The sequence below is a fragment of the Leptotrichia sp. HMT-225 genome (genome assembly GCF_030644325.1).
In the GTDB taxonomy this organism is placed as follows: domain Bacteria; phylum Fusobacteriota; class Fusobacteriia; order Fusobacteriales; family Leptotrichiaceae; genus Leptotrichia; species Leptotrichia massiliensis.
In genome coordinates this window covers 1,384,111-1,441,781 of sequence record NZ_CP130323.1, presented here as the reverse complement: position 1 = coordinate 1,441,781, position 57,671 = coordinate 1,384,111, and the positions used below count along the sequence as shown (strand labels likewise).

The 57,671-nt window shown below is 29.1% G+C and carries 47 protein-coding genes and 1 pseudogene (2 of these 48 only partly in view); 35 read left to right on the top strand and 13 right to left on the bottom strand.

What is annotated here, in order from left to right:
- The 18 genes from QU666_RS07100 to metA form a co-directional block, all read left to right on the top strand.
- Positions 1-751, top strand: the 3' portion of a protein-coding gene (locus tag QU666_RS07100; protein WP_304984792.1) for an autotransporter-associated N-terminal domain-containing protein. Its footprint begins 6,419 nt before the window's first position; 751 of the gene's 7,170 nt are visible here — the last part of the coding sequence; its start codon lies beyond the left edge, outside the window; its stop codon occupies positions 749-751.
- A 333-nt stretch (positions 752-1,084) separates the two neighbouring features.
- Entirely contained in the window at positions 1,085-8,248 is a 7,164-nt protein-coding gene (locus QU666_RS07095; protein WP_304984791.1) for an autotransporter-associated N-terminal domain-containing protein, read from the top strand.
- Between the two features lie 517 nt (positions 8,249-8,765).
- Entirely contained in the window at positions 8,766-9,839 is a 1,074-nt protein-coding gene (locus QU666_RS07090) for a methionine ABC transporter ATP-binding protein (RefSeq protein ID WP_021768098.1), read from the top strand.
- Complete coding sequence (locus tag QU666_RS07085) at positions 9,839-10,522, top strand: methionine ABC transporter permease (protein ID WP_021768097.1); 684 nt, start codon at positions 9,839-9,841, stop codon at positions 10,520-10,522. The genes QU666_RS07090 and QU666_RS07085 overlap by 1 nt, the downstream gene beginning before the upstream one ends.
- A 49-nt stretch (positions 10,523-10,571) precedes the next feature.
- The gene (locus tag QU666_RS07080; RefSeq protein ID WP_021768096.1) at positions 10,572-11,399 is read left to right on the top strand and encodes a MetQ/NlpA family ABC transporter substrate-binding protein; all 828 of its coding nucleotides are present in this window, start codon (positions 10,572-10,574) and stop codon (positions 11,397-11,399) included.
- A 314-nt stretch (positions 11,400-11,713) separates the two neighbouring features.
- Positions 11,714-13,855, top strand: a complete 2,142-nt coding sequence (locus tag QU666_RS07075) for a M13 family metallopeptidase (protein WP_021768095.1) — start codon at positions 11,714-11,716, stop codon at positions 13,853-13,855.
- A 459-nt stretch (positions 13,856-14,314) separates the two neighbouring features.
- On the top strand, positions 14,315-15,163 hold the full coding sequence (gene lpxC, locus QU666_RS07070; protein WP_021768542.1) for a UDP-3-O-acyl-N-acetylglucosamine deacetylase: 849 nt from the start codon (positions 14,315-14,317) through the stop codon (positions 15,161-15,163).
- 110 nt (positions 15,164-15,273) lie between these two features.
- Positions 15,274-15,708 carry a 3-hydroxyacyl-ACP dehydratase FabZ gene (fabZ, locus tag QU666_RS07065; RefSeq protein ID WP_036070062.1) on the top strand — a complete coding sequence of 145 codons (435 nt, stop codon included), beginning with the start codon at positions 15,274-15,276 and terminating at the stop codon, positions 15,706-15,708.
- Between the two features lie 163 nt (positions 15,709-15,871).
- A complete protein-coding gene (lpxA, locus tag QU666_RS07060) occupies positions 15,872-16,648 on the top strand; it encodes an acyl-ACP--UDP-N-acetylglucosamine O-acyltransferase (RefSeq protein ID WP_021768544.1) in 777 nt (258 codons plus the stop codon).
- Between the two features lie 92 nt (positions 16,649-16,740).
- Positions 16,741-17,550: an LpxI family protein gene (locus tag QU666_RS07055; RefSeq protein ID WP_021768545.1), complete on the top strand. Its 810-nt coding sequence runs from the start codon at positions 16,741-16,743 to the stop codon at positions 17,548-17,550.
- 196 nt (positions 17,551-17,746) lie between these two features.
- The gene (locus QU666_RS07050) at positions 17,747-18,955 is read left to right on the top strand and encodes a lipid-A-disaccharide synthase (protein WP_021768546.1); all 1,209 of its coding nucleotides are present in this window, start codon (positions 17,747-17,749) and stop codon (positions 18,953-18,955) included.
- A 60-nt stretch (positions 18,956-19,015) separates the two neighbouring features.
- A complete protein-coding gene (locus QU666_RS07045) occupies positions 19,016-20,431 on the top strand; it encodes an MATE family efflux transporter (protein ID WP_304984790.1) in 1,416 nt (471 codons plus the stop codon).
- A 26-nt stretch (positions 20,432-20,457) separates the two neighbouring features.
- On the top strand, positions 20,458-21,081 hold the full coding sequence (gene plsY, locus QU666_RS07040) for a glycerol-3-phosphate 1-O-acyltransferase PlsY (protein WP_021768548.1): 624 nt from the start codon (positions 20,458-20,460) through the stop codon (positions 21,079-21,081).
- A gap of 17 nt (positions 21,082-21,098) precedes the next feature.
- Positions 21,099-22,121, top strand: coding sequence for an NAD(P)H-dependent glycerol-3-phosphate dehydrogenase (locus tag QU666_RS07035; protein WP_036070069.1), 1,023 nt, complete (start codon positions 21,099-21,101; stop codon positions 22,119-22,121).
- 45 nt (positions 22,122-22,166) lie between these two features.
- A complete protein-coding gene (locus QU666_RS07030) occupies positions 22,167-22,988 on the top strand; it encodes an RNA polymerase sigma factor RpoD/SigA (RefSeq protein ID WP_006804206.1) in 822 nt (273 codons plus the stop codon).
- A 15-nt stretch (positions 22,989-23,003) separates the two neighbouring features.
- On the top strand, positions 23,004-24,131 hold the full coding sequence (gene dnaN / locus QU666_RS07025; RefSeq protein ID WP_021768551.1) for a DNA polymerase III subunit beta: 1,128 nt from the start codon (positions 23,004-23,006) through the stop codon (positions 24,129-24,131).
- 28 nt (positions 24,132-24,159) lie between these two features.
- A complete protein-coding gene (locus QU666_RS07020; protein ID WP_021768552.1) occupies positions 24,160-24,510 on the top strand; it encodes a hypothetical protein in 351 nt (116 codons plus the stop codon).
- Positions 24,511-24,563: 53 nt separating this feature from the next.
- Positions 24,564-25,496: a homoserine O-succinyltransferase gene (metA, locus tag QU666_RS07015; RefSeq protein ID WP_021768553.1), complete on the top strand. Its 933-nt coding sequence runs from the start codon at positions 24,564-24,566 to the stop codon at positions 25,494-25,496.
- A 176-nt stretch (positions 25,497-25,672) separates the two neighbouring features.
- Here the strand turns inward: metA and QU666_RS07010 are convergent, their stop codons facing one another.
- Positions 25,673-26,245, bottom strand: coding sequence for a YiiX/YebB-like N1pC/P60 family cysteine hydrolase (locus QU666_RS07010; protein WP_021768554.1), 573 nt, complete (start codon positions 26,243-26,245; stop codon positions 25,673-25,675).
- A 320-nt stretch (positions 26,246-26,565) separates the two neighbouring features.
- Here QU666_RS07010 and QU666_RS07005 point away from each other — a divergent pair, with 320 nt between their 5' ends.
- From QU666_RS07005 to QU666_RS06990, 4 genes are all read left to right on the top strand, one after another.
- Entirely contained in the window at positions 26,566-27,381 is an 816-nt protein-coding gene (locus QU666_RS07005) for an Mrp/NBP35 family ATP-binding protein (RefSeq protein ID WP_021769807.1), read from the top strand.
- A gap of 64 nt (positions 27,382-27,445) precedes the next feature.
- Positions 27,446-28,123: a response regulator transcription factor gene (locus tag QU666_RS07000; protein WP_021769808.1), complete on the top strand. Its 678-nt coding sequence runs from the start codon at positions 27,446-27,448 to the stop codon at positions 28,121-28,123.
- A gap of 172 nt (positions 28,124-28,295) precedes the next feature.
- Positions 28,296-28,931: a superoxide dismutase gene (locus QU666_RS06995; protein WP_021769587.1), complete on the top strand. Its 636-nt coding sequence runs from the start codon at positions 28,296-28,298 to the stop codon at positions 28,929-28,931.
- Positions 28,932-29,161: 230 nt separating this feature from the next.
- Positions 29,162-29,374: a DUF1858 domain-containing protein gene (locus QU666_RS06990; protein WP_006804197.1), complete on the top strand. Its 213-nt coding sequence runs from the start codon at positions 29,162-29,164 to the stop codon at positions 29,372-29,374.
- A gap of 141 nt (positions 29,375-29,515) precedes the next feature.
- Here the strand turns inward: QU666_RS06990 and QU666_RS06985 are convergent, their stop codons facing one another.
- Together QU666_RS06985 and htpX are read right to left on the bottom strand one after the other, a co-directional pair.
- Complete coding sequence (locus tag QU666_RS06985; RefSeq protein WP_036071267.1) at positions 29,516-29,902, bottom strand: hypothetical protein; 387 nt, start codon at positions 29,900-29,902, stop codon at positions 29,516-29,518.
- 103 nt (positions 29,903-30,005) lie between these two features.
- Positions 30,006-30,878 (bottom strand): zinc metalloprotease HtpX, encoded by an 873-nt coding sequence (htpX, locus tag QU666_RS06980; protein WP_036071264.1) that lies wholly within the window; start codon positions 30,876-30,878, stop codon positions 30,006-30,008.
- A 268-nt stretch (positions 30,879-31,146) separates the two neighbouring features.
- Here htpX and QU666_RS06975 point away from each other — a divergent pair, with 268 nt between their 5' ends.
- The 3 genes from QU666_RS06975 to QU666_RS06965 all read left to right on the top strand — a co-directional run bounded on the left by QU666_RS06975 (position 31,147) and on the right by QU666_RS06965 (position 34,271).
- Entirely contained in the window at positions 31,147-31,905 is a 759-nt protein-coding gene (locus tag QU666_RS06975) for a ThiF family adenylyltransferase (RefSeq protein WP_021769584.1), read from the top strand.
- Between the two features lie 147 nt (positions 31,906-32,052).
- Positions 32,053-33,009: a hypothetical protein gene (locus tag QU666_RS06970; protein WP_021769583.1), complete on the top strand. Its 957-nt coding sequence runs from the start codon at positions 32,053-32,055 to the stop codon at positions 33,007-33,009.
- A 344-nt stretch (positions 33,010-33,353) separates the two neighbouring features.
- A complete protein-coding gene (locus QU666_RS06965; protein ID WP_021769582.1) occupies positions 33,354-34,271 on the top strand; it encodes a cell division protein FtsZ in 918 nt (305 codons plus the stop codon).
- Positions 34,272-34,365: 94 nt separating this feature from the next.
- Here QU666_RS06965 and QU666_RS06960 read toward each other — a convergent pair whose 3' ends face one another.
- Positions 34,366-34,944: a DUF5362 family protein gene (locus QU666_RS06960; RefSeq protein WP_051285845.1), complete on the bottom strand. Its 579-nt coding sequence runs from the start codon at positions 34,942-34,944 to the stop codon at positions 34,366-34,368.
- Positions 34,945-35,192: 248 nt separating this feature from the next.
- Between QU666_RS06960 and QU666_RS06955 the strand changes: the two genes are divergently transcribed.
- From QU666_RS06955 to QU666_RS06940, 4 genes are all read left to right on the top strand, one after another.
- Positions 35,193-36,398, top strand: coding sequence for an acetyl-CoA carboxylase biotin carboxylase subunit family protein (locus QU666_RS06955; RefSeq protein WP_021769580.1), 1,206 nt, complete (start codon positions 35,193-35,195; stop codon positions 36,396-36,398).
- A 27-nt stretch (positions 36,399-36,425) separates the two neighbouring features.
- Entirely contained in the window at positions 36,426-37,163 is a 738-nt protein-coding gene (locus QU666_RS06950; protein WP_021769579.1) for an esterase family protein, read from the top strand.
- 129 nt (positions 37,164-37,292) lie between these two features.
- A complete protein-coding gene (locus QU666_RS06945) occupies positions 37,293-39,032 on the top strand; it encodes an ABC transporter ATP-binding protein (RefSeq protein ID WP_021769578.1) in 1,740 nt (579 codons plus the stop codon).
- The gene (locus QU666_RS06940) at positions 39,032-40,927 is read left to right on the top strand and encodes an ABC transporter ATP-binding protein (RefSeq protein WP_021769577.1); all 1,896 of its coding nucleotides are present in this window, start codon (positions 39,032-39,034) and stop codon (positions 40,925-40,927) included. The genes QU666_RS06945 and QU666_RS06940 overlap by 1 nt, the downstream gene beginning before the upstream one ends.
- Positions 40,928-41,011: 84 nt before the next feature.
- On the opposite strand, the pseudogene QU666_RS06935 reads toward QU666_RS06940, so the two are convergent.
- Both QU666_RS06935 and QU666_RS06930 read right to left on the bottom strand, forming a co-directional pair.
- Positions 41,012-41,270 (bottom strand): annotated as a pseudogene (locus QU666_RS06935) (Txe/YoeB family addiction module toxin).
- Between the two features lie 88 nt (positions 41,271-41,358).
- Positions 41,359-42,336 (bottom strand): hypothetical protein, encoded by a 978-nt coding sequence (locus tag QU666_RS06930; RefSeq protein ID WP_036071270.1) that lies wholly within the window; start codon positions 42,334-42,336, stop codon positions 41,359-41,361.
- A gap of 275 nt (positions 42,337-42,611) precedes the next feature.
- Between QU666_RS06930 and QU666_RS06925 the strand changes: the two genes are divergently transcribed.
- The 6 genes from QU666_RS06925 to QU666_RS06900 all read left to right on the top strand — a co-directional run bounded on the left by QU666_RS06925 (position 42,612) and on the right by QU666_RS06900 (position 51,020).
- Complete coding sequence (locus tag QU666_RS06925) at positions 42,612-43,277, top strand: YdcF family protein (RefSeq protein WP_021768581.1); 666 nt, start codon at positions 42,612-42,614, stop codon at positions 43,275-43,277.
- Positions 43,278-43,598: 321 nt separating this feature from the next.
- Positions 43,599-45,395: a translation elongation factor 4 gene (gene lepA / locus QU666_RS06920; RefSeq protein ID WP_021768582.1), complete on the top strand. Its 1,797-nt coding sequence runs from the start codon at positions 43,599-43,601 to the stop codon at positions 45,393-45,395.
- Positions 45,396-45,437: 42 nt separating this feature from the next.
- Positions 45,438-46,076, top strand: coding sequence for a 3'-5' exonuclease (locus tag QU666_RS06915; RefSeq protein ID WP_021768583.1), 639 nt, complete (start codon positions 45,438-45,440; stop codon positions 46,074-46,076).
- A gap of 63 nt (positions 46,077-46,139) precedes the next feature.
- A complete protein-coding gene (locus tag QU666_RS06910; protein WP_021768584.1) occupies positions 46,140-49,412 on the top strand; it encodes a DUF3427 domain-containing protein in 3,273 nt (1,090 codons plus the stop codon).
- Between the two features lie 269 nt (positions 49,413-49,681).
- Positions 49,682-50,791 (top strand): site-specific integrase, encoded by a 1,110-nt coding sequence (locus QU666_RS06905; protein ID WP_021768683.1) that lies wholly within the window; start codon positions 49,682-49,684, stop codon positions 50,789-50,791.
- A gap of 40 nt (positions 50,792-50,831) precedes the next feature.
- Positions 50,832-51,020, top strand: a complete 189-nt coding sequence (locus tag QU666_RS06900) for a hypothetical protein (protein WP_021768682.1) — start codon at positions 50,832-50,834, stop codon at positions 51,018-51,020.
- A 363-nt stretch (positions 51,021-51,383) separates the two neighbouring features.
- Here QU666_RS06900 and QU666_RS06895 read toward each other — a convergent pair whose 3' ends face one another.
- From QU666_RS06895 to QU666_RS06865, 7 genes are all read right to left on the bottom strand, one after another.
- Positions 51,384-51,749: a hypothetical protein gene (locus tag QU666_RS06895; RefSeq protein WP_021768681.1), complete on the bottom strand. Its 366-nt coding sequence runs from the start codon at positions 51,747-51,749 to the stop codon at positions 51,384-51,386.
- A 2-nt stretch (positions 51,750-51,751) separates the two neighbouring features.
- A complete protein-coding gene (gene murJ / locus QU666_RS06890; protein ID WP_021768680.1) occupies positions 51,752-53,266 on the bottom strand; it encodes a murein biosynthesis integral membrane protein MurJ in 1,515 nt (504 codons plus the stop codon).
- A gap of 21 nt (positions 53,267-53,287) precedes the next feature.
- Positions 53,288-54,004, bottom strand: a complete 717-nt coding sequence (locus QU666_RS06885; RefSeq protein ID WP_021768679.1) for a ScpA family protein — start codon at positions 54,002-54,004, stop codon at positions 53,288-53,290.
- A gap of 7 nt (positions 54,005-54,011) precedes the next feature.
- On the bottom strand, positions 54,012-55,013 hold the full coding sequence (locus tag QU666_RS06880) for a bifunctional riboflavin kinase/FAD synthetase (RefSeq protein WP_021768678.1): 1,002 nt from the start codon (positions 55,011-55,013) through the stop codon (positions 54,012-54,014).
- A 183-nt stretch (positions 55,014-55,196) separates the two neighbouring features.
- Positions 55,197-55,694, bottom strand: a complete 498-nt coding sequence (locus tag QU666_RS06875) for a polymer-forming cytoskeletal protein (RefSeq protein WP_021768677.1) — start codon at positions 55,692-55,694, stop codon at positions 55,197-55,199.
- 150 nt (positions 55,695-55,844) lie between these two features.
- Positions 55,845-57,371 (bottom strand): bifunctional ADP-dependent NAD(P)H-hydrate dehydratase/NAD(P)H-hydrate epimerase, encoded by a 1,527-nt coding sequence (locus tag QU666_RS06870; protein ID WP_021768676.1) that lies wholly within the window; start codon positions 57,369-57,371, stop codon positions 55,845-55,847.
- Positions 57,372-57,438: 67 nt separating this feature from the next.
- Positions 57,439-57,671, bottom strand: the 3' end of a protein-coding gene (locus tag QU666_RS06865; protein WP_021768675.1) for a M15 family metallopeptidase. Its footprint extends 403 nt past the window's final position; only the last 233 of its 636 coding nucleotides appear in the window; the start codon falls outside the window, past its right edge; it ends in the stop codon at positions 57,439-57,441.

Sequence of the window (57,671 nt, the reverse complement as noted above, 5' to 3'; positions counted from 1 at the left end):
TCACGAAGATGAAAGAATTAAGATGGGTAATTCAAGTGGATGGTATGCAGGAGCTGTAACAAATAGATTTAAGTTTAAAGATATTGGAAAATCAAAAGAGAATCAGACTATGCTTAAAGCGGGAGTATTTAAGACAATGTCACCGAAAAAAGATTATAACGGAGCATTACAATGGACAATTGGCGGGGATGTATTTGCAGGTTTAAACAATATGCAACGTAGATATTTGGTAGTAGATGAAATATTCCAAGCAAAATCTAGTTATCATTCTTATGGAGCGGCAGTTAAGACAGATTTAGGATATGACATAAGAATGAGCGAGAGAACACATTTGCGTCCTTACGGAGCATTAAAGATGGAATATGGAAGATTCAACAATATCAAGGAAGATAACGGGGAAATGAGACTAGAAGTAAAAGGCAATGACTATTTCTCAGTAAAACCGGAAGTTGGTGTTGAATTTAAATATGTACAGCCGCTAGCGGTAAGAACAAATTTATCAGTAGGATTGACAGCATCTTATGAGAATGAACTAGGAAAAGTTGGAGAAGTAAACAATAAAGGAAGAGTAAGATATACGACGGCAGACTGGTTTAAGATAAGAGGGGAAAAGGATGATAGACGAGGAAGTGGTAAATTTGACTTAAATATAGGAGTAGACAATACAAGATTTGGAGTGACAGTAAATGGAGGATATGACACTAAAGGTAATAATGTAAGAGGTGGAATAGGATTTAGAGCTATTTACTAAGTTTGATAAAAAAATTTAAACAAGAAGTTTAAATATAATTTTATAAAAATAATTTTAATTTATTTCTGTAATTTAAATAAGCAATAGTATTTCTATATTTTAAATATATTATAAGAAATATGTTTGATTATGAAATAAAAAATAAAAATATTTTTAAAATTGTATTGATTTATCTTATTGTTTTTGTTAGAATAAAAAAAATAGCATATTATTTTATATCTGTAACATATAAGAAGTACAAAAAAAATAATAAATTTAATCTAAATATTAATTTTTTGAATTAATTTTTTAGTCACTAGGTACATTAAAATATAAAAAGAAAGGAATAAAAAAATGACAAATAATTTACAAAAAGTTAAGCAGGATTTATGTTCATTAGCAAAAAGAACAAAAGATTTTAAATATACAGATTCTGCATTGTTTATGTTTTTGCTGACAGGACTTGTTATGGTAAGAAATAACTTGTTTTCGACAACAGCAAATAAAGAGATTAAAACTCAAAAAGAAGAAATATCTACATCAATTAAAAATATACATCAGAAATTTAAAGAGACAAGAAGAGAAAATGATAAATTGTTAAAAGATGCGAATTTAGAATTAATTCAATTAATGGAGCAAGGAGACCATGTAGTAAAATCTCCATGGAGTTCATGGCAGTATGGGATGAACTACTTTAATAATAATTGGAATGGAACATATAAAGGACGTGGAGATAAGAAAGAGAAATATCCTTATGAAGGCATATTCCAGAGAAGTGAAGATGCGTTTGAAAGATATACTTCACCTTTAAGTTCAAAATATAAAGAGCTACCAACTTCAAAAAATCCATATTCTGCATCTTCAACTGCAAGATTGGGATTATCAAACAAAGGATATGGAATTTCAAGTACTTCACCTAGACAGGAGCCATTATCCACATTAAATGTAGACGCTTCAATAAGACCAAAAGATGTGTCTAGAGATCCTGTGGATGCACCAAGAGTATCTGTACCTGTACCGCAGTTAAGTGCGATTGGTGTGCCAAACTTATTGCCGCCTTCATTGAATATACCAACACCTGCTACACCGACAATAAGTCTAAACTTACCAACACCAAATACAAATCCATTTACGGATTTCTGTTTTACATGTGGAACTCAAAATGGAGTACACCAAGTTGATAATGCTAAGGCTTTTAACGATGCGCAGCATAACAGTTCTGATGGAAATGATCCTGATAAAAAGCCTAACTGGACGGATGGAGGAAATAATAAATTCTGGACAGGATATAATCCGGTTACAGGTTTATTAACTCCAAATTCTGGAACAAATGGAAATATAAGAAATTTTTCCTATTCAAGTGGAAGTAGAACTAACTGGGCTCCAAGAACTGCAGCAGCATTATACTTTAATAAGTCTTACGATGAAAGAGCAAGAGCTAATACAGCTCTAGGATTATCAGCTGCAAATATGAAAAAGCCTAAACCTGATCCAGTAGGATTTGAAGCAAAAAATATTGAAGTATATGTTGCTGGGAATGTATCAGATAATGCCGGAAATAATGCAGGGAAAACCAATGGTAATCATGATGGTGCAATAGGAATACATACAGTTTGGGATGGAACACTTTCAAATATTAAAGGGCATCTATATGGAAGAGCAAATTTCCTTTCAATAGAGACTTGGCATTCAGGTAGATTACAATTTAATAATGTATCGATAAATATTGAAAGAGATGATAGCAAAGGGATAAAAGCAAATGAGAACACTTTATTCTATATCTATCCAGCAACTTATGATACAATAGCTTCTCATAACTACTGGGCAGGAGCACCAAAGCAACGTGGAGGATTTATTGGAAAAGTTGATGCAAAAATTACGTCAAATAAAAACATTGTATACTCTGTACTTGGGGCTCAAGGTTCGTTTGAAATAACTAGTACAGGTAAATACGAGTTAGAAGGAGCAGATAATATTGTTTATTCTGGATTGGGATATTCTCCTAACTTTAATAATTTAAAAGGTAGTGGAATAGTTCAAGATTTATACAACACTGGTTTAACTCCTTCATTAAAACTTGATAAAGCGCCAGAATCTTATGGTGATGGAAATGTTGTAATGTTATTCAATAATAGAATTAGTTTAGCTGGAAAAGCATTTTATGATTCTCCTACTAACAGTTCAAATCAATATATATCAAACGATGGAAATGGACCTGTTAGAAAAGCCAATTGGGAAAAATCAGGAGTTGGAATATATCAAGGGGAAATAAGAGCAAAAGCTATTATTGGTAATCAATTAAATATGGCAAATTCCGGAACTCAAACAGCGGCCGGAAATACAACTACTATAAGAAATGGTGGTATTGAAACAGAAAGAACAGGTGATGCCAACTATGTTGAAAATAATATAGGAATATACGCAAGATCTGGTCAAAGAGGAAAAGAAACAATTAATGGGCAGGTAGCTGAAATTAAGCCTTCACAAGATTTAGGAGCTATAGATGCTGCAAGAGGAACAGACTTTAATAGAGATGAAGTTCATTCTTTACAAGTTAATGATATTGATATCAGTTTTGGTAAATATGCTAAAAATGGTATTATGATGGTTTCAGAAAATGGAACTGTTTTAGATGCAGCTATGAGTACTAATAAACATGAGGGTAGCGATACAACAACTGTACCTATAATGACAGGAGATATTAAAGATTACGGGACAGCAAATCTTAATGGAAAAATTTCATATAATGATGCTAGTAATGAGGCTGCAACTGGAACAATAATAGCTTATTCAGATGGAAAATGGCAAAATAGCGTTCACGGAATGATTTCGAATGAAGCTAAAAGGTTTGAAGGAAAGCCTAGTGAAATTAATATAGGACGTAATGTTGTTCTTACTGGAAGATATAAAAAGTTTGCTGATGGAACAGAGTCTACTCCAGTAGCTTATGTAGCTAAAAATGGCGGAGAAATCACTGCTCATGAAAAAACTTCAGCAAAAGGTTTTGGAGGATTACTGGCTTATGCCGAAGCAGGAGGAAAAGTAACATTAAAGAAAGAAGCTGAATCAGTAAGCGAATGGGCTAAGAAGGATGAAGAAACAAAGCCTTATCTGTATGAAAATATTGGAGGATATGCTAAAGGTGCAGGTTCAACTGTTACATTTGAAGAAAATCTGAAAATTAACGGTATGGCAGGTTTTGCTGATGGAACAGGAGCAGTTGTAAACTTGAATAAAAATGCAAATAAAGTACAGACAGGTAAAGGTGGAGCACTGGTAGCCCTTAATGGAGGAGTAGTTAATTTTGGTGGTGGAGATATCTACCATGAAACAAATGTAACAACTAACAGTGTTGGAACTACTAATCAAGGTGATAATGCAGGGAATCATGCACAATCAACACCATTTTTTGCAGGAGCTAACTCAAAGGTAAACTTTACAGGTACTACGACAATAAATATGTCAGATGGTATTTTAAAAGCAGGAGAAACTTCTGACTATACTGCGGCGGCAGGAACAGCTACTAAATATAACGGTATGCAAAATGTTAGTGTTAAACTTACTGGAGACAATGTAGTTTTAGCTGCATATGATGGAAATACAACAAACTGGACTGGATCATCTGCAGGATCATCACAGGTTATGACTGAAATGAAAATAAATCCTTCCAATTTTAATTCTAACGGGAAAAAGTATAAAATATTCTATATTAATGGAATATTCAATTTAAATACTAACCTAGATTTAGATGATGCAACTAATGAATTTAACAAGAGTCTTGGTTTATCAAATGAAAAATTTAATATAGCAAATGGAATGACAGTAAGCTCTCTTACAGGTAAAGGGCTTGTTATGGGATCAAACACCAGTGCAACTGATAATACAAGCAACTTGTATAACAATGAAGGAACTGTTGATATAAAAGGCGGAAATGTAGCGTCAACAACTGCGTTAAATGTAAGTTATGGAACAATTCATAATAAAAATCTGATAAATGTTGACAAAGGTATTGGTGCCTATGGAATAAATGGAAGTAAACTGATAAATGATCAGAATGCCAATATAAATATAACTGGCGAAGGTGTAGGAATGGCGGCATTTACTTCAGGAACTTCTTTACAGGATTATGGAACAGATAAAAATATTGCTAACGGTACATTAGGTACAGCAAAAACATTAGAAATATTAAATAAAGGAACGCTTACTGTAAACGGAGATACTTCAGTAGGAATTTATGGTAAAACTGATAAGATAGCAGGTGCTCATGCAAGTACAAATATAACTAGAGCAAACGGGCTTATCAGTAACGAAGGAAAAATTATTATGACAGGAAATAAAGCTGTTGGAATTGTATCTAACGGATTAGGTAATACTGTCACATTGAATGGAACAGGAAGTTCTGACATAGTAATTCAAGGTACAGAAGGAATTGGAGTATATGCTGAAAATTCAGATGTTAACTTACTGACAAATTACGGAATAGAAGTTAAAGATAAAGGAACAGGAATATTTATAAAAGATGGAAGTAATGTGAGTGCAGGAACACTTGAACTGAAATATAGCGGATCAAATACTGAAACAGGAGTAGGATTGTTTTATGACAATGCATCTGGAACAGTTAAGACAAATAATACAAATGTAAATCTTGTCGATACAGTTGGAACAACAGGAGGCGTTGTAGGACTATATGTAAAAGGAAATGGCGGACTTCTGACAAATAATGGAAACGTATTAGGAGACAGGGGTTATGGATTAATTACAGAAGGAACAGAACTTGTAAATGCAGGTATAATTACATTGAATAACCCTGTTGATGCAGCAACTAAGAAACCAAGTGTAGGAATTTATACAAAAGCAACTGATAAAATAACAAATAACGGAACAATAACAGTGGGAGATAATTCAGTTGGAATATATGGACATGCAGTTGATAATAACGGAACAATAAATACTGGTGCAGGTGGTACAGGTATATATAGTTCAGGTGGAGATGTAAATCTTAATTCTGGAAGCATAAATGTAGGTACTGAAAAAGCTGCGGCAGTCTATACAAATGGAAGCGGTCAAACTGTAAGAGCACATTCTGGAAGCAATTTATCAATAGGAGATAATTCGTTTGGATTTATCAACGAATCAAAAACAAGTGGAACAGGAAATAAAATTATAAGTGATATTTCAAGTATAAGTAATCTTGGCAATGAAACAGTTTACATATATTCAGCAGATGCTAGAGCAGGTGCAGAAGTAATTAATAATACAAACTTAACTTCTACAGGTTCATATAACTATGGATTGTATTCAGCTGGAAAAGTAACAAACAATGCAGATATAAACTTTGGAAGCGGATTTGGAAATGTTGGAATATATAGTACTCATGGAGGAGAAGCAACAAATGCTGCAGGAAAGAATATTACAGTAGGCGCTTCGTTTATAGATGATAGCAATCCATTGAATAATAGATATGCAGTTGGAATGGCTGCAGGATTTACTCCAACACAAAGTGAAATTGCTGCAGGTAAAAGAGCTTATACAGGAAATATTATAAATAATGGGACTATTAATGTGACAGGTCCATCTAGTATAGGGATGTATGGAACAGGTCAAGGAACAAAAGTAATTAATGCAGCAGGAGCAACGATAAATCTAAATGCAAGTAATACTACAGGAATGTATTTAGATAACGGAGCATACGGATACAACTACGGAACAATCAGATCAAATGGAACTGGACTTGAAAAAGTGGTTGGAGTGGTTGTTAAGAATGGTTCAACAATTGAAAATCATGGAGACATAATTTTAGATGCAAAATCTGCAGTTGGAATACTTGCTAAAGGAGATATTGCAGGAAATAACCTTGGAATAATCAAAAACTATAAAACGATGATTATACAAGGTGAAGGTTCTATAGATGAAAAAGCAGATGGAAATCAAAGCAGCCTTGGAAAAGGATTGATGGGAGTATCAATAGAAGTACCTAAGGGTTCAAGTGTAGGAACAATAACAGTAAATGGAAATCCTGTAGTGCCTACGATTGCTACTTCATCAGCTGAAGAATACAAGGCAATGCAGACTTCTACAATAGGAATGTATATAGATACTTCGAGCAAGAGATTTACTAATCCTATTCAAGGATTAAGCACATTAAGCGGCTTAACTAAAGCGGATCTTATTATAGGTGCCGAAGCAGCAGAAAATACTACAAGCAAATATATTCAACTAGATAAGAAAATACTAGACCCATACAATGAAATGATAAAACAAAATCCTCAAATAAAAGACTGGAATATCTATTCAGGATCATTGACTTGGATGGCAACAGTTGCACAAAATCAAACAGATGGAACAATAGAAAATGCATATATGGCTAAAATTCCTTATACTTTCTGGGCTGGAAAAGAACCTAATCCTGTAGAAGTTACAGATACATATAACTTCTTAGATGGACTTGAACAAAGATACGGTGTAGAAGGACTTGGAACAAGAGAAAAAACTTTATTTGATAAAATAAGCGGTATAGGAAATAATGAACAGGTTCTATTCTTCCAGGCAACAGATGAAATGATGGGACATCAATATGGAAACACTCAGCAAAGAATTAATTCAACTGGAAGTATGCTTGACAAGGAATTTAAACATCTAAAAAAAGATTGGAGAAATCCGTCTAAACAAAATAATAAGATTAAAGTATTTGGTATGAGAGATGAATACAACACTGATACAGCAGGAATCATCAACTATACAAGCAATGCCTATGGTGTAGCTTATGTTCATGAAGATGAAAAGATTAAGATGGGTAACTCAAGCGGATGGTATGCAGGAGCAGTAACAAATAGATTTAAGTTCAAGGATATTGGAAGCTCAAGAGAAGATCAGACAATACTTAAAGCAGGAGTATTTAAAACTATGTCACCAAAAGGAGACCATAATGGAGCATTGCAATGGACAATTGGTGGAGATGCATTTGTAGGTATTAATGCAATGAAACGTAGATACTTGGTTGTAGATGAAGTGTTCCAGGCTAAATCAGACTATCATTCTTATGGAGCGGCAGTTAAGACAGATTTAGGATATGACATTAGAATGAGTGAAAGAACACATTTACGTCCATATGGAGCGTTGAAGATGGAATATGGTAAATTCAACGATATCAAAGAGGATAGAGGGGAAATGAGACTGGAAGTAAAAGGAAACGACTACTTCTCAGTTAAGCCTGAAGTTGGAATGGAATTCAGATATGTACAGCCACTTGCAGTAAGAACAAACTTAACAGTAGGAGTAACAGCTGCGTATGAAAATGAGCTAGGAAAAGTTGGAGATGTGAACAATAAGGGAAGAGTAAGATATACGACAGCAGACTGGTTTGGAATCAGAGGAGAAAAAGAGGACAGACGAGGGAATGGTAAGTTTGACTTAAATATCGGAGTGGATAACACAAGATTCGGAGTTACAGTAAATGGAGGATATGACACTAAAGGTAAGAACGTAAGAGCAGGAATAGGATTCAGAGCTATTTACTAGAATAATAATAAAAGAAGTAATACATATTTGAGTGAAAAACTTAGATAAAAAAATTAAGGACAGTAAGACTTTAGTTTTGCTGTTCTTTTTTATAAAATAAAAATATAGTGCTCATATGAAACATAAAAATTGCGAATATTTTACTTAAATTCTAGTTTTCTACTATTTTTTTATTCTAAAAATAAATTTACTAAAAAGTTTTTTAGTAAATGATTAAAGCCTAATATTCTAAAATAATTTGAATACAGTTTTTGTTTTTTAAACAAGTTTTAGTATAAAATATTGTAAAAATTATAAATTTAAATTTGTATCTAAATTTTGGTATTGTATAGTTTTATAATACTTAGTATATTTAAAAAAATTTTTTGTAAAGAAATAAAACTTGTATATACAATATAAAAATGATATAATATGAAAAAGTATTTTAAAAATAGTTGACTTTTAAAGTAAGAAATAATATAATCTTTTTGACCACAAATTTAAAGATAAAGCAAAATTAATGAAAAAGAGGTGAAATATGGATAGTTTAATTAAGATAAGAAACTTGGTAAAAAAGTATAAGCTTAATAATGGACAGGAACTAGTGGCTGTAAATAATGTGAACCTTGATATTGAACAGGGGGATATTTACGGAATTATGGGTCTTAGTGGAGCTGGGAAGTCTACGCTTATACGTCTTCTTAATAGACTGGAAGAGCCTACTTCGGGAGAAATTTTTGTAAAACATGAAGTTATTGATAAAAAAGGAAAGAAAAGTCTTGGATATGAAGATAAAAATATTTTGAATTTTAATGTGAGAATGTTACGGGAATATAGAAAAAAGACAGGGATGATCTTTCAACATTTTAATTTGCTAAATTCACGAAATGTTGCTGGAAATGTGGCTTTTCCGTTAGAAATTGCAAGATGGAAAAAAAGGGATATTAATAAAAGAGTAGACGAATTGCTGGAAATCGTAGGGCTTTCTGATAAAAAGCTGAATTATCCTGAACAGCTTTCAGGAGGACAGAAACAGCGTGTCGCAATAGCAAGAGCATTGGCGAACAATCCGCAGTTACTTCTGTCAGATGAGGCAACATCGGCACTTGATCCTAGAACAACTAATTCTATTTTAGAACTTTTGAAAGATATAAATCAGAAGTTTGGAATAACAATAATTTTAATAACGCATCAGATGGAAGTTATAAAGAAAATTTGTAATAAGGCTGCAATCATGTCGGATGGAGAAATTATTGAAAAAGGGGAAACAAAGGAAATTTTCTTGAATCCTAAGACAGAATTAGCAAAAGAATTTGTACAAAATATTTCACACGAAGAATTTAGGACAGAGGAAGAAATAAAAAATCGTGAAGAAAATACAGGAAAATTACGATTAAGATTGAAGTATAATGAAGAGAAGGTAAACGAATCATATATCACCCAGATAATTCGTAAATATGACGTTGAAGTTAATATTTTAGGTGGATTTATTGACAAAGTGGGTGATATTATTGTAGGAAATTTACTGGTAGAGATTTCGGCAAATGAAGAAAAAGCTAAAGATATTATTGAATGGCTGAAAGAAAATAAAATAGATTCGGAGGTGGTATAATGAGATTTGACTGGATCAAGTTTTTACAATTTCAAAATATGGCTATACCTCTTTGGGAAACAATATATATGGTATTTATTTCCACAGTTATATCATTAATTATCGGACTTCCAATTGGAATTTTACTTGTTACATCTGATGAAAAGGGAGTTAAACCAAATAAAACTATTCATAAGATACTAGATATGATTATTGTAAACATTACAAGATCAATTCCATTTATAATTTTAATGGTTTTATTAATACCGCTTTCACGGATGCTTGTTCACAAATCTTATGGAAGTGTTGCTTTCATTGTTCCACTTTCGCTAGGTTCTGCACCATTTGTGGCAAGAATTATTGAAGGGGCCTTAAAGGAAGTAAATGATGGGCTTATTGAAGCTTCAAAATCAATGGGAGCGACTGCATCTGAAATTATTTTTAAAGTAATGATTCCAGAAGCCTTGCCTGCACTTGTTCATGGAATGACATTGACATTGATTAGTTTAATTGGATATTCTGCAATGGCTGGAACAATCGGTGGTGGTGGACTTGGAAATGCCGCTGTAATTGACGGTTACCAAAGATCTAAGCCCGAAGTGATGTGGCAGGCGACAATTGTTATAATTGTGCTTGTACAAATCGTACAGTTTATTGGAAACAGCATTGTAAAAATGTTGATGAATAAGAGAAAAAGAGTTTAATAAAAAGGTTGTAAAATAAATTATAAATAAAAAATTTTTGGAGGTATTTATGAAAAAAATATTATCATTGTTATTAGCAACGGCATTATTTTTAGTAGCTTGTGGAAACAAAAATGAAACTAAAGGAGCAGCTGACAGCCAAGGTGGAGCAGCTGGAAAAACTGAAAAATTAATCGTGGGAGCAACTCCTATTCCGCATGCTGAATTATTGAATTTGGTAAAAGAAGATTTGAAAAAGGAAGGAATTGATTTAGAAGTAGTTGAATTTAATGATTATGTTCAGCCAAATAAAGCACTTGCAGACAAAAGTATAGATGCAAACTTTTTCCAACATGTTCCATACATGGAAGATTTCGGTAAGAAAAATAATATTGAATTATCAGCAGTTGGGAATATTCACTTGGAGCCAATGGCTTTATATTCTAAAAAAATAAAAAATCCTAATGAATTAAAAAATGGGGACACTTTGATAATTCCTAACGATCCAACAAACGGAGGACGTGCATTGATTTTACTTGACAAAGCTGGTATCATAAAATTGAAAGACAACACAAAATTAGATTCTACACCAGCAGACATTGCTGAAAATCCAAAAAATATTAAAATTGAAACATTATCAAATGAGCAAATTGCACCAAGATTAAGTGAAGTTGCAGGAGCAATCATAAATTCAAACTTTGCAATTGATGCTGGAGTTACAAAAAATGAAATTATCCTGATAGAGGGCAAAGATTCGCCTTATGTAAACATTGTTACAGTTCTAAAAGGAAATGAAAATGATGAAAGAGTTAAAAAATTGGTAAAAGCATTACAAAGTGAAAAAATTAAAAAACATATTGAAGAAAAATATGAAGGTAGAGTAATTCCTGCGTTCTAAATTTGTAAAAACAATTATATGGAAAAATAGCTTTAAATTAACTTTTAGAGCTATTTTTTTGTAAACTTCTTGAAATTAATTTAAAAAAAATGTATAATAGACGTAATGCTTTTTAGAAAGGCAAATTAAAAGAAAAAACTTTTTATACTTTTGCCTAATTTAAAAAGTTATTTTTATTTAACTCACATTTTGAGTTTATAAAAAATTTAAATATTTTATAAAAAAGAGAGGAGAAAATATTTTTAAATATTACAATTTGAAAATTAGTTTCAATGTTTATTTAATTTTCAAAATATTTAAAGAGATGAAGAAAAATGAAAAAATTACTTACAGTTTCGTTATTTTTGGCTAGTATTAATTTAATTTATGCAGAAAATGAAAATTATGGATATGAGGAGTTTTCGGTAAAAAGAACATCACCAAAAGAAGCAAAGCCAGTACAGCCTGCACCTAAACAAATGGGATTCTGGGATTTTTATGAAAAGCAGCAGGCAAAATTGTTAAAGGATAACGATAAAAAGTTATTTGATGAACTCAGTCCAACAATTAAAGCAAAAGATGATTTTTATGACTATGTGAATGAGGAATGGACAAAAAAAACACAGATTCCTAGTACGAAGCCAGCATGGGGTTCCTTTTATGAATTAAATGAGAAAAATCAAGATTTTTTACGTAACCTAATAAATGAATTAAAAAATAAATCATCATTGAGTGCAGATGAAAAGAAGGTTATAACCCTTTATGACAGCTATTCTGATATGAAAAAAAGAAATGAAGATGGATTAAATCCAATAAAAAAAGATTTGGATAGAATAGATGCTATACAGAATATTGAAGATTTGAAGAAATACAATATTGAAGTTACAAAAACTGGTGGTTCTGAATTTTATGGATGGGGTGTAGGAACTGATTTAAATGATTCTAAAAATAATGCAATTTATTTAGGAAGTGCTGGAATTGGACTATCAAGAGATTATTTTCAAAAAGATACAAAGGAAAATAGAGCAATATTGGAAGAATATACAAAATATGTAAGCGATATATTAAAATATGCTGATGAAAAAGATGCTCTTGAAAAAGCCAAAAAGATAGTTGCTTTTGAAAAACAGATTGCGAATACATTATTGACAAATGAAGAACGTCACGATGTAAAAAAATATAATAATCCAATAAAAGTTAGTGACTTAGGTACATTATCTAAAAATGTAGATTTAGCACAATACTTGAAAGAATTAAATGTGAAAACTGATAAAGTTATCATAAGTGAATTGAATTATTATAAAAATTTGGATAACTTTGTAAATGATGCTAATATTGACATAATTAAAGATTATATGAAATATAATTTAATAAGCTCTGCTGCGGGTATCTTAACAGATGACATGGGGAAAAGAAGTTTTGAGTTTTTTGGAAAATATTTAAATGGACAAAAAGAAAGAGAAACGCTTGAAAAAAGAGCATTAAACTTTACAAATGGAAGTTTAGGTGAAATAATAGGAAAAATTTATGTTCAAAGAAACTTCTCGCCAGAAGCTAAAAAAAATACACAACAAATGGTTGATTATATTAAAAAAGCAATGAAAAATAGAATTGAAAAACTGGATTGGATGAGTGCAGCAACTAAGAAAAAAGCACTTGAAAAATTAGCAAAAGTTAATGTGAAAATCGGATATCCTGACAAATGGAAAGATTACAGCAAAATGACAATTTCAAGTAATGATACACTTTATGAACAATTGAAAAAAATAAGTGAATGGGAATATGGAGAAGAATTGAAAAAGGTTGGAAAACCAGTAGACAAGAAAGAATGGCATATGGATCCACATACAATAAATGCATATTATTCTCCAACAGGAAATGAAATAGTCTTTCCAGCTGGAATTTTACAATTTCCATTTTATGATTATAGCAAATCAGAAATGGCAAGTAACTTTGGAGCAATAGGAACTATAATCGGACACGAGCTTACACATGCATTCGATGTATCAGGAGCTGAATATGATGGAGATGGAAATGTAAAAAACTGGTGGACAGAAGAAGATAAGTTAAAATTTGATGCAGCAACTAAAAAATTAGAAAGGCAGTTTTCAACTTATTCAGTTGGCGATGGAGTAAATGTTAATGGGAAATTTACATTAACAGAAAATATTGCTGATTTAGGTGGTCTAAATATTGCTTATGATGCATTACAGTTATATTTAAAAGATCATCCAAATTCTACAAAAGCCTATGCTGATACAACAAACAAATTATTCTTCTTAAGTTTTGCAAGAATGTGGCGACAAAAATCTACTCCAGAATATTTAAAAAACTTGGCAAAAACAGATTCACATTCACCAAATATATTTAGGGTAAATGGAACTTTAATAAATGTTGATGCTTTCCATAAAGTATTTGAAACAAAACCAGGAGATAAAATGTACAAAGCCCCAGAAGATAGAATAAAAATCTGGTAAAATAATTAAATAATAAAACAAAAACTATCTTAATTAATATTGAGATGGTTTTTTATTTTGATTTTTTATTATATAAAAAAGCTACCAAAACAAAGATGGTAGCTTAATTCTTCCAAAGAAGAAAATCTATTTATCTAATACAATTATACACTATTTTTATAAAATGTCAAGTTTTTTATTTTTAATATTAATTAAAAGTCAAAATAATAGTTTTACTTTAAAATATTATCGGACGTATCAAATTTTATAATTATTATAATTCTATAAAATTAAGACATCATATAGCTAGTTAATTAGTTATTGAAATTAATACTAGGCAATAAATTATTGACTAATTCACAAAATAATAAAAGGAAAAATATTTAAATTTATGATATAATATTTATAGAAAAAGAAAAAAATTTTATAAATAAAAGCAGAATTGAGACTAAAATTTTAGAAAATGGAGGGAATTAGGACGTGAAAAGAAAAACTATTAAAAACACAGTTGAAATATCGGGAATTGGGCTTCATAAAGGAGAAGAGATAAAATTAACTTTGAAACCTAGCGAAAATAATGATGAAAGAGGAATTATTTTTAAAAGAATAGATGTGAGCGGGAAAAATAATGTTATAAAGGTTGATTATAGAAATTTATTTGATTTGGAGAGAGGAACAAACATTAGGAATGAAGATGATGTGAAAGTTCATACAATTGAGCATTTTTTATCATCACTTTCAATTACAGGAGTGACTGATATTTTAGTTGAAATTTCAGGGAATGAATTACCTATTTTGGATGGAAGTTCGGCTGGATTTGTTGAAAAATTGCTAGAGGCTGGAATTGTAGAGTTAAATGAGGAAATAGAACCTGTTGTAATTACGGAGCCTGTTATATTTTCAGATGAAAAGGCTGGGAAATATGTGATGGCGTTACCTTATGATGGGTTTAAAATATCTTATACGATTGATTTTAATCATAGCTTTTTGAAATCACAGTATTATGAGCTCGAAGTAAATTTGGAAAATTATATGGAAAATATTGCGAAATGCAGAACTTTTGCATTTGATTATGAAATAGACTTTCTTAAAAAGAATAATTTAGCGTTGGGAGGAAGTTTGGAAAATGCTGTGGTAGTGGGATCAGATGGTCCATTAAATCCAGAAGGGTTGAGATATCCTGATGAATTTGTAAGACATAAAATTCTTGATATAATTGGAGATTTATATGTTTTGGGAATGCCTATAAAGGCTCACATTATCGCAATAAAGGCTGGACACTATGTAAATTCAAGATTAACTGAGATGATTGCGAAAAAATATTTATAAAAAATATAAAAATTGCTTGTAATTTGGATAAAAATCAAATATAATGTAGGTATAAAATTTTGAGAATAGTTGAAATAAATAAAAATATAAATTCAGGAGGAATAAAAAATATGGCAGCAAATGAAACAATTATGAATATAGAGGATATTATGAAAATATTGCCACATAGATATCCGTTTTTGCTAGTAGACAAAGTTATCGAAAAAAATGGTACTGACTCTTTGGTAGCAATAAAAAATATTACAATGAATGAGGAATTTTTCCAAGGACACTTTCCAGGAAAGCCAGTAATGCCAGGAGTTTTACAAATAGAAGCGTTGGCACAAGCTGTAGGATTGTTAATGTTGGAACCAGGTAAAATACCTTTATTTATGTCAATTGACAAATGTAAATTTAGAAGAGGTGTTGTTCCAGGAGACCAATTAAGATTAGAAGTAGAGAAAATAAAGGTAAAAAGTAACGTAATAGTCGCACGTGGAAGATGTGTTGTTGACGGTACAGTCGTAAGTGAAGCTGACTTAAAATTTTCAGTACAGGATTTATAATTAGATAATACTCAAACTACTTTAAAATTGGACTTTTTAAAATGAAATAAACCTGTTGTTTGAGTAGCATAAAAGTTTATAAGTTCGATTTTTTAGTAGTTCTATTTAACTTTAAAATTCAAATTTTAAGTAATTCAAAATAAAAGAATGAGGTATGATAATTATGAGTTTAAATATACATCCAACGGCGATTGTTGATCCAAATGCTAAACTTGGAGAAAATGTAAAGATAGGTCCTTACTCGATTATAGGACCAGAAGTAATAATTGGAAATGGAACTGTTGTAGAATCACATGTTGTAATTGAAGGAGAAACGATTATTGGTGAGAATAATTATATTTTTTCTTTTGCTTCGATAGGTAAAGATCCACAAGATTTGAAGTTTGCTGGAGAAAAAACTAGAGTTGTTATTGGAAATAACAATAAAATTCGTGAATTTGTCACAATTCACCGTGGAACTACTGATAAATATGAAACAAGAATTGGAAATAATACACTTGTAATGGCTTATGTTCATATCGCTCATGACTGTATAATTGGAGATAACTGTGTTCTAGCAAATGCTGCTACTTTTGCTGGACATGTGGAAGTGGAAGATTATGCGGTGGTAGGTGGACTTACTGCTGTGCATCAGTTTACAAGAGTTGGACGGCACGCAATGATAGGTGGATGTTCGGCTGTAAATCAAGATGTTGTTCCTTATATGCTGTCTGAAGGAAATAAGGCGAGAGCTGTTTATATTAACATTGTAGGGCTTCAACGTAGAGGTTTTTCAGAAGAGCAGATAAAAAGGCTAAGAGAATTGTATAAAATTATATTTAAGAAAAAGTTGAAACTGGAAGAAGCACTTCAAATTGTTGAACGTGATTATGGACAGTATGAAGAAGCACAAAATCTTGTTAATTTTATACGAAAAAGTAAAAGAGGTATAACAAGATAAAAATCAAAACTTAAAATGTAAAATTTCTCAAAATAATTGATATTTTATTTTGAGTTAATTTTTTAATATAGATATTTTTTTAAGAGGAAAAAATGATAATGGAAAAAGTAGGTTTGATTGCAGGAAATGGGAAATTACCTGAATTGTTTTTGAATCAATGTATTTTGAAGGGGATTGAGCCGTTTTCGGTTTATCTATTTGAAAGTGTGGAAGAAAGCATAAAAGAGCATAGAAATTCTGTAAAATACAGTGTTGCTCAAGTTGGGAAAATAATCTCACATTTTAAGAAAAATGGAATAACTCACTTAATAATGCTTGGGAAAGTCGAAAAAAATCTCATTTTTTCAAATTTAAAATTTGATTTGACGGCAACTAAGATATTATTGTCTACAAAAAATAAAAAAGATAAAAATATTTTAAAGGCAATAATTGATTACATTGAATCAGAAAATATTGAAGTTTTGCCACAAAATTATCTGATGGACGAGTATATTGCAGGAAATGAAACATATACAAAAGTTTTACCAAGTAAAAATGAGGAAAAAACAATAGAAATTGGAATTGAGGCGGCACGAATGCTTACCGACATTGATGCAGGGCAGACTGTTGTTGTAAAAGATGAATCTGTTATTGCATTGGAAGGTGTGGAAGGTACTGATAAGGCAATTTTACGTGGTGGGGAACTAGCTGGGAAAAACTGCATTGTGGTAAAAATGGCAAGACGTAATCAGGATTATCGTATAGATATTCCAACGATTGGTCTGGAAACGATAAAAAAAGTTGTGGAAATTAATGGACGTGGGATTGTAATTGAAGCTGATAAAATGCTGTTCATTGATAAAGAGGAAGTTATAAAATTTGCAAACAAAAATAAAATTTTTATAAAAGGAATCAAGGTTTAAAAGTTTTTTTAGTAAAACTATTTTTTAAAATTAAACTCAAAAATTGTTATAAATAATGATATTTTGTTTAGTTTTTATTATTAAAATATACTCAAATATCTCTATTTTTATCTACAAAATATATAAGATAGATATTTGAATAATTTATAAAGCAGTTTTAAGTAAGTAAATTAAAGAATATAAAAAAGGCTAAAAAATGAAAAATAATAATGAAAATCATATAATAAAAGAAAAAAATAATGATTTATCAATAGTAAAATCTCAAAAAAAGAAAAAAATCTTTATTTCCTGTGGTGAAATGTCTGGAGATTTACACGCTTCATACATTGTGGAAGAAATGCGAAAAAAAGATAAAAATGTTGAGTTTTTTGGTGTGGTTGGAGATAAATCGATAGAGGCTGGAGTTAAGACAGTAAACCATATTAAGAATAATGATGTTATGGGATTTGTAGAGGCTTTGAAAAAGTATGGCTATTTTAACGAAAAAGCCCATGAATATTTAGAATTTATCAAGAAAAATGGAATAGAAACTGTTATTTTTGTTGATTTTGGCGGATTTAATTTAAAATTTTTTGAATTATTAAAAAAGAAAATTTTGGAAAAAGAACTGCAGAATTTGAGAATGATTTATTATATTCCGCCTAAAGTATGGGCTTGGGGGAAAAAACGGATTGAGAAATTAAAGAAATTTGATGATGTTATTGTAATTTTTCCTTTTGAAAAGGCATATTATGATAATACTTTGAAAAAGAATGAATCAAAAGGACTCAAAGTAGAGTATTTTGGAAACCCGTTTGTTGATAAATATGAATTTTCTGACAAGCTGGGAGAAAAAATATTGCTTCTTCCAGGAAGCAGACGGCAGGAAATTGAAAAATTCTTGCCAGTAGTTATGGAACTGGTTAGAAATGAAAAAGTTAAAAATGAGAAATTTTTAATGAAGCTGGCAAGTAGGGATCATATAAAATATATACGTGATTTTGAGGAAAAACACAAAATTGATGTTGGAAAATTTACAAATTTGGAAATAACTTTTGATGAAATAAAAAACATTCGGAAAGATTGCAAATATGCAATAGCAACTTCGGGAACAGTAACTTTTGAAATATCGCTTATGGGACTGCCTGTGATAGTAGTCTACAAAACATCTAAAATCAATGCTTTTATTGCAAGAAAGATAGTCAAAATAAAATATATAACGCTTACTAATCTAAATGCAAATAAAGAGATTTTTAAAGAACTGCTACAGGAAGATTTTTCAGTGGAAAAGCTGCTTGAAGAAATGAAAATTATGGAAAAAAATAAAGAAAATGTTGTTTCGGAATTGAAAAAAGAGAGAGAAAAACTAGGTAATTTTGGAGTTTTGGAAAAAATTGCTGATTATTTGTTAGAAAATAGAGATTAACTTTACAAAAAGGAAAAAATATGGAAAAAAAAACGTGAAGAACTGTTAAAAGGTTCTATTTTGAAATTATTTGTAAAATATTTCATACCAACGCTTATCGGATCTGCGGCAGTTGTTTTATATAATATCGTTGACAGGTTCTTTGTTGGAAAAATTAGCGAAAAGGCACTTGCTGGTGCGGGAATTGCTTTTTATATTGTTATGTTAATTATCGCCTTTTCAATGTTCATTGGAGTTGGAGCTGGAACTATCATTTCAATTCGGCTTGGACAGGGAAAAAAAGGAGAAGCTAAGAAAATATTGGGAAATGCAGTAACCTTGTTTACTATTTTAGGACTTTCGCTGTATGTACTTTTAATATTGAATATTAACACAGTTTTACGATATTCAGGTGCTAATAATGAGACATTGCCATATGCAAGGGCTTATCTGGAAATAATATTACTAGCAATCTTGCCTTTGTTTTATTCATTTGGATTGACAAATGTGTTAAATGCGGCTGGAGCACCACGAGTTGCGATGTTTTCAATGCTGATTGGTGCAGTTGTAAATATTGCTTTGGATTATGTGGCTGTAATGATTATGCATACTGGAATTGAAGGAACTGCTTATGCAACATTAATTGGAAATGTGTTATCTGCGATATTTGTACTTTGGTTTCTGATTGCCGGGAAATTACCATTTAAAATTGATATGTTTGGATTTAAGCTGGAAGAAGAAAGTATTATTACAATAAAATTTTCAAAAATGAAATTAGATTCAAAAATAATAAAGGATATTTTTTCAATAGGAATGTCACCATTTTTGTTACAAGCTGCAAGTTCAGGAGTAGGACTTGTAACAAATAAAATTGTAGATACTTATGGCGGAACTTATGGCGTAGCAGTTATGACAATTATAAATTCATATTTACCAATTATGACAATGAGTGTCTATGCTGTTTCTCAAGCTGTTCAGCCTATAATTGGATTTAATTATGGTGCGAGAAATTTTAGGAGAGTTAAAAAATCTTTGATGACTGCTATAAATGCTGGAGTTGCTTTATCTTTTACATTTTGGATAATTGTAATGCTTTTACCAAAAGAACTGATTTTATTTTTTAACGAAAAAAGTACGCCTGAAGCTCTAAGAGAAGGTGTAAAAGCAATTAGAGTATATTTTTCGCTTGTAATAATTTCATCTTTTGGAATAACTGTGCCAAATTATTTTCAAGCAACGGGACGTTCAAAATATTCGGTTATATTAAATCTATTACGGCAAGTTGTTATATTTCTAATAGTTATGATAACTTTTTCAAATATTTGGAAACTGGATGGAGTATGGCTTGCACAACCGTTTACTGATTTACTTTTTTTCATAATACTTTTAGGATTTTTGTATAAGGAAAAAAGGTTTTTTGATAAAATGATTGAAAGTGAAAATAACTTGTTGGAGTATAATGAAGAGATAGATGAACCAAAAAATCAAAAAAGATAAATTTATTAAATAAAAGAGGAATAAAAATGATTACAATTTTATTAATGGTTATTTCCTATGTTTTGGGAAGTGTGCCAAATGCACTTTGGATAGGAAAAGTTTTTAAAGGGATAGATATTCGTGAGCATGGAAGCAGAAATACTGGCTCTACAAATGCGGCTCGGGTTTTAGGTGCAAAATTAGGTATTTTGACATTAATTTTAGATGTTTCTAAAGGATTAGTTCCGACATTAATGGCAATTTTGCTAAAAGCTGATTTTTTTGAGAATTTGACAAAAATTTCAAATTTGGATTATGTATTAGTTGGAATCTGTGCAATTTTAGGTCATGTATTTTCTATGTTTATGAATTTTAAAGGGGGAAAGGCTGTTGCAACGACACTTGGAGTATTTTTAATTTTAGTTCCAAAGGCTATATTGTTTGCGGCAATTGTATTTTTTGTAGTTTTTGCCGTTTCAAGATATGTTTCGTTATCTTCGGTTTTGGCGGCTATATCACTTCCAATTTTTATATATTTTTTGTATCAGCAAACGATATATGTTATTTTAGGAATTTTAATAGCAATCTTGATTGTAGTAAAACATAGAAGCAATATTGAAAGATTAAAAAATGGAACAGAATCTAAATTCAGTTTAAAGAATAAAGAATAGGAAAGTAAGGGATGATGATGAAAAATATATTGGTTATTGGTGGCGGAAGCTGGGGCACTTGTCTTTCAAAATTATTAGTAGAAAATGGACATAAAGTCTATTTATGGGAGCATAACGAAGAAGTGAGAAAAGTAATTCGTGATACAAAGGAAAATCCACAATTTTTACCCAATATAAAATTACCTGATAATCTTAATGTTGTGGATAATTATGGGGAAGTGCTTGAAAATTCTGAAAAATATGGTAAAGTTGATATTCTTTTATTAGCGACTCCTACACAATTTTTAAGAGCAATTTTAAAAAGATTGAAAAATTTTTTAAATTATAATATAATATTGGTAAATGTTGCAAAAGGGCTAGAAATTGCTACTAAAAAGAGAATTTCTGAAATAGTGGCTGAAGAGCTTGGAAACAAGTCATATAATTATGTTCTGCTGGCAGGACCTACACACGCTGAAGAAGTTGCTCAAAAATTACCATCTGCCATACTTTCCGTATCTGAAAATGAAGAAGCTGCCAGAACAGTGCAAACTACATTTAGTAATCTTTATTTCAGAGTTTATACAGGAACAGACTTGATGGGAGCTGAGCTTGCGGGAGCATTAAAGAATTGTCTTGCAATTGCGGCGGGAATTGCCGATGGAATGGGTTATGGAGATAATACAAAGGCTGCTCTTATAACTCGAGGAATTAACGAAATGTTTGAAATCGCAAAATATTACAATGCCAATCCTAAAACATTTATGGGATTATCAGGGCTTGGAGATATTATTGTAACTTGTACGAGTAAACATAGCAGAAATAGATTTGTGGGGGAAAAGCTGGGACAAGGTGAAAAAATCGAAGATATAGTTTCACATATGAATATGGTGTCAGAAGGTGCAGAAACAATAAAGGCCCTTTATAAAATTATAAAGGAAAATAATCTGAAAGCACCTATTTTTACAGCACTTTATGAAGTGATCTACAATGGAAAACCAGTTTCAGAACTGGAATCTACATTTATGAGCAGAGATTTAAAGTCAGAATTTTTAAGCTAAAAATAAGTTAAGAAATTATATAAAAAATAAAATTGGAGTGAGGTAATGGAAGATAACAACTTAAACTTGATGTCGTTATATTTAAGTGATATTCAAAAATTTGATCTACTCTCAAAGGAGGAAGAATATGAACTGTTAAAACGGATTAGGGAAGATGATGATGAGCAGGCAAGGCAGTTATTGATTTTATCAAATTTAAGATTGGTAATAAGTACAGCTAAAAAGTCTCTTGGAAACGGGCTTCCTTTGATTGATTTGATCAGTGAGGGTAATATTGGATTAATAAAAGCTATAAATAAATTTGATTATGAAAAAGGACATAGGTTTAGTACGTATGCAGTATGGTGGATAAAGCAGTCAATAAAAAAAGCCATCATTAATATAGGACGTGATATAAGAATACCTTCTTATAAATACGAACAATTGTCAAAAGTGAATAAAGTTATAAAAGATTATACTGCCATTCATGGGGAAGCTCCATCAACAGAGTATATTGCAAAGGAAGTTGATCTGAAAGAAAGTAAAGTTATTTTACTTTTAGGAGAATTTCAGGATATAATGTCTTTGAATGAAACAATTGGAGATAATATTTATTTGGAAGACATCATTGGAAAAAATGATGATGTGGAAGATAAAATAATAAAAGAAGATCAGCTAATTGAAATGAAAGACTTGCTTGAAAGAGTTCTGAATGAACGTGAAAGAGCGATTCTCGAATATCGTTACGGACTGTATGACAATAAAATCCATACATTAAAGGAAATCGGTGAGCAGATGGGAATTACTCGTGAAAGAGTCAGACAGATAGAAAAAAAGGCAATAACAAAATTAAAAGAACATTTGGAAGAATATAAAGATATATTGTAAAGGAGAGGTGAATATATGTTACATATAATTGTAGATAGAAAGTCGTTATTAAAAGCTATAACTATAGTGGAAAATGCAGTAACTGAAAACAAAATAAGAGAAGTCCTTTCTGGAATTTATATTGAAACAAACGAAGGAAAGGCAATTTTACGAGGAACAGACTTGGAGCTGTCTATAAATACAGAAATATCGGCACAAGTTGAAGATGAAGGAAAAATTGTTATAAAACACAAATTAATTGAAGAATTTTTAAAACAAATTTCTGATGAAAAAATTACATTGATTGAGGAAAATGGGAAATTAGTAATTCAGGCAAGTTCAACAAATACAGAGTTTTCATTATATGATGCTAGTAATTTTCCAGTTCAGTCAAAATTGGAAAATGGAGTGGAATATGTTTTTGAAAAGGAAAAATTATTAAATAATATTGAAAATGTAAAAATTTCAGCTTCCCCAAATCCAGAAAATCTAGCTGTGAACTGTATCAGACTGGAAATCGAAGAAGATAAATTAAAACTTGTTTCATCTGATACATACAGATTGACATATATTGAAGAGGATTTGGATGAAACTCAACAAGGAAAAGAAAATCTTAGTCTAAGTATCCCATTAAAGACAATTGACGGATTAATAAAAATTATGAAACTTATTGATGAAGAAAATATTACTGTAAAGTCAGACGGTTCAAAAGTATTCTTTCAATTTTCGAATGTAGAAATTTTAACTCGTACAATTGATTTACAATTTCCAGATTATAAGTCAATTTTAAATAATTCACAGCATAATAAAAAAATATTGTTAAATACAAAAGATTTCTTATCTGTACTAAGGAGAACAGCTATATTTGTCAGAGATAACAAAGAAGCTAAAAATGGTGGTATATTTAATTTTGCTAATAACAAGCTGTTACTTACTGGAACTAGTGAAAATGCACAAATAAAAGAAGAAATTGTTACAATTCAAGAAGGTGCAGATTTGAAAATTTCATTGAATGTAAGATTTTTACTTGATTATATTTCTACAATTGAAGGAAAAGTAACTGTGCTGGAATTACTAAATAACAAGAGTTCAGTAATTGTAAGAGATGAGGATAATGATAAATCCCTATACTTCACAATGCCATTGGCACTTAGGGAAAGTTAATTAATTTTGCGAAAGGAGACTTTAATTAATGAAGAAAAAAAGCTTAAACCAATCGGAAACAATTAGATGGTTAATATTTTCATGGTTACCAGAATTTATAACTTTATTATATGTTATTATTAGAAGTATAGTTGATTCTTATTTTTTGGATCATTTTATTATTACTGCATTATTTTTTTCGGTTTTGATAGTAATATACACTTATTTAAAAGCAGGATTAATGGTTTGTTCATATTTCATATTAGTTAAAATAAATAATAATGAAACAGATGACAATAAAAGACAATCTAAGAGAAACATCTTTACATTAGTAATGGTAATGATGAATTTAGTATTATTACTTCTGATTATAATTCCTATGCATATTTCTATGTATTAATAAGCATTTTATAACTCAATTTTTAGATAAAATAACAGAAAGGAGAATATGCAGTGCCTATAAAAATACCAAATAACTTACCGGCTGTAGATATTTTAGCAAAGGAGAACATCTTTGTAATGGATGAAAATAGGGCATTGTCGCAAGATATTCGTCCTTTAAAATTTATAATAATAAATTTAATGCCTACAAAAATTGAAACAGAAACTCAATTACTAAGATTACTTAGTAATACTCCGCTTCAAATGGAAATTACTTTCTTAAAAATGACTTCATATATGTCAAAAAATGTTTCGGAAGAACATATGTCTAATTTTTATAAGACTTTTAATGATATAAAGAATGATTATTTTGATGGTTTAATTATAACAGGAGCACCAGTGGAAAACCTATCTTTTGAAGAGGTTATATACTGGAAAGAATTAGCAGAAGTAATGGAATGGAGCAAAACTCACGTTTACTCAACGATGTGTATCTGCTGGGGAGCACAGGCAGCTCTTTATTATCATTATGGAATAAAAAAATATCCATTAAAAGAAAAACTTTTTGGAATTTACCCATTAAAAATTGATATTTGCCATACTATGTTACTGCGTGGGTTTGATGAAGTGTTTAATATGCCACAGTCAAGACATACAGAAGTACTTGCAGAAGATATAGAGAAAATATCGGATCTTGAAATTATTGCAAATTCTAAAGAGGCAGGGGTTAGTATAGTTCGTACTCAGGATAAGAGAAATATTTTTATTATGGGACATTTGGAATACGATAGAATGACACTTGCTAAGGAATATGAGCGGGATGTTAAATTGGGGAAAGATATAAAAATTCCGTTTAATTATTATCCAAATGATGATGTAAATAAAGAGCCACTTTTTGTGTGGCGGGCTCATGCAAATTTATTGTTTTCCAACTGGGTAAACCATCATGTTTATCAAGGTACGCCGTATGATTTGACAAAGTTAGAAGAAATTTCTAATTTTTAAATTTAGATTTATTAAAATATACTCTACGCTATTTTTAAATATAACTATTAAAAATTATAGAAATTTAGGGTATGAGTAAATAGACATAGATTTTGGGTTCAGTTTTAAGGTAGTTTTACTATAATTAAAATAAATAGAAAAAGCTCTCATTCGAGAGCTTTTTAAAATAAGAATTATTAATAAAGAGAAATATTTTCTAATAATGGAGAATCCATTATATCAAAGGGCATAACCCATCCGCCACCATTGGAATCAAGATTTATTTCACGTCCAACTTTTTCACCAGCCTTTTTAAATACAAGATAAACAAATTGTGAACAATATAATCTTTTGTCAAAATTTTTGTGAAACGTTAATCCATAAGGCTTTGTTATTGTATCATCAATTTCTTTAAATAGAGCTGTTTTAAATTTTTTATCAATTCCTTTTAATCTAAAAATAGCCACTTTTCTATTAATGTTTTGCCACGCATATAATGGGCTTTCGCTATAACCAGCAGAATAGGATGGAAATTCTACTATTTTTTTATTTTCGTTAAGAATTGCAGCGTGTCCCCACATTGAACGTAAAGTCGGTCTTTTGGATAAAATAAGAATATCCCCTGGCTCTAATTTATCTGCATTTGAAATAACTTCTCTTGGTGAATACCAAAGATATTTCTCTTCTGGTTTTGTTTTACATATGAGGGCAAAAGTTAATATTAAAAATAATAATAATCTTTTCAGATTTGATTTTAAATAAATATTCATATAAAATTTCCTTTCTTAATTAAACTTGTGATAAAACTACTTGAAAATAGAATTTAAAAACTTATATAGTTAAAAAAATATAGTTGAAAATCTTTATATTTTAAAAGTAGTTTTAATATATTATATAAAAAAGATAGCAATTAGTCCAGTTTATTTTTTAATAAAAAAAATTTTTATTTATAATTTATTTATATTAATAAATAAATTAATTTTTTTTCAAAAAAATGTAAAAAATAGCTTGTAATTTTTCTAAGTTTATGTTTTAATTAAAGTAGGGAAGTTAAATAAAATTAAAATATTTTTAGAGTAAGGAGGAATGAATGCAGACTAATCCAGCTTTAGCTGAACGAAAACAAAGAATTGATTCCAATATGTCCAAAATTAAGCATAAAATTGTAGTGATGAGTGGAAAAGGTGGAGTTGGGAAAACAACTACATCTGTTAATTTAGCTTATGGATTATCATTACGAGGATATAAGGTTGGTATTCTTGATGCTGATTTGCACGGTCCTAATGTTCCGATTATGTTTGGAAAAGAAGGTGTGAAACTTTCAAAGATTTCTGAACCATTGGAAATAACAAAAAATTTACATATATCATCATTAAGTTTTTTTGTTCCAGATAATTCACCAGTTGTCTGGAAAGGTCCGCAAAAAATTACAGCAATAATGGAAATGCTGGAAGGAATTCGCTGGGGAGAAATTGATTTTTTAATAGTTGATTTACCGCCAGGAACAGGTGATGAAACGTTAGGTATTGCACAAAATATAGGAACAGATTCAAAAGCGATCATTGTTACAACACCACAGAAAGTTTCTATACTGGATTCTACAAGAGCAATAAATTTTGCTAAACTGATAAATCTAAATCTGCTTGGTATAATCGAAAATATGAGTGGTTTTATTTGCCCTGACTGTCAAAAGGAAGTGAATATTTTTAAAAAAGACGGTGCCAAAAATATGGCCCAGGAGAAAAAAACTGACTTTCTAGGCTCAATACCATTAGATGAAAATATTGTAGAATCTAGTGATAACGGGTTACCATTTATTTCAAATGATTCTGTAGCATCAAGACGGATGAATGACATAATTACTAAAGTAATTGAAAATTTAGAAAGCAAAAGTGAAAGTAAATAAATGTGAAAGGAGAAGTATTTTAAATGTATTATAGACATTAATATATTTATTATACAACAAAAAAATGAAAGTATTAGTATTTAATAAAAATGAAAAAACTAGAATGGTAGTAGGTCAGTTATTAAAAGAATTAAGTTTTAATGTAATATTGGCAGAAAACGAAGAACAAATGCTAGACGCATTAAAAACAGAATCTCTTGACATTTCTTTTTTAGACATCAGCTCAATCGAAGATTTTCCACTAGCAATAGAAAGAATAATAAGATATAAAAGGCAAAGCTATATCTTAATGGCAATTGAACAAGACGATAGATATGCTAAGACAGAGGCATTATTAAAAGGAATCGATGACTACATATATAATGACTTTAGACTGGAAGAACTTTCTGCTAAATTCAGAGCAATAGTAAGAATCTTAAACAAACGTTTAACTGAAGATGAAATGGGAATTTTGACAGCTTATGATTTGACATTAAATCCTGCAAATAGAGAAGTTAAACGTGATGGAAAAGAAATAGAATTGACAAATAAAGAATTCTTATTGCTTGAATATTTTTTAAGAAATAAAAATAGAGTACTTACAAGAACTATGATTTCTGAAAAAATTTGGGATATAGATTTTGTTTCAGAAAGTAATATTGTAGATGTGTATGTTAATTTTTTGAGATCTAAAATAGATAAAGGATTTGATCAAAAAATAATAAAAACTGTAAGAAGTGTCGGATATATTATAAAAGAATAATATAATTTTTTACAAGCAATAGTGAATATTTTAATTAATTAATTAATTAATTAATTAATTAATTAATTCATAATTGTAATAAGAACAAATTCATAAAAAATATAAATTTTTATTGATTTTATAAAAATAATATGATAAAATATAATACAATTTAATTTAGGAGTGATAAAAAATGTTTAAACAGATAGAATTATCTTATAATTTTGATGCATTAGAACCAAATATTGATGCAAAAACTATGGAAATCCATTATGGAAAACACCACGCAGCTTATACGAACAACTTGAATGATGCATTAAAAAACAATGCACCACAATTTTTAGAAAAACCAATAGAAGAAATTTTGGCAAATTTGGAAGTATTACCAGAACAAATTCGTGGAGCTGTTAGAAACAATGGTGGAGGTTTTTACAACCATAACTTATATTTTGAAATAATGGGTCCTAACGCAGGTGGAGAGCCTACAGGAGAATTAGCTGAGAAAATAAACGAAACATTCGGAAGCTTTGATGCATTTAAAGAAGAATTTGCAAAAGCTGCAGCAACTAGATTTGGTTCAGGATGGGCTTGGCTTGTTGTAAATAAAGATGGGAAATTAAAAGTTACTTCAACTGCAAACCAAGATAATCCATTAATGCCAGGAGTAACACCTTGCGGATGTTCACAAGGGACTCCAATTTTAGGAATAGATGTATGGGAACATGCATATTATTTAAATTATCAAAATAGACGACCAGATTATATTTCAGCATTTTTCAATGTTATAAACTGGGATGAAGTATCTAAAAAATATGAAGCTGCAAAATAATATAAGGTAAATTAAAATAGATTTAGATTGAATTGGATAAATTAATTGTTATTTATTAAAAATAATTATTAAATTTGTTTTGATTCAATCTTTTTTATTTAAAACTATTAAAGCAACTTTACATAAAGTTATTTAATTTTGAATTGAAAAATATTTGGTATTTAAAGTTGACTAGTATAATTTAATTTGATATACTTACATTATAAAATGATAATTAATGGAGGAAAATTATGGCAGAAAAAGTGACAAAAGATATGAATATTATGGAAGCAGTTGAAAAATATCCAATTATAGCACAAGTGCTTATGAGATATGGACTTGGATGTGTTGGGTGTATTATTTCAAGTGCTGAAACATTGGGAGAAGGAATTGCTGTTCACGGATTAAATCCAGACATGATTCTTGAGGAAGTAAATATGATTCTTGAAAAACAAGAAGGATAGTTACATAAATTATATTTATTATTCAAATTTAATTAATTTTTAATGAATTGTATAATATTTATGGAAATAAAAATTTTAAAAAAGAAAAAAGTGTACTGTTTAGATAATTTCTATTTAGTACACTTTTTAGTTACTTAAAATTTAAACTATTAATAAAAATCCATAAATAATATTTGTTAATAAAATTATTCCAACAAAAAACCTATTTATAAATTTAAAGATACTTTGGCTTCCAAATGTAAAACTTAATACCAGATTTAAAAGTGAATAACATAAAAACACCACCGAAAAGTTATTAAAAATTAAAAATTTTGGAGTTTTTAACAGCATTAAAACTGGCGGTAATAAATATCTAAATGAAGCAAAAAAAGTATATAAAAATATAATCAGAACTTCAAATAATAGTATCAGTACAGTTATTCTTTCTGCAAATTGTACTTGTTTACCACTTAAAAATAAAAGTGACACAAATGAATAAATTCTTACAAAAAGTAATAACAGTGTTAAAAATGCAAATGTGTTAATCATATCAATTCTCCATATTTCATAGATTTTATACATTTTATCATATTTAAAATAAATTCTCAACAAAAACAAAAAAGAAATATTTTAATAAAATTAAAATTTAAAATTACAACAAATGTTGCTCTCTTGCCATTTTTTCTAGTTCTCTAATTCTATCATCAGTAGACGGATGTGTACTAAATAGGCTTTTTAAATTAAAATTTCCCAATCCTGAAAATGGATTTACAATAAACATGTGCGCTGTTGCGGGATCTTGTCTGTTCATTGCGATATTATGGCTATAACTTTCTAATTTTTGTAATGCGTTACGTAAATATAAAGGATTTCCTGAATATTCTGCTCCAGCCCTGTCTGCCATATATTCCCGTTTTCGTGAGATAGACATTTGAATTATTGAAGCTGCTATTGGAGCTAAAAATGAAAGCAGCATTGCAGTTCCAACGTTATTTCTTCGTCGTTCTCCGTTTCGATTATCTCCACTTGATACATAAGGTAAAAATCGTGCAATATTGGCAATCGCTCCAGCAAAAGTGGCTGCAACTGTGCTTACTAGAATATCACGATGTTTTATATGTCCCAATTCATGAGCCATAACTCCAGCTAACTCATTATCATCCATCAGTTCAAGCAATCCCGCAGTACATGCAACCGCAGCATTTTGAGGATTTCTCCCAGTTGCAAATGCGTTTGGTTGACGTTCTGGAATTATGTAAATTTTTGGCATTGGTAGATTTGCATTATTTGCCAGCCTTTGTATTAACTGATATAATCTTGGATTAGTTTGGGAAGTAACTTCTTGTCCATTATATGCTTTTATAACCATTTTATCACTGAACCAGTAGCTATAAAAACTCATTCCCCCAGCAATCAAAAGTCCAATTACTGCTCCCTTTTGACTTCCTAATGCACCACCAATTGCTACAAAGAGAAAAACTAATCCAAACATTAATAAACCTGTTTTCATAGTATTTATAAACATAGCTATCTTTTTTCCTTTCTTTTAATTTGTGTTAAAGGTATTATATTATAAATTGATGTTTTTTTCAATAACTATATTTATTTAACTTTTTATTCAATACTGTTTTCTAATAGGATTTAGTATTAAATAAATTAAAAGTACCAAATAAAACTTTATAATAAAAATTTATACTCTCACTATTTACATTTTAAATATTTATGATATAATATGAGCGAAATTTTAGATAGAGAATAGAAAACTCTATATTGAAAGGGGAGATGAAAAAAAAATGAACGATAAGAATCAGACCTTTGCCAGATTTTCTATGATGGTTGGAGAAGATGGAATTGAAAAATTAAGGAATTCTCGTGTTATTATGTTTGGAGTTGGTGGCGTTGGATCTTACACCGTGGAGGCTTTGGCAAGGTCTGGAGTTGGGCAAATTACTATGGTTGATTTTGATGAGATTTCGGAGTCAAATATTAATAGACAGCTGCATTCGCTTAGAAGTACGATTGGGAAGTCTAAGATTGATGTTATGAAAGACAGAATTTTGGATATTAATCCAGATTGTAAGGTTGAACTTGTAAAAAGGTTAGTTTATGACGATGTAGATGAAGTTTTGGGAAATAATAAATATGATTTTGTTGTGGATGCAATTGATGTTATTGGAAGTAAAATTAATTTGATTGAGTATTGTGTGAAAAATAACATAAATATTATTTCTTCAATGGGATTTGGGAACAAGATGCACCCTGAAATGGTGGAAATTGCGAAAATAAAAAATACATCTGTTTGTCCGATGGCAAGAACTATCAGAAGTATTTTGAAAAAGAAAGGGATTACAAATGTTCCAGTTGCATTTTCAAAAGAAATACCTGTACAACCAAATAAATCAGAATTATTTAAGGAGGAAATGCCAACAGAATTTAGGGAAAATAATAAAATTCCAAGAAAAACTACGCCTGGAAGTAATTCATTTGTACCAGGAACGGCTGGGCTTGTGCTGGCTTCCTATGTAGTGAGAAAGTTATTGGAGTGGGATTAAATATAGGTAATGTTAAATATCTTAATTATTAAAATTATTTGATGAATTAATTTTAACGTTATAATTTCTAAAATAAATTATTAAACAAGTTTGTGTTTATCAATAAATGTTTGAAAACAATTAAAATAAAAAAAGGAGTGAGATTAATTGGCAGAAAAAAATGATGCTGTTTTGACAGTAAACGAAGGTAAAAATCTGGAGAAAAATCAGAAAAATGATTCTCCAAAGTGGGATTTAGACAAAAAGAATATTTTAGTTAAAATATTAATTGTAATTGGACTGATTTTATGTATTTTTGGAATAATGGATAAAATCTTTGAACATACGATTTTTAACTTTTTTAAAAATTTAACAATGCCATATTTGGAAAAAACTTATGAAGAATCTAAAAAGATGTTTTTAACATTGTCGCTTTTGAAAGGAACTACGGATATTATTGAAGGTAGTACGGTTAATGTTAGTATGATTGTTGGAATGGAAATTGAGATTGGAGATATTATTCAGCCTATTTACGACATGATAAATATTTTATGGAAAGTGTCACTTGCGAGCGTTGTTATACTGAAGCTGGAAACGATTTATTATGAAATTTTTAAGGTAAAATTGGCTACAATCTTGACGTTTATTTCATTAATTACAATTTTTCCATATACTATTTATAAAAATAAAGTTACAAGAATTTTTAGAAAGATTTCTAAATATTCATTTTTCATATTGCTTTATATTTACATAGTTCTACCAAGTGCGATATTTGTAAATTTCACAATATCAAGCTATTTTGAAAAAGAATATAAAGAACCTGCAATTGTTGAACTAAATCAAGATTTAGGAAGACTAAATAAAGTGAAAGATGAGATGCTTTCACTAGATCAATCCAAAAGCATTTTTAACATTCCAGGACAAATTGACAGTGCAAAAGTCAAGATTGATAATTTCTCAAAAGAAATAAATGTTATCTCAAAAGACTTGGTTGAAAATACGCCAGTTATTATTGGAATAATTTTATTGACATCAATTGTATTGCCGTTATTAATAGCGATTTTGCTTTATGTAGTGACAAAGTCGATTGTTTTTGAGAAGATTGGTGGAAAAGGAAGTAAGTAATTTATAAAAGGAGTATCTTTTAGGTATTCCTTTTTTTTTATTTAAATTATGGTTTAAATTTTTTCAATATTATAGGATCCTGGTCTAATCTTAAAAGCAAAAATATTTGAATAATTAAAAATAAAATAGAATATTAGAATTTTAAATTTAATAAATTTTGAAATGTCAGGAATTGAGTTGTGGTTTTAGATTTTAAATAAAAAATATTTTATTAAATTTCATTCTTGAAATACCCCCTCTAATCTGCTAAAATATACCTATAAATAAAAAGTTAATTTCAAAATTAAATATTTTTAATAGAAGGGAGATTTGCAATAATTTGTATTTGCAAGAGTGGGATTGGTATGAAGGATAAAATGAGTATAAAAGTTATTGGAATTGGCGGGATGGGGATAAATTTTGTTAATTTTATGATAATTTCAAATGTGCGGAAAATTGAGTATATAACGATAGATACGGATAGCAGGAATTCTAATTTTAGTAGAGCGGAGAAAAAGATTTTTTTGGATACTGGAGTTAAGGAATGTACTAGAGAACAGGCTGAAAGAGTGGCATTCCAGTGTGAAAATCAATTTCGGGAACTATTAAAGGGGACTGATATTTTATTTTTAGTTGCGGGAGTTGGTGGAGCTACTGGAAGTGGAATAATGCCTATTATTCTTGAAGTTGCAAAAAAATTGGGTATTTTTACTATTAGTATTGTTGCTCGTCCATTTTATCTGGAAGGATTTGAAACTTTGAAAATTGCAAATGCGGGAATGAAGAAAATTGAGCAAATTACAGATAGCTTGATTGTAATTCCTAACGAAAAATTATATAATCACATAGATAGAAAAAAACCGCTTGAAGAAGCTTATGCTAAAGTCAACGAAATTATAAAGGAAGGTATTGAAAGCATTGCAAATATTCTTACAGAAGTTGGGTTTATGAATATTGATTTGTTAGATATAAAGGCTGTTCTGCACAATTCAAAGGATACAATTATTCGGGTTGGAGAAGGCAAGGGAGATAATGCAGTTGATAAGATAATGGAACAACTGATGGAAAATAATCTGTTTGAGGGGAAATTGGAAAATGCAAAAAAAGTTTTGATAAATTTTACTACTGGAAAAAATGTATCACTTATTGATATTGGACAGATAACAGAGAGAATTTCAAATATTATAAAGGATAAGCATGTTAATCTTATATGGGGAGTTATGATTAATGAGGGCTATGAAGTAATTAGAAAAATAAAAACAGTAGTAATTTCTAGTGTTTAAGTAATATTTTTACATTAAAAGATAAATTATTAAATAATAAAAAATCCCTATTTTCATTTTTTAGGGATTTTTTTGGTTATATGAAATTTTAGATTTAATATGAATTATAATAATAGTTAGAATGATTCAAAATACCTGTTAAAGCAAGCGAAAACATAAAAATACAAATTACAACAGAAAGAACAATACTGACAATTATGAAAATAATGTATAATTTTAAAGCTTTGGATTGCTCATTAAAATATAACTTTAATTTATTTTCATCATTGACAAGGACAGCTTCTTCCAAAAAACTAGCTGATTTAGAGATTTTTAATGAGATTAGAATAGTAAAAACACCAGTAGCAAGTGGAATTATAACAAAGAACATAAGTAATTGAAGTACACCAAAAATCATTCCCAAAATTGAAAAAATTTTCAATACTGTTGCAATAAATTTCATATTTTTTATTGTTAAAGGGTCCAGTGTTAAAGTGATAGACTCTGTTACATTGTTAGTAAAATTTTGAAAATTATTAAGACTATCTTTCTTTTCATTAAAATTATTTGTTACTTCATTTCTAATTTCGCTAAGTTTTTCTAAATTATTAAAATGATGCTCATTTTGCAAATTTTCTTTTTGCTTATCTTCTTTAAAAAACTCGTTTTCATCTTTATTGTTGTCAAAATCCATAATGACCTCCATTTTCATATCTTAATTTTATTTAAATTATTATAACATAAATTTATTATTTTTCAAAATTCAAAATAAAAAAATAGTATTAGTTTTTAACAAAAAATTAAAAATGATAAGATGGTATGAAAATAATGGTATTTACATTTTTCAAAAAATTATGCTATAATGATATATAATTACTAAAAAAATGAATTACAGAAATAGTGATAATAAAACACTTTAACCGTAGAAGGAGATGAGATATTATGAATTTTGTTTACATTTCACCACAATTTCCAAAAACTAACTGTGAATTTTGTGATAGATTAAAGCAAAATGGAGTAAATGTATTAGGAATTGCAGATATGGAATATGATCAATTGGATCAAAAATTGAAGGATAGCTTGACAGAATATTATAAAGTTTCTAATCTTGAAAATTATGATGAAGTTTTGAAGGCAGTAGCTTTTTTTACACATAAATACGGAAAAATTGACTGGCTTGAGTCAAATAATGAACATTGGCTTGTACAAGATGCCAAACTTCGTTCAGATTTTAATATAACAACTGGTATAAAAGCTGATAAAATAGCAAATATAAAAGAAAAATCAAAAATGAAAAAAGCATATAAAAAAGCTGAAATACCATTTGCTGATTTTTCATTAGTAACAACACTTACAAAAGCGAAAAAATTTATTGATAAAGTTGGATATCCAGTAGTTGCTAAACCTGATAACGGGGTTGGAGCAAGCGATACTCATAAAATTAAGAATGAAAAAGAATTGAAGAACTTTTTTGAAACTTGTAATCAAAATGTAAAGTATATTATGGAAGAATACGTTGATGGAGATTTAGTTTCTTACGATGCGATTATTGATTCCAATGGGAATCCTGTTTTTGAAACAGGGATAGTTGAACCTGCTGTTATGGATATTGTAAATAAAGGGCTGGATGTATTTTATTATGTAGAAAAAGAAATGCCTGAAAAATTATTGGATGCGGGAAGACGTGCTGTAAAGGGCTTTGGAGTAAAAAGCAGATTTATACATCTTGAATTTTTCAGACTAAATAAAAATAAAAAAGGTTTGGGTAAAAAAGGGGATTATGTAGGATTGGAATCAAATATGCGTCCTGCAGGCGGATATACTCCTGATATGTATAATTACGCTAATAATACTGATGTTTATCAAATTTGGGCTGATATGATTGCTTTTGATAGAATTGAAAAGGCTCAATTAAATGAAGATATAGAAAAAAACTACTGTGTTTATGCAAGCCGTCGTGATAATAAAAATTATGTACATTCACATGATGAAGTTAAACAGAAATATGGAAATGCAATTGTAATGGATGAGAGAATGCCGGATATTTTTGCAGGAGCTATGGGAAATTATATGTACACTGCAAAATTTGTTGCAAAGGAAGAAATGGAAGAATTTATAAGCTTTGTACATCAAAAAGTTGAAGAATAAAAATAAATAAAATTACAAGGAGAAAGAATGCAAATAGAATACAAAAAAGAGTACAGCCATAATTTAGGAAGAGAAATGGAATTCATAAGATATGGACATTCAGGAAAGCCTGTTTTAGTTTTTCCTTCACAAGATGGAACTTGCAATCAGTATGAAGAATTTGGAATGGTAAATGTACTGTCAGATTACATCGAGCAAGGAAGACTGCAATTATTCTGTGTTGGCAGTGTTGATACTGAGAGCTGGTCAGACATTCACGGAGACCCAAGACATAGAATAGAAATGCAAGAGAAATATTTTAATTATATTACAAATGAATTTGTTCCAAGAATATGGGATATTTCTTGGAGAAATGATATTATTGTTACAGGATGCAGCATGGGAGGAGCTCATGCGGGAATAGCATTTTTTAGAAGACCCGACTTATTTGACACATTGATTTCCTTAAGCGGAATGTTTGATGCGGCAATGTTTTTTGGAGATTACAAGGATGATCTTGTATATAACAATTCTGTTGTTGACTTTTTAAGAAATATGCCATGGGATCATCCTTATTTGGATATTTACAGACAGAAAAATATCATAGTGTGCATTGGACAAGGAGCTTGGGAAGGAGAACTTCTTCCGAGTAACAGAGAACTTGCAGACATTCTTTATGAAAAAGAAGTTCCAGCATGGAATGATTTTTGGGGTTACGATGTAGCTCATGACTGGGATTGGTGGAGATTGCAAATAAGATATTTTATGGAACATTTAGATATCTAGGTAATTTTGTTTAATTATACTAACAAATAAAAAGCACTGAAATTTATTAATGAAGATAAGTATTTCTTTCTTTAATAAGTTTCGTGCTTTTAAATTTTTATAATTAAGAAAAGAGAGGTGTTTATTTATATGTTAAAAAAACTATTTTCCCGTCTTGGGGAGTATAAAAGAAGTGCGTTAATTTCGCCAATATTTATTGGAATAGAAGTTATTTTTGAAATGCTTATTCCAACACTTATGGCTGTAATTATTGATAGTGGACTAAATGGAAATGATGGCAAGGGAGATATGAAGTTCATTGTTATAATGGGACTTGCAACATTTGGAGTGGCTATGTTGTCGTTGTTATGCGGAATACAGGCCAGTAAATATGCTTCTTATGCTTCGGCTGGATTTGCTAAAAACTTGAGAAAGGATTTATTTTCTAAGATACAGTACTTTTCATTCACTAATATTGATAAATTTTCTACAGCTGGATTGATTACAAGATTTACAACAGATGTTAATAACATTCAGAATTCATTTCAGATGTTAATCAGAGGATTTGTAAGAGCTCCACTTATGATGTGCGTAGCAATATTTATGTCGTTTATGATAAGTCCAAAGTTGTCAATGATATTTATTGTTGCAGTTTTGTTTTTAGGAAGTTTTTTAGTCTTTGTTATTTTTAAGGTACATCCAATTTTTACAGCTGCAATTAAAAAGTATGATGACATAAATTCTAGCCTTCAGGAAAACATTAATGGTATTCGTGTTGTAAAAGCGTATATCCGTGAAAAATATGAAACTAATAAATTTAAGAAAGCTACTGAAAGTTTGAAAAATATGATTTTAAAAGGAGAAAAGATTATAATATTTGTGTCTCCTGTAATGCAGATAACGGTATTTGGATGTATTTTAATGCTTTCATGGTTTGGAGCAAAGATGATTGTTGTAAATGAGCTCACGACTGGTCAGCTTACAAGTCTTTTTGCTTATACAACTAATATTCTTATGAGCCTTCTTATGCTTGCAATGATGCTTGTGAATATCGTGTTTTCAAGAGCGTCTGGAGATAGAATTGTTATGGTGCTGGATGAGGAGCCAAGCATTAAAAATCCTGAAAATGGGATAACAGAGGTAAAAGATGGTTCAATAGTATTTAAAAATGTGGATTTCAGTTACAGTAATAATCCCAATGTGCTGAATTTGACAAAAATAAATCTGGAAATAAAGTCTGGAGAAACTATTGGAATTATCGGGGGAACTGGAAGTGCAAAATCAGCTCTTGTTCAGTTAATTCCAAGATTGTATGATGTTCTGGATGGGGAACTTTTGGTTGGCGGCGTAAATGTAAAGGATTATGATATAAAGACGCTTAGGGATAATGTGGCGATGGTTCTTCAAAAAAATGTGCTTTTTTCAGGAACTATAAAGGATAATTTACGTTGGGGAAATGAAAATGCAACTGATGAGGAAATGGAACATGCCTGTAAATTGGCACAAGCTGATGAGTTTATTCAGAAATTTCCTAAAAAATATGATACTCGTATTGAACGTGGCGGAGCGAATGTGTCTGGAGGGCAAAGACAAAGGCTGTGTATAGCTAGAGCCTTACTGAAATCTCCAAAAATATTGATTTTAGATGATTCTACAAGTGCAGTTGACACAAAGACGGATAAATTAATAAGGGAAGCCTTCAAAAATGAATTGTCACACATTACAAAAATTATTATTGGTCAAAGAGTATCATCAATAAAAGATTCTGATAAAATATTAGTTTTGGAAGATGGAATTATCACAGCGGCAGGAACACACGATGAACTGCTTAAAACAAGCAAGATATACCGTGAAGTTTATGAATCCCAGACAGAAGGGAGTGATAAGTAATGAGTAAAAATAAAAAAACTGAAAATTCGCAATCACGAAATCAGCTAAAAGGATTAATTCGATTACTTGGATATATGTTTAAGCATTATAAAATACAGACGCTATTTGTTATTGTATTTATTTGTTTGAGTTCATTTGGAATGGTTATTGGGACAATGTATTCAAAAGAATTGATTGATGGAATCATTATTCCTAACATTGGTAAAAATAATCCTAACTTTATCAAAGAGCTTGTGAGCCTAATTTTAAAAATGGCAGTCATATATGGCGGAGCTGTAATTTGTACATATATTTATGAAATATTTATGATTTACGTTGCACAGGGAACATTGAAAAGATTAAGAGATGATGTATTTATACATATGGAATCGCTTCCTATAAAATATTTTGATACAAATGCACATGGAGATATAATGAGTGTCTATTCAAGTGATATTGACGCTTTAAGAAATATGTTAGTAGAAAGTTTATCTCAAGTAATATCTTCAATTATAACAATTGTAAGTGTCCTTATTTCAATGTTTATATTAAATATTCCGCTAACAATTTTTGTAGTAGTAATGATTACAATTATGATTATCACAACAAAAACTATTTCTTCAAAAAGTTCAAAAAACTATACTGCTCAACAAAGAAATATCGGGATTGTTAATGGATATGTGGAAGAAATGATAGAAGGATTGAAAGTTGTAAAAGTATTTTCGTACGAGAAAAAGGCTGATGAACGTTTTAATAAGCTGAATACGGCATTATTTAACAGAGCGAACAATGCTATGAAATTTGCAAATATTCTAGGTCCTGCTGTAGGGAATCTTGGAAATATAAACTTTGTACTTACAGCAGTTCTTGGATCAATAATTGTGTTTAATAATATTGCAGGTTTTACAATCGGTGGACTTGTATCGTTTTTGCAGTTTATAAAAGTAATAAATCAGCCTGTTTCACAAATTGCACAGCAATTAACATCAGTAATATTGGCATCGGCTGGAGCTCAAAGGGTATTTAACCTGCTAGATCAGACACCTGAACAAGATAACGGCTATATAACTCTTGTAAACGCAAATATTGATGAAAATGGAAATATTACAGAAACCGAAAAGCACACAGGTGCATGGGCTTGGAAATATCCACATTCTGACGGAACGATTTCTTATGAAAGACTGATGGGAGATGTTGTTTTTGAAGATGTAACATTTGGATACAATGATGAAAAGACAATACTTCATAATATTAATCTTTATGCAAAGCCAGGAGAAAAAATTGCATTTGTGGGTGCAACAGGAGCTGGGAAAACTACAATTACAAACTTAATTAACAGATTTTACGATATTAATTCTGGAAAAATCCGATATGATGGTATTAATATTGAGAAAATAAAAAAACAGGATTTAAGAGAATCGCTTGGAATTGTATTGCAGGACACACACTTATTTTCTGGAACAGTTGCCGACAATATCAGATACGGAAAACTTGATGCTACAGATGAAGAAGTGCATGCAGCCGCAAAACTTGCCAATGCCGATCACTTTATAAGACACTTGCCACAAGGCTATGACACTTACTTAAGCGGTGACGGTTCCAGCCTTTCACAAGGACAACGGCAATTATTGTCAATAGCAAGAGCAGCAATCGCCAATCCGCCAGTCTTAATTCTGGATGAAGCAACTTCAAGCATCGATACAAGAACAGAAAAAATCGTGCAGGAAGGAATGGATAAGTTGATGGTGGGAAGAACGGTATTTGTAATTGCCCACAGGCTTTCAACTATCAAAAATTCCGATGTAATAATGGTACTTGATCAAGGAAAAATTATCGAACGTGGAAATCACGATGAACTGATTGCACAAAAAGGAACTTATTATCAGCTTTATACAGGCGGATTTGAAAATCAGTAAATTAAATGTCTGTAATTCATCAGTATATTTGTGTTAAAGAAAAGAGTGGTATTATCCACTCTTTTTAATTGGCAAAAAATAATTTTAATAATGTCCTCTACAAGAAATTATCCATAAAATTCCATTTTCATTAATAGCGTAAACAAGCCTGTTAGTTTCATCAATTCTTCGACTAAATCCTTTTCTATATTTCAAAGCTTCAGGTTTGCCTATTCCATTCAATGCTCCATTTCTTTCAATATCTTTTATGAGTTCGTTAATCCTTTTTAAAGTTTTTTTTATCTTGAGATTGCCAATATAAATAATCTGCCCAGCCATCATCGATCCATAATTTATTCATCATCGACCTCGATTAAATAATGAACTTGCCCTTTTCCACTTTTCATCTGAGAATGCCATCTATCCTTTTTTGTAAGATAATTTATGTTTATTTAAAAATTTTCTTTAAAGGTTTCAAACATTTTCTGAATTTCATTATCATTATAAATATCTTCATAAGCATTAACAATAACTTCAAGTTCTTTTAAAAAATCTTTTTTAGAAACTATTTCTACATTTTCTTTTTCTCTTCTATATTTCTTTTGAATTAACATTTCTGCTTCTTTTTTTGTTATAAAATCACTGATATACTTATCAGAACTTTTTCTATCTCCATAAAATATTCCATGTTCTCCAACTAACAAATTTCCATTAAACTCCATACCTCTACAGTAATATTCAATATTTATACTCAATTTGTCTATAGTTAACTTATAAATTTCATTATATCCATCATCAATAAAATAATTTTTTAGATTTATTCCAATTTTTTTTTGTGGATTAGATAAAAACTCTTTTAATACATCTTTCCCTAATAAATATGATAGAAACTTCTTCAATATATTTATATCTGAATATCCTATATATTTTTTATGAAAATTTATAGCTCCGATATTGTATTGATTTTCTTTTTTGGCATAATTAATTAAAAAATTTCTTAATCTGTCTCTTTCAAATATACTATTTAAATCCATATTTATTTTATATTTTTTTGATTCATCTATATGATTGACATAATTTAAAAATTCCTGCTCTACAAAAGCTATCATATCAGAATATTCATTCATATGTTGCAAGTGATACATTAAAAGATAACATAACATCTCTTCATAAGTATAATATATCCTTTCTATATCTTCTATTTCATTTTCATATTCAAAAATATACAATGCTGTCTCATCTTCATCATTCCACCCGATATTTATACCTAATCCTTGATATTCTCCACTTCTTATTTTTTCATTATTCAAATATATATCTGACATTATATATGGAAAATTACCTATTTCATTAATTACATTTACTAACAAATCATATTTATTCATTCTTAACTCTTCATAAAAATTATCTTTTATTTTTTTGATTCTCATTTTCATCTTTTCCCCTTTTTTAAATATTTCAATAGTTTTTATATAATTTATTATAATATTTTTTAAATAAAACATCAATAAAAAATAAAAACAAAAAATTGACAATTATGGTAAAATGTACTAAAATATTGTTGTAAAATATTTAAAAGAGCTTTTAAAGTTGAGGACTGGAGTGATTTTACAGCTATCGTGAAAGAATAATTATTTTATAGTGGTTGTTTCAGAAATGGAACAGCCTTTATTTTAAGAAAGGATACTTTTAAAAACGAAAATTTATGAAGAATACAATTATAACATTAATAAAAATTTCTATCATCATATTTATTTTTTTATTTTGCTTTGTACAATATTTCATAATAAAAGAATATATAAATGATAGAAAATCCGTAAATGAAAATAAAAAAGTAGATTATGTAATAATACTGGGAGCAAGAGTAAAAGGAGAAAAGCCGACTAAATCACTTATGGAAAGGATAAAGGCTGCAACTGAGTATTTAAAGAAAAATCCAGAAGTTAAGGTTATTGCAACTGGTGGACAAGGGAAAAATGAAAATGTGGCAGAAGGATTGGCTATAAAAAGGGAACTTTTGAAAAATGGAATTAGTGAGGATAGAATTGTTTTGGAAGACAAATCTAAGAATACTGTTGAGAATTTTAGGTTTAGTCTTGAGAAGATAAGAGATATTGAAAATGGCAAAAAAGCTGCAAGTAATAATGAAAAAAATCAAAAAGTGAAAGTATTGATTGCAACAAACGATTATCATATTTTCCGTTCTAAAAATATTGCTAGAAAAGTTGGGTTTGACAACGAAAATTATGAAATTTACGGACTTCCAGCGAAAACACCGATTATTTCCATACCAAAATCATATTTTAGAGAATTTTTGTCAAATGTAAATTATTTTATTTTTCAATCTGGTAATCAGTTAAAAGTTAAATAATACTATTCTCCATTAAAATAATAGCTTCGTTATAAATTTTACATGCAAGAGGTCAAGCCCCCTTGTTAAGAAATAAGTATAATTTAAGAGATGCAAATATAATTTTTATTCCTGATTTTAAGATGATTTTACTATAAATTGGAATAAAATATAAAAAATAACTGAATTTTGGTAAAATATTTTTCACAAAGACTATGAAAAAATGCAAAATTATTATATAATATATATATTGCTGAGTAACTAGGTTCGGATAGAATAGTTACTCATTTTAAAAATATAACAAAGAAGATAATAAACGAGTAAACGGAGGAAACAATATAAATGTTGGATCAAAAAAATAAAAGAAATTTTTCGATAATAGCACATATTGATCATGGAAAATCCACTATTGCGGACAGGCTTTTGGAGCAGACAGGAACTGTAACGCAAAGGGAAATGGTGGATCAGCTGCTGGATAGCATGGATTTAGAAAGGGAAAAAGGGATAACGATTAAGGCACAGGCAGTTACGTTGAAATATAAGGCTCGAAATGGGGAAACTTATGAATTAAATTTAATTGATACACCAGGTCACGTTGACTTTATTTACGAAGTATCAAGATCGCTTGCAGCTTGTGACGGGGCCTTGCTTGTAGTTGACGCTGCACAGGGAATTGAAGCACAGACATTGGCAAATGTGTATTTGGCTTTGGAAAATGATTTGGAAATATTGCCTGTAATAAATAAAATTGACTTGCCTTCAGCAGATCCTGATAAGGTTAAGCTGGAAATAGAGGAAGTTATTGGGCTTCCAGCAGATGATGCTGTTCTTGTTTCTGGAAAAACTGGATTCGGAATTGAAGATTTGCTGGAATCAATTATTGAGCATATTCCTGCACCTAAAGGAGAAATTAACAATCCTTTGAAGGCGTTAATTTTTGACTCGCATTATGATGATTTTAGAGGAGTTATAACGTACATTAGAATAATCGAGGGGAAAATTGCAAAAGGAGACAGAATTAAAATTATGTCTACCGAAAAGGAATTTGACGTATTGGAAGTTGGAATTTTCTCACCTAAAATGAAGGAAGTTGATGAATTGACAGTTGGCTCAGTTGGATATATTATTACGGGAATTAAGTCAATCAAAGATACACAAGTTGGGGATACAATTACACATGTAAAAAATCCGACAGATACAGCTCTTGAAGGATACCGTCCTGCATTAAGCATGGTTTTTGCGGGAATTTATCCAGTTTCAACAGATGATTATGAAGATTTAAGGGAAGCATTGGAAAAATTACAGTTGAATGATGCTTCGTTATCTTATGCCCCAGAGACTTCACTTGCATTGGGATTTGGATTCAGATGTGGATTCTTAGGGCTTTTGCACATGGAAATAGTTGTAGAAAGATTGCGTCGTGAATTTAACATTGACTTGATTTCAACAGCACCATCGGTTAAATATAACGTAACACCTGAACAAGGGGAAATGATTGTAATTGACAACCCTGCAGAATTTCCAGAAGGGAAAAAATACATTGAAGAGCCTTATGTAAAAGGTACAATTATTGTTCCAAAGGATTATGTTGGAAATGTAATGGAGCTTTGTCAGGAAAAAAGAGGAACTTTCCTTAATATGAATTACCTTGATGAAACTCGTACAATGATAAGCTACGACTTACCGCTTGCAGAAATAGTAATTGATTTTTATGATAAATTAAAATCACGTACAAAAGGGTATGCTTCATTTGAATATGAAATGATTGGATACAAGGAATCAGACTTGGTAAAAGTGGATATTTTGGTAAGCGGAAATCCAGTAGATGCCTTTTCATTCATTGCTCATAAAGATAATGCCTATTACAGAGGGCGTGCAATCGTTGAAAAATTAAAAGATGTAATTCCAAGACAGCAGTTTGAAATACCATTGCAGGCCGCATTGGGTACAAAAATAATTGCAAGGGAAACAATTAAGGCACTTAGAAAGAATGTACTTGCAAAATGTTATGGTGGAGATATTACACGTAAGAAAAAATTATTAGAAAAACAAAAAGAAGGTAAAAAACGTATGAAGGCAATTGGAAATGTAGAAATACCGCAAGAGGCGTTTTTATCAGTATTAAAATTAAATGATTAATTTTTTATATCTTGTGTAAAAATATAAGGAAAAGAGAAAAAAGTGAACAAAGAAAAAAAACTAAATAAGAATATAATATTTTTTGATGTGGAAACAAATGGATTTCAGGGAAGTTCTGTTTTGTCAATGTCTGCAATAAAAGTGAATTATAATTCTGAAAATACTGGAGAAGAAAGAAATAAATGGAAAAAAGTATCTGAATTTAACAGGTTTTATTTCAGAAATGAAGGCGAAGAGTTAAATGAAGGGGCAGTTAGTGTAAATGGCTTGACAGACGATGTAATTTTAAGTGAAAGAAAAAATATTATTCAAAATACAGGAATTGAATATCCTTTGACTTTTAAGGAAGATATGGATAATTTCTTTTTATTCTGTCAGGACACAAGCCATTTTGTCGCCCATAACATAAAATTTGACAGAAGCTTCGTAGATTTTCCTTTGCAAAATCAATTTGATACAATGCTAACAAATATAGACATCGTCAAAGTAAACGGTTCTTCCTACGGAAATTACAAATGGCCAAAACTTATGGAATGTGCCAATTATTATAATATCCCGTTTGAAGAAAGCCAGCTGCACGGCAGTTATTACGATGTTCTTATAATGTTTAGAATTTTCTTCAAGATGATGAAGCATAAGACCGGAAATAAGCGAATTTTAGAATTTTTAGAAAAAGAATAATTTTTGAAAAAATATTTATGTAAAGTCAAAAAATATAATTAAAGTAAAATAAATGGAGTGAAAATGAGTATTTTAGTCAAAAAATCTGAGCCAAATAATTTAATAAATACAGAAGAAAAAAATGATAATTTTTTAGAAATAACCGAATACAAGGAAAATTTGGAATTTGAAGTTCTGGAAACATTTTCAGAAAAAATTTCTGATTTTATTGGAAAAAATGATTATCAAAAAGTTATTGAATTTACCGAAAAACAGTTGTATTTATTAAATCAGGCATTTACAGATAAATCAGAAAAAATAAAAACTCAAAATACTGATTTTCACTTTGAGTTACCATTAAAACGAAAAAATAGCGATATAATCGGAAATATAAATGAATTAATTATAAATGAAAAAGTAAAGTTTCGTAATTTTTTTATTTATTTAAAACAAGAATTATTAAACTGTAAAAAATTCTATTTTATAGTAAGTTTTATAAAATACTCAGGTATACAGCTATTAATAAGCACTTTAGATGAACTTGAAAAACAAGGCATTCAAGGGGAAATTATAACATCTGTCTATCTAAATATCACAGACTCAAAGGCGTTGCGAAAACTTTTGTCGTATAAAAATATAAAAGTAAAAATTTACAATAATTCAAGCGAGAGTTTTCACACAAAAGCATATTTATTTGAAAAGGAAAAATATCATAGTGTTATAATTGGCTCGTCTAATATTAGCCAAAGTGCCTTGTATTCGGCAGAAGAATGGAATGTGAAGCTGACAGACAGCAGTTTTTTTAATATTTATAAAAAATCGTTAAATCAATTTGAGAAATTGTGGCACAGTAATGAAGCAATAGAATTGACAGAAGATTTTATTGATGAATATGAAAAATATAAAAAATCTATAAATACACAAAATACATTTGATTATAGAAAAACAAAAATAACACAAAAAGATGAATTTATTCCAAACAGCATGCAAAAAAGAGTTTTGGAAAAGTTGAAGGAAACAAGAGAAAACGGCAATAAAAAGGGCCTTGTAATTTCTGCAACTGGTACAGGAAAAACTTACCTTGCTGCAATGGATATAAAACAATTTTTTGAAATTAATTCTAACAATAAAAATAAATTGTTTGAAACAAATGAGGGCAAGTCCAAAATTTTAAATATAAAATTTTTATTTATCGCCCATCGTGAAGAATTGCTGGAAAATGCAATAAATGTCTTTTCGAGAATTCTCAAAATTGATAAAAATGAATTTGGAAGAATTTACGGTGGCTTAAAAGAAATTAATAAAAGCATGATTTTTGCTTCGATTCAATCATTAAGAAATTGTTACAACGAATTTAAACCTGATTTTTTTAATTATATCATAGTTGACGAATTTCATCATTCAATGTCAGACAGTTATTTAAAGACGCTATCGTATTTTCAGAGTAAATTTTTGCTAGGTTTGACAGCAACTCCGAAACGTATGGATGGCAAGGATATTCTTTCACTTTGTGACTATAATGTTGTTGATGAAATTGGAATAAAAGAGGCTTTGGAAGAGGATTTGATTGTCCCTTTTCATTATTTTGGCGTAAATGATTACATGATTAATTATGATAACATTCCTTACAAAAACGGAAAATATAATGAAAAAGTGTTATTAGAAAATTTATTATTGAACACACGTACCGATTATATTGTTGAAAAAATCAATAAGTTTGGTTTTGATGGCGATAAATTGAGTGCTGTTGCATTTTGCCAAAATATAGAACATGCTTTTTTCATGAAAGAAGAATTTACAAACAAAAGCTATAAATCCGCTGTAATCACAGCAAATACAAGTTCAAACGAAAGATCAGAAATTTTAGACAAATTTAAAAATAAAAAAATTGAAATTTTATGTGTAGTAGATATTTTAAATGAAGGAATTGACATTCCAACAATTAATTTACTGCTATTTTTACGTCCTACAATGTCCTCAACGATTTTTATACAGCAAATTGGAAGAGGATTAAGAAAGGCTGAAAATAAAGATTTTGTTACAATTATTGATTTTATTGGAAATCATAAGAAAGATTACTTGCTAATAAATTATTTTTCAAACGAAGTTGACAACAAGGATACTTTATTTACTAAAAAAGAAAAAATTATAAACGAAATAAAAAATCAATTTTCAAATATCCCAAAATCATGCTACGTAGAGCTGGATAGAGTTTGTCAAAATCGTATTATTGAAAAAATTGAAAAAATCAATTTTAGTTCTAAAAATATTTTAAAAGACTTATATTTAGATTATAAAGAAGAAATTGGCAAATCTGAAAATGAAATTTTAAAAGTAAGTGATTTTGATACAAATATCGAATTATTTCAAGAATTATCCTTAAAATTAGGCTCATTTTATAATGCACAATTACAATTTGAAAATCCTGAAATTTTAAAAATGAATAAAATATCTTTAAATTCAGAAGAAATTGAATTTTTGGCATATTTAGAAAAAAAATTGATGCTTGTAGAGCCATTTACGTATTTAATTATAAATTATTTGATAAATAATGAGTTTATAACTTCAGAAATTACTATTAATGAATATAAAAATTATTTCAATATCAAAAACGATTTTGAAAAAGAATATGTTATAAACCGTATTTTTAGAGAATTAGTTGAAGATAAAATTTTAGAACAAAATTCTAAAAATAATAATTTATTTAAAATCTCTGAAAATTACAGAAAAATATTTCAAAATATAGATAAAATTAATAATAACAATAAAATAAACCTAAAAATTATAAATTTAGATAATTCTCAAAATTCAAATTATAATTTCAAGATTCGTCTAAAAGAATTACTATATTTAGGATTGTCAGAATTTAAGAAAAGTAATAATTTATCGATATTTAATGAGAATATTCTGATTCCATACAAAAAATATAAAAGAATAGAACTCCAAATTTTGCTTGATTCCAAAGTGCCAAAAGGCAGCTGGAGAGCAGGTTATGCAAATACAGACAAGGATATTTGCCTTTTTGCAACAATTGACAAGACCCATATTTTACAAGAAAACTTAAAATACGATAATTCTTTATTTGCTGACAACATAATTCAATGGATAAGCCAACCTAAAACAGCCCATAACTCAAGTGTCGGGAAAATGTTTACAAACCATAGTGAATTAGGGTATAATGTCTACATATTTATAAGAAAATATGCATTCATGAATAATAATAAAACAAACCCATTTATTTATCTAGGAAAAGCCAATTATTATAAAAGCTATGGAGATAAACCAATGAGAATTTTATGGAAGTTAGATGAGAAAATACCACAAGAGTTAATTTATGAATTGTATAATTTAAGTTAAAAAGAAGATACGTATGATATATATTATAATGAAATGATAATACTTGGAAAATAATATTAATATTAATACAATAATTAATATAAAGTATTTTATCGGACGTATTAATTTTAATTAATTTAATTATTAAGAAATTATATTATATTTTGAAATAAATTATTCTAGTCCGATAATGTATGTTATGTAATTTTAATGATAAATTATAAACTCTATTTATTATAAAAATGTGATATAATTATATTGAAAATCATAAAAGTAAGGAGAACTTTGAAGTGCCGGTTTATTACAATGCGGATAAAAAGACTTGGTATGCGATGTTTTATGCCAAAGACTATAAAGGTGTGAATAAAAAGTATAAAAAGACTGGGTTTAAGAAGAAAAAAGAGGCTCAGGAATACGAATACGAATTTAAGAAAAAGATTGCAAAATCTATGAATATGTCATTTCAATCATTATATGAACTTTATTTTGAAGATTATAGAAAAAGACATAAGCCTACTGCGGTTAATACTGTAAAAACGTTTTTTCGTTTGCATATTTTACCGTTTTTTGGTGAAATTGAAGTGAATAAAATTACTCCTTTTATGATTCGGGAATGGCAAAATGAAATGCTGGAAAAGGAACACGGAAATGGGCAACTGTTTAGTGAAAATTCTAAGTCTACTATTTATGCGGCATTAAAGAGTATGTTTAACTGGGCTACGAAATATCAAAACCTAAATGAAAATCCTTGCAAAAATATGGGGACTTTTGGAAGTAAGAAAAATCGTTCGGAAATGAAAATTTGGTCTTTGAACGATTTTGAAAAGTTTATCGAAGTTTTAGAGTTAAAAAATAAAGAGAAAAATGGAAAATATTCTGATTCTATTATTGTATTTAAAATTTTGTTTTGGACCGGACTTAGAATTGGTGAACTTTTGGCTCTTTCTAAAAATGATGTTAATTTGGAAGAAAAATTTATTGACGTGAATAAAACTTTTTCACGTATAAATAAAAAGGATTATATCACTACTCCAAAAACTCTAGGCTCTATAAGAAAAGTTTTGTTGCCAGAAACTCTTATTTCAGATTTACAATTATATTTTTCTGAAACTTTAAAAATAAATCAAAATAAAAAAAATATAAATAGTGCTAGAATTTTTAATTTAAAAAGTTCGCAACTTAGATACATTCTAGAGAAATACAGTTTACAAGCAAATTTGCCAAAAATACGCCTTCACGACTTTAGGCATTCTCACGCTTCGTATTTATTATTTATCCAAGCCGACATCACTGCTATCAGCAAGCGACTGGGACACGATAATTTGCAAACTACGATAAATACATATTCTCATTTGTATAAGGATGCAAATACTCAATTAATGGAAAAATTAAATAAATAATTTTTTCAAATTATAAATAATAAAAACAGGAGGAATTATTATGAAAAGAATAATCAAGTTGCTACTTTTAGTTTCGTTAGGAATGAGTGTTTTTGGATGTGAACTTTTTGATCCAAAATTATATAAAGAAGGAGACAAAGCTTATCGAGAAGCTTTCGAAAGATGTAAAGCAAAAAGTGGATACAGATATTGTAGAGATGCAAGTGTTCAAACTATTTTTACTTACTAAATAAAAAAACAGAAAAAATTTATTATTTAAATAAGATTTTAGTGTTATAAAAATAGAACTTTTATAGAACTTTTTAAAATTTCAAAATCATGTATAATAATTATTTTATAATATATAATTACAAAAATTTGATTTATGTTCTACGAAAATATAAAAAATCAAAATAAACGATTTTAAGCAATAAAAAATCATCGACAATAAAAAGTATGGCTGACTTAATTTTAGGCTCTTATACGCTTTCTATTGCGATGATTTTTTTCTTACATTGTATTAATTTTTTAATTAATAATCTTAATATAAAGTTATAAATTATTATTGTTATTATTTACCTATTTAGTAAAATAATAATTTTGAATTTGGCTTTTATTTTTTATATCTGTAATGTATATTTTTTTCTTTCAAAAACTTTGTATCTTTTGCCATGAAGGCCGTTAATACAAATCTTAAATTTTTTACATTTTTATGTTGGGAAATTACTACAAAATAATTGAATTTTCCAATTTTTTTTTGATAAAAATGCTCTTTTCGAGATTTTGACTGCTTTGTTACAAAATCTGGATTTTCTAATACTTCTTTTATTATTTCCAGAGAGATTTCAGGATGTTTTGGAAAAATATGTTCTTCAAACTGATTTTTGCTCATTACTACTTTTTGATGCAGTTTAGCTTTAAATTCGTAGACTTCTATTCGTTTGCCTGTCTTTGTGTATCTAGTTTTTTCCTGTATCATATTTAACCTCTGTTTAAAAATCTTTTTAGCATTTTTTTAATTAAATCTTTTCTGAAAATTGAAATTAAAATGAGCCAGATTAACAGGTAAATTACAGCAAATGCCATTAAATTTATTGCGATGTCAAATTTTCCAAGCAAATTTAATTTTACCATTTTGGAAATATAAAAAGAAAATCCTGAAATTGCAAATGTAACAATAAGTATTACAAGATACTTGAAAGTTCGTAATTTTACGTATCTTTTTGCAAGCGAAGTATATAGGATTAAGAAATTTACCATTGCAGCAAATGATGTTGCGAATGTCAGTCCAACGTGCAGGTACTGTTTATATAATAACTCATCTAAAATAATATTAATACCAATTGCTGTGAATGAAGAAATTACAGGTAAAGTTCTATCTTTAAATACATAATGGCTTCTTGTTAAAAGATGTATTGTTGAGAAAAATAATAGCCCAATTGCGTAAAATTGTAATGTTTCGGATGTTATAACTACACTTTTTGTTGTAAAATGTCCTCTTTTGTAAATCAATGCTACAATTTCCTGTGCATAACCGAATAATACAACTGAAGATGGAACTATTAAAAATGCTAACATGTATAAACCTTGGTGAACTACTCTTCGTACTGTTTTCATATTGTTCTTTATCACAGCTTTTGACAACGTAGGAAATATTACTACTGATAATGAGATGGCAAAAACTCCAATTGGTAACAAGTATAGACGACTGGCATAATTTAAAGCACTAACAGTTCCTTTTGGTAACATTGTTGCATAACGGTTGTCTATAATTTCGTTTATTTGATAGCCAAAAATGCCAATTAGTGTTGGAATCATTAATTTAAACATTTCTACTACATACTCGTCTTTTAAATTAAAAGTAAATTTGTATGTTCTTACTATCTGAAAAAATTGTGGTAACATCATAGTCAGTTGAAAAACACCAGATAGTAAATATGCAACTCCTAAGCCGTAAATACCCATTTTATTTTTCAAAAAAAGCGTTCCAATGATAATTGTCAAATTAAACACAATTCCCATTGAAGCTGCAACTGCAAACTTTTTATAATTATTCAATAATGACGATACTACTCCAGAAAGTGCAATAAACAAAAAATAAAAAGCAACTATTTTTAGAAGAATGTTGGCTGTTTCAAACCTTTCTGAATCTGTAAACTTTGTTGTTATTTTTAAAATTTGTCTTGAAAACAAAATCATTAATATTGACATTGTTGATGTAAATGCAACTATTAAATTTAATACTGAAAAGACAAATTCATCTGTCCTCTCTTTTCCCTGTTCTTCAATTCCACGATTATAAATTGGGATGAAAACCGTACCAAGAGATCCTTCACCAAATAACGTTGTAAAGAAGTTTGGGATTTTTGTGGCACTAAAATACGCGTCTGTCATTCCTGTTGCGCCAAATACACTTCCAATAATCATTTCACGAACAAGTCCTAAAATACGGCTTAGCATATTTATAATCATTACTATAAAACTAGATTTAAACATTAATTTAATTAATTTCCTTTCTTAATTTTTCATAGATTTAATAAAAAAATTGTTCTCTTCAACAATTAGATCAATTTCTCCATTTTTAAACATATCTAAAATGCAGAGAAATAAAGTTACTATTCTAGATTTAGAAAATTTATTTTTTAGCAGATGATTAAATTCTATCTGATTATTAATTTGGATAATCTGAGAAACTTCAGTATAAGCATCTTCAGCTGAATAATCATCTTCCTCCAAATTTACAATCATTTTTTCTTCAAATTTATTTCTATCATTTAATTTAGAAGTAATTAAATTTTTTAGACTTTTAAATAGATTATCCAAACTCAAACTAGAAATATCATATTCTATTATTTCTGATCCCATACTTTCCGTCCCTGTTCTTGTGTATGGAATATTATATTCATTTTCGTGTTTTGAAAATAATTCTGAAATTTCCTTAAATAGTTGGTATTCTATTATTTTTTTCTCCAAATTTTCAATTTTTTCAAGTTTTTTGTCTCTATTTAACACTGAATAGGCTTTAATCTCGATGAGATCTGTTGCCATTACTAAAAATTCGATTTTTATTTTTAAGTTTAGCTCTTTTTGTGCGTGAATGTAACTCAAATAATCATCTATTATTTGTGAAATATTTATTGCGTTTACATCCATTTTCTTTTTTTCGATTAAATGAATAAGTAAATCAAGAGGTCCTTCAAAATTTTCAATTTTTACTTGTATTGTATTTTCCATATTTTACCTATTTTTCTTTTTGATATTTCTTACGCCAGTATGAAATTTTATTTTTCCAGTAATTTACGTCCTTGCTTATCTGCTCTTTCAACTCATCCACTGATTCAAATTTTTTTTCGTGTCGGATATTTTCCAAAATTTCAATAAAAATAACTTTTCCGTAAATATCTTCATTAAAATCAAAAATATTAGTTTCAACACTTAGTACACCCACATCAACCGTAGGATTTCTACCAATATTCATAACTCCATTATAAACTTTTTCATCGTCTTGGATGCATATTTTTACACCGTAAACTCCAAATTCAGGATAAATTTTATTTTCAAATCTTAAATTTGCCGTAGGAAAACCTATCACACGTCCAAGTTGCTTTCCATAAATTACCTCCCCAAGAATAATAAAATTATGCCCAAGAAGTTTTCTAACTTTCTCAAAATTCCCTTCTTTAATATAATTTCTAACTCTTGTACTGCTTATAATTTCTCCATTTTCATCCAAAACTGGTTCTTGTACATTCAATTTTATATTTTTTTCTGTTAAAAGTTTTTCAAGTGTATCAATATTACCAGCTTTTTCTTTTCCAAAAGTAAAATTAAAACCACAGTAAACTTCAGTCGCATTTAAAATATCCACAAGGACTTTTTCTACAAACTCTTTAGGTGTATAATTCCTAACTTTTTCAAACTGCTCCAAATAGAGATAATCAATTCCATTTTCATTTAACAAATACGCCTTTTCCGAGCAAGTCGTTATTTTAGTCTGCTGATTTTTGGGATATTCACGAAAAGTGTAAACTATTGTATTTAAATTTTTTTCTTTAGCTTGCTTCACAGCTTTTTGTAAAATTATCTGATGTCCGATGTGAACGCCATCGAAATTCCCCAAAATCACAATATTTTTATTCCGTTTTATTTCTTTAAGATTTTTATCATAATCAATAGACTCTAAATCATCATTATATTCCACAATATCCTTTATATCAGATAAATTTTCTGTAATAAATTTCATTATTAAATCTCGTTCCTTTTTTATTTTATCATCTTACTTACTAGATTTTATCACAATTTCACTTTATACTCAACCTATAATTTTTAAATTTATGTATTATATAAGTAAAAAATTAAAAAAAGCCAAAAACTCATATATCAATTTTGAGTTAATGGCTATAACTTTGTTCATTTATTAATTTTTCTATTTTTCTTTCTTTTCTTCTGATTTTTCTTCTTTTTTTTCTATTGAAGCTGGAGAACTTGATGTAGATGTATTTTTAGATTCTTCCTTTATAAGAGCAACTTTCATTTTCTTTCTTCCTTCAAATACACCGCCTTCCTGAATTACAAATAAAGCTGAAGTTATTGTAGCATAAGCTTTTCCAGTACTTCCTATTTCAACTTTAGTAGCTGCAATTTCTCCTGAGACTTCTCCGTCTACAATTACATTTTCAGCTGTAACATTTCCTTTTACTATTCCTGTTTTTCCAATATGAACAAGTTTGTTCCCTTTAATATCTCCATTTAAGACACCGTCCATCTTAAATAGAGAGTTTGATTCAATAGTTCCTGTTATTGTTGTTTCCATTGAAATTGTACTTACTCCATGCACGTTTTCTTCGTTGTTTGCAGAAAATTGACTGCTAATATCCACACCTTCTCTTTTATCTTTTGATTTATTACTAGAAAATATTGCCATTTTTATTCCTTTCTTCCTTTTTTATTTTATTATTTTTTTTATTGTAAAATTATAAATAAATTATCATAATAATATTGTACTACATTTTCTTTGTTTTTTCAAATATTTTTTTAATATTTTGTTGTTAATTAAAAAAATTCTAAAATTTAATTATCTAAATAAAAAAATTTCATTCATATATTTAGAAATATTATCAATCACATCTGTTGCATTCACAGTATACTGCCTTCTTACCAATTCATCTGCAATTTTACCATGTAAATATGCTCCAATATTAGCAGATTTCATTAAATCGTATTTTTGTCCTGCAAGTGAACATATTATTCCTGTTAGACAATCTCCCATTCCACCGTTTGCCATGTGTGAATTTCCTGTACTGTTTGCAAAAAGTTCTTCTCCATTTGTAATAATGGTATTTTTACCTTTTAATAGCAAAATTATGCCGTATTTTTTTGAAAACTCTTTTGCTATTTCAAATTTATTTTTATTAATTACTTCTGGCGAAAATCCTGTCAGTCGTGAAAATTCAACCAAATGTGGTGTCAAAACGCTTCTATTTCTTATTTTTTCAAAAAGTTCCCTGTTTTCTGCCAGTAAATTTAAGGCATCTGCGTCTAATATCAGTTTTATTGTATTTCCTTTATTGTTTTTCTCAATGTTGATTAATTTTTCAAAAATTGAAAATGCTTGTTGACTTTTTCCAATTCCTGGCCCAATTGCAATTACATCGCAGTTTGAAATTTCATTTTCTAATTTTTCGAGATTTTCATTTATATTGTCAAAATTAATTGGGAAACTCATAGCTTCTGGCACAAATACATTTAATGAAAAGTTATTTTTATCAGTAATTACAGTAGTAAGTCCTGCTCCAGTTCTCACACATGATTTTGCAACTATATTTCCTGCACCATAAAATCCACTGCTTCCAGCAAAAATCAATACTTTTCCAAAATCGCCCTTATGTGAATCCTGATTTCTTTTTATATGAAAACTTTTTACCATGTCAGGTGTTAAATAATATTCTTTGACTAAATGATTGATATTAGTTTCATTCAATCCAATATTTTCAATAATAACTTTTCCTAAGTAATCTTTTATTTTTGAATTTAAAAATCCTTTTTTGTAAGTAACAAATGAAATTGTAATATCAGCTTTGACTGAAATTCCCATAATTTCACCAGTATCGCCATTAATCCCAGAGGGAATATCAATTGAATAAATAGCCTTATTGTTACTTGCTGTATTGGTTTTTTCGATAATTTCCCGATAGATTCCTTTTATTTCTGAATTTAATCCTGTTCCAAAAATCCCTTCAATAACAACATTACAGTCCAAAAGCAACTTATCCAATTCTTCTATTTCATAAAATATTTTAATTCCCATATTCTTGCAAATTTTATAATTTATCATGCAATCATTACTCATATCTTCATTACTAATACAAAAAATTTTGACATTTTTCCCCTTTGAAAATAACTGGCGTGCAATCGCATAACCATCTCCACCATTATTGCCCTTTCCACAAATAATAAGAAAATTATTCTCATTTCCATCAATATGTTTCACAAACGAAATCGCGGCATTTTCCATAAGCACAATACTCGGTATTTTTAATTCATTTATCGCAAAACTGTCAATTTTTTTCGTAGTTTCATTTCCACCTAACAACATTTTCATCGCCTCTTTTTTTATTTAAACTTTTTACATTTCATCAAAGCCGAAGTGCATATTTTATTTAAACTTTTTACATTTCATCAAAGCCGAAGTGCATATAATCTCGTGTTCTAAAGTTTGCTCCCCAGACCCATCCTCTTTTTGTAAAGGCTCTCACTACATCTCCGTCAGGTTTTATAGAATATGGATTGCTGTTTGGTTCCCAGCTTTTTCCGACAATAGCTTTTCCGTTACTGTTTACCTGTGGATTTTCTTCGGGATTCAAGTCTATTGCCCGCCCTGTACTGTGAAGGCTTTTAAAAC

Excerpts from the sequence above, each read along its gene's own strand:
- htpX (WP_036071264.1), bottom strand. The coding sequence starts at position 30,878 with ATGTTTATAAATACTATGAAAACAGGTTTATTAATGTTTGGATTAGTT.
- QU666_RS06955 (WP_021769580.1), top strand. The coding sequence starts at position 35,193 with ATGAATTTTGTTTACATTTCACCACAATTTCCAAAAACTAACTGTGAA.
- QU666_RS07075 (WP_021768095.1), top strand. The coding sequence starts at position 11,714 with ATGAAAAAATTACTTACAGTTTCGTTATTTTTGGCTAGTATTAATTTA.
- QU666_RS07010 (WP_021768554.1), bottom strand. The coding sequence starts at position 26,245 with ATGAATATTTATTTAAAATCAAATCTGAAAAGATTATTATTATTTTTA.
- lepA (WP_021768582.1), top strand. The coding sequence starts at position 43,599 with ATGTTGGATCAAAAAAATAAAAGAAATTTTTCGATAATAGCACATATT.
- QU666_RS06900 (WP_021768682.1), top strand. The coding sequence starts at position 50,832 with ATGAAAAGAATAATCAAGTTGCTACTTTTAGTTTCGTTAGGAATGAGT.
- QU666_RS06950 (WP_021769579.1), top strand. The coding sequence starts at position 36,426 with ATGCAAATAGAATACAAAAAAGAGTACAGCCATAATTTAGGAAGAGAA.
- QU666_RS06985 (WP_036071267.1), bottom strand. The coding sequence starts at position 29,902 with ATGATTAACACATTTGCATTTTTAACACTGTTATTACTTTTTGTAAGA.
- murJ (WP_021768680.1), bottom strand. The coding sequence starts at position 53,266 with ATGTTTAAATCTAGTTTTATAGTAATGATTATAAATATGCTAAGCCGT.
- QU666_RS06895 (WP_021768681.1), bottom strand. The coding sequence starts at position 51,749 with ATGATACAGGAAAAAACTAGATACACAAAGACAGGCAAACGAATAGAA.
- QU666_RS06925 (WP_021768581.1), top strand. The coding sequence starts at position 42,612 with ATGAAGAATACAATTATAACATTAATAAAAATTTCTATCATCATATTT.
- fabZ (WP_036070062.1), top strand. The coding sequence starts at position 15,274 with ATGGCAGCAAATGAAACAATTATGAATATAGAGGATATTATGAAAATA.
- plsY (WP_021768548.1), top strand. The coding sequence starts at position 20,458 with ATGATTACAATTTTATTAATGGTTATTTCCTATGTTTTGGGAAGTGTG.
- QU666_RS06965 (WP_021769582.1), top strand. The coding sequence starts at position 33,354 with ATGAAGGATAAAATGAGTATAAAAGTTATTGGAATTGGCGGGATGGGG.
- QU666_RS07020 (WP_021768552.1), top strand. The coding sequence starts at position 24,160 with ATGAAGAAAAAAAGCTTAAACCAATCGGAAACAATTAGATGGTTAATA.
- QU666_RS07035 (WP_036070069.1), top strand. The coding sequence starts at position 21,099 with ATGAAAAATATATTGGTTATTGGTGGCGGAAGCTGGGGCACTTGTCTT.
- QU666_RS06995 (WP_021769587.1), top strand. The coding sequence starts at position 28,296 with ATGTTTAAACAGATAGAATTATCTTATAATTTTGATGCATTAGAACCA.
- QU666_RS07000 (WP_021769808.1), top strand. The coding sequence starts at position 27,446 with ATGAAAGTATTAGTATTTAATAAAAATGAAAAAACTAGAATGGTAGTA.
- QU666_RS07080 (WP_021768096.1), top strand. The coding sequence starts at position 10,572 with ATGAAAAAAATATTATCATTGTTATTAGCAACGGCATTATTTTTAGTA.
- QU666_RS06870 (WP_021768676.1), bottom strand. The coding sequence starts at position 57,371 with ATGAAAATGTTGTTAGGTGGAAATGAAACTACGAAAAAAATTGACAGT.
- QU666_RS07055 (WP_021768545.1), top strand. The coding sequence starts at position 16,741 with ATGATAATGGAAAAAGTAGGTTTGATTGCAGGAAATGGGAAATTACCT.
- dnaN (WP_021768551.1), top strand. The coding sequence starts at position 23,004 with ATGTTACATATAATTGTAGATAGAAAGTCGTTATTAAAAGCTATAACT.
- QU666_RS06910 (WP_021768584.1), top strand. The coding sequence starts at position 46,140 with ATGAGTATTTTAGTCAAAAAATCTGAGCCAAATAATTTAATAAATACA.
- QU666_RS06940 (WP_021769577.1), top strand. The coding sequence starts at position 39,032 with ATGAGTAAAAATAAAAAAACTGAAAATTCGCAATCACGAAATCAGCTA.
- lpxA (WP_021768544.1), top strand. The coding sequence starts at position 15,872 with ATGAGTTTAAATATACATCCAACGGCGATTGTTGATCCAAATGCTAAA.
- QU666_RS07085 (WP_021768097.1), top strand. The coding sequence starts at position 9,839 with ATGAGATTTGACTGGATCAAGTTTTTACAATTTCAAAATATGGCTATA.
- QU666_RS07050 (WP_021768546.1), top strand. The coding sequence starts at position 17,747 with ATGAAAAATAATAATGAAAATCATATAATAAAAGAAAAAAATAATGAT.
- QU666_RS07090 (WP_021768098.1), top strand. The coding sequence starts at position 8,766 with ATGGATAGTTTAATTAAGATAAGAAACTTGGTAAAAAAGTATAAGCTT.
- QU666_RS06885 (WP_021768679.1), bottom strand. The coding sequence starts at position 54,004 with ATGGAAAATACAATACAAGTAAAAATTGAAAATTTTGAAGGACCTCTT.
- QU666_RS06975 (WP_021769584.1), top strand. The coding sequence starts at position 31,147 with ATGAACGATAAGAATCAGACCTTTGCCAGATTTTCTATGATGGTTGGA.
- QU666_RS06880 (WP_021768678.1), bottom strand. The coding sequence starts at position 55,013 with ATGAAATTTATTACAGAAAATTTATCTGATATAAAGGATATTGTGGAA.
- QU666_RS07095 (WP_304984791.1), top strand. The coding sequence starts at position 1,085 with ATGACAAATAATTTACAAAAAGTTAAGCAGGATTTATGTTCATTAGCA.
- QU666_RS06990 (WP_006804197.1), top strand. The coding sequence starts at position 29,162 with ATGGCAGAAAAAGTGACAAAAGATATGAATATTATGGAAGCAGTTGAA.
- QU666_RS06930 (WP_036071270.1), bottom strand. The coding sequence starts at position 42,336 with ATGAGAATCAAAAAAATAAAAGATAATTTTTATGAAGAGTTAAGAATG.
- QU666_RS06960 (WP_051285845.1), bottom strand. The coding sequence starts at position 34,944 with ATGGATTTTGACAACAATAAAGATGAAAACGAGTTTTTTAAAGAAGAT.
- QU666_RS07030 (WP_006804206.1), top strand. The coding sequence starts at position 22,167 with ATGGAAGATAACAACTTAAACTTGATGTCGTTATATTTAAGTGATATT.
- QU666_RS06945 (WP_021769578.1), top strand. The coding sequence starts at position 37,293 with ATGTTAAAAAAACTATTTTCCCGTCTTGGGGAGTATAAAAGAAGTGCG.
- QU666_RS07005 (WP_021769807.1), top strand. The coding sequence starts at position 26,566 with ATGCAGACTAATCCAGCTTTAGCTGAACGAAAACAAAGAATTGATTCC.
- QU666_RS06875 (WP_021768677.1), bottom strand. The coding sequence starts at position 55,694 with ATGGCAATATTTTCTAGTAATAAATCAAAAGATAAAAGAGAAGGTGTG.